This window comes from Lacticaseibacillus hulanensis, assembly GCF_004010095.1.
GTDB lineage: Bacteria > Bacillota > Bacilli > Lactobacillales > Lactobacillaceae > Lacticaseibacillus > Lacticaseibacillus hulanensis.
This window is the reverse complement of record NZ_RRYD01000004.1, coordinates 1-57,671: the sequence shown is the minus strand read 5'-3', so window position 1 is coordinate 57,671 and position 57,671 is coordinate 1. Positions and strand designations below refer to the sequence as shown.

Below are 57,671 nucleotides of genomic sequence, written 5' to 3'. Positions count from 1 at the left end.
ACTGCAACTTGTCCATGTAGTCGCGGTAGGACTTAACCGCAGTGTCGGCCGCTTCTTCAAGGCTGGCGTCAAAATCAGTGTGGCCATTACCAAGCGCTGGAATGTGGCCATCATCGTACTTGTTAATCATGGCCACGGTCCGGTTCAGCAAATTGCCGAGGTCATTGGCGAGGTCATAGTTAATCCGTTCCACGAAGTCCTCGGGGGTGAAAATCCCGTCGCGGCCAAATGGAATTGCCCGAATCATGTAATACCGCAGTGCGTCAAGGCCGTAACGGTTAATCAGCGTCTCAGGGTAAACCGCGTTACCCTTAGATTTACTCATTTTACCGTCCTTCATCAGGAGCCAGCCGTGTCCGTAAACCTTCTTCGGCAGAGGCAGACCAAGCGCCATCAGGATGATTGGCCAGTAAATGGTGTGGAACCGCACGATTTCCTTACCGACGAACTGCACGTCGGCTGGCCAGTACTTCTTGAACAGGCTCTCGTCATCGCTCGTGTAACCCAAAGCGGTGATATAGTTCAGCAGTGCATCAACCCACACGTAGACCACGTGCTTTTCGTTCCCAGGAACGGGCACACCCCAAGTGAAACTGGTCCGGCTCATTGCGAGATCTTCCAGGCCCGGCTTGATGAAGTTGTTGATCATTTCGTTCTTGCGTGATTCTGGCTGAATGAAATCTGGGTGCTCATCGTAGTACTTGAGGAGACGGTCAGCGTACTTGCTCATCTTGAAGAAGTAACTTTCTTCTTCAACCAGCTGCACTTCATGGCCAGATGGGGCCTTCCCGCCGATGACCTTACCGTCTGCATCGCGGTACACTTCGGCCAGCTGGGTTTCGGTGAAGTACTCTTCATCTTCAACAGAGTACCAGCCGGTGTACTTGCCGAGGTAAACATCGCCCTGGTCAATCAGCTTGGTCACAATCTTCTGCACGGCCTTAACGTGATCTGGGTCCGTGGTCCGGATGAACTTATCGTTGGTGATATCAAGCGTCTTCCACAGCTTCTTGATGTCCTTAACCATGCCGTCAACATATTCCTGTGGCTGCATGCCCAGCTTTTCAGCCTTTTGCTCAATCTTGAGCCCGTGTTCGTCAGTCCCGGTGAGGAAAAATACGTCGTAACCAGACTGGCGCTTGTAACGTGCAAGCACGTCGGCCACGATGGTCGTGTACGCGTTCCCGATTGTCAGTTTGCCTGATGGGTAATAGATTGGCGTGGTGATGTAATATGTTGGTTTTGCAGCCATGAATGATGCCTCCAGAATTCTAAGTCGGGGGATTATATCCCATAGATAACAACAAGTATAACACAGCAAAAGGGGCAACTGCGAAAACAAACCTCGTTTTCACAGTTGCCCCTAGAATCTATTTTAGTGCCTTTTATTCAGACCGAATTTTAACTCCGCGCTAAGCAATTTTACGCGGGTCATTTTTATTCATCACGACTGCCGCGGTGGTCGCGCATGAACAGCAGCGCACTTGCTCCGGCGACAAAGAGGACCATAGCGGCGGTAAGCGTAATCCCCTTCATCGAATCGCCGTACGCCCCAAGCACCACGTTCTGGAAGTCGTGGGCAAATGGCATCTTGCCAATCCGACTGGAAAAGGCAACCCCATGGCCGGCAAACGGTCCGGCATCAATGAGTACCTTCTTCAGCGCACTGGCTGCTTCTGCTGGCATCGCCGCAATCTTGCCCAAATGCGCGTTCAGGTACGCGTCGTAGCGGTGGTCTTGAATCAGGCCGAGGCCAACAATCCCGACCGTCGTCCCGATTTGACGGAACACGTTGATGAGGCCGGATGCCATCCCCATTTCCTGTGGCGCAACGCCTTCCATCCCGGCAGTGTTGAGTAGCGGATTCACCATCCCGTTGGTAATCCCCATCAGGATCATGGCCGGCCACATGTTGCTAAAGCTCAGGTGCAACGTCATCGCGTTCATCATGAGCAGAAAACCAATTCCGCCCAAGAACAGACTGAAGCCAATCATCTTGCGCTTACTGAAGCGCGCACCCAAAATACCGGTGACCGGGCCCAAAATCAGGGACCAAATGCTGATGGTCAATTGCCGCACACCGGTTTGCAGTGCTGAGTAACCAATGTAGTTTTGCATCAGCACCGTGAGAAAGGCGTTGAAGGAGTATACCGCCACCCCCAGCGCCAGCGCGACGATGATTGTCCCGATGAAGTGCACGCTCTTGAACATCTGCAAATCAATCATTGGGTCCTTCACGGTCCGTTCAACCACAATGAAGATAGCAAACAGTACAACTGCGGCACCCAACCAGCCCGCAACGCGCACGTCGGTCCAGGCCCAGGTCGTGTGCCCTTCCTTTTCGATCAGGCCGTAAATCAGACTGAACAAAGTCGCCGCTGACAGCAGCATTCCCGCAAAATCAATGCGGGTGTTGGCGCCGTAGCTGGGTGTTTCCTTAACAAAGATCACCGCCAGCAGCACCGTGATGATACCAACGGGAACGTTGACGTAGAAAATAGACGCCCAGCCGAATTGCCCAACAAGGTAACCACCAATCAGTGGGCCGGACGCGGTCGACATCCCGATGACGGAACCCAAGATGCCGAGGGCCACGCCGCGCTGCTTGCCGCTGAAGTTGGACGCAACAAGCGCCATGGCGAGCGAGTTCATCCCGGCGCCCCCGATGGCTTGCACTGCACGCCCAATGTTCAGGATTAGCAGATTCGGTGCCATCCCGTTAATCGCCGAGGCAACGACGAATAAGACGATGGAGGCAACGAAAATCTTTTTGCGGCCAAACATGTCCCCCATCTTGGAGACAATGAGCAGGCTCACCGCGAGCACAAGGGTGTAAATATTCAGCACCCACTGCAGGTTGGTGAACGTTTCATTAAAGTGGTCCGCCATGGTTGGCAATGCCACGTTCACAACGGTGACATCAAGTAGACCCATGAACGTCCCGAGCGACATGGCTGCCAGGGCAATCCACTTGCGGTAACTCTTTTCCATGATAATTTCTCCTATTTGCCCGCACCGCCAATCAGCGGCCGGGCGTATAAATTGCAATTAATAGATAAAGGCGGCTAAATAAATCCGGCGCCAATCACTCCGGCATCGCGGTCCAGCTATCCGTGTCCGCCTTGCCGGCCAGCGCGTCTAGCTGCGTTTGCGCCCAATCGAGCTTAGCTTGCGCGATGGCCAGCTGCAGCTGCAGCGTCCGCACCGTCCACCCGGCGTCGGGTTTACGTTCAGGCCGCCCGCCCACTTCGTGCAAATGGACGAGCACCCACTTGTACACCACGCAGTCGGCATTAACCGCCTCAATGTAGGCGTTAATGGTTTCGCGCTGAAAGCCAACGTTTTCCCGGCCGAGTGCGCGAAACTTGAACATAAATGTGGATTCGCGCTTGGCGTCCATTGCAATGGGCGTGTGCATTAACTGGTCAAAGTATTGACGGCCCGCTGGCGTGATGTGCGCGAGCTTTTGTTCCCGACCGTTAACCACAATTTGGCTTAGCTCGATGTAGCCGGCCGCTTGCAGCTTGTGGAGCAGTGGGTAAAGCACCCCATTCGAAAATTTGCGCCGCGGTTCCAGATTTCCCTCCAGAATTAAGCGCAACTTGTACCCCGTGCGATCATGCACCATCAGCGCACCAAGAATTAATAAATCGTACACGTGATTCACCCATCCCTCTGCCTAAACTGCACGTCTGCCAATGCCGACGTGTCGTAACGACATGTATCATTATACGTCGGTCCGACACATTGTCAAATGTTTTCCGCAAACTATCATGGCTTAATCACAAATGGTGAAAATTTGTTTCACAGTTTAAGCGTGAATCCCGGAGCAATCGTTATTCTCATCCCGGGCAAAGATTGAAAATCATGCGAACAAGGCGTAACTTATTTAGGTAGAAAACACTAATCAAAGCGGACATTAAAGCACGGCAAGGTGACTATTTTCAGTCATCTGCCCTGATTACCCGAGGAGAAAAGATGGACGAAGAAGAGTTACGCAAAAACCACATTCACTTGACCCCATCGGCCAAGCACCACATGACTATCCACTGGCACAATTTTGTTCAAAACGCTGACAAGCCCATCACTGAAACCAGTCTGAGCGAGCGTGCCACCTTGGTTGGGCGCGTTGGGCTCATCATGCTCAGCTGTGGCACCGGGGCGTGGCGGGTGCGCGAGGCGATGAACCAAATCGCCCGGCCCCTGAACATGACCTGCGCGGCCGACGTTGGGCTGACCACCATCGAATACTCTTGCTTCCAGCACGGCCACCACTACACCCAGACTCTGGCCCTGCCCAGCAGCGGCGTGAACACCGACAAGCTCACCGAAATCGTTCGCTTCGTCCGGAATTTTCAGGATAATTGCTTGACGATGACGCCGCACGAAATTCACAACGAGCTCGACAAAATTGAGCACAAGCCGGGCAATTACACCCCAGTGATTTCGGGGCTGGCATCCGCATTCGCGTGTGGCGCCTTCGTTTTCCTGCTCGGCGGCGGTCCCATCGAGATGATTTGCGCATTCTTCGGCGCCGGCATTGGTCAATACTCCCGCCGCATCATGGGCGCGCACCACACCACCATGATGGCCGCAACCGCCGTGAGTGTCGCCCTCTCCTGTCTGGGTTACTCACTGCTATTCCACATCATGGTCATGCTGGGCAGCGTTGCGCCGGTGCACGAGGCCGGCTACATCGGGGCAATGCTGTTCGTTATCCCCGGATTCCCGTTCATCACAAGTGGGCTGGACATCGTCAAGTCTGACATGCGATCCGGGCTCGAACGGGCAACCTTTGCCATCACAGTGATTGTGATTGCTACCTTAACTGGTTGGATTGTCGCAATGGTCGTCCATTTTTCCCCACAAGACTTCGTGCCACTAGGATTAAACCGGTGGCTCAACCTAGTATTGCGGCTCATCGCAAGTTTTGTCGGTGTGTTCGGCTTTTCGCTAATGTTCAATAGTCCATACAAAATGGCGGCAGCGGCCGGGATGGTCGGTGCCGTGGCCAACACGGTCCGCTTGGAACTAGCCGACTTCAGTACCCCAGCTGCGGCGGCAGCGTTCGTGGGCGCACTGGTTGCCGGTCTGGGCGCGTCATGGTTCAGCAAAAAGCTCGCCTTCCCGCGGATTTCGCTCACTGTTCCGAGCATCGTCATCATGGTTCCCGGTCTGTACATGTACCGCGCCGTGTTCAATCTGGGGCTCAACAACTTCAACGTTGGCGGTTCTTGGCTAATCAAAGCCGCCCTCATGGTGGTCGCACTTCCGCTCGGACTGGCAACGGCACGTATCCTGACCGATCCTGCTTGGCGGCACAACGGATAAATTCAAGACGCTTGATGAAGGTATACCAGTAGGGGGAGGCTCCGCGCTGCGGGGTTTGACCTCCGGGTCCGGGCTGGGCCTCGGGTGTGCTTCGCCGGGTCGCTGTGGCGGTCGTCTGGAGCCGGAAAAGCGCCGTCTCCAGACTAAAAATTTAGCTTTGCATCGTCGCAGCTAGTATTAGGTGTGAACGATACTTTGCATGTTGACGCCCGTTTCATCTTGTAACTCAGACCTGACAGCTCCTCACACAAATCTAAATTTTTCCCACAAGAATAGAGGCTGTGCCAACCGCAAAAACCGCGGTCGTCACAACCTCTATTCTTGTTGCCACAGCTGGGCGGCACACCCGAGACCCAGCCCGGACCCTCCGGCCAAACCCCACAACGCTCCGCTGGATAGTAGTAAATAGCTCAGTCATTTCGGGTGCTGAATAGTGGTGGACTAGCCACTCGAGGGTATTATGCTTTCTGCTCTGTAAAAGCCGCGGTAAGATTTTCTTTTAACCACTCTGTAGCGACTGGGCGGGGTCGGTGTGCGTGTAGTGCGGCTGGGATTTTCCTGTGAAAGCTATGGTGAGAGAAGACCAATGCGGTTTTTGCATTGGGCTTCTCCACACCATAGCCGGCAAAAATTAAGACCCGCCAGGAGGACAAAGCTTTCCCAGTGGATCTTAACAACACATATTAGGCTCGTAACCCCAAGAAGCAGATCCGGGGCTGAATTTTTAGGTTGAAGACCCCGCTTTTGGGGCTTCAACCGGCCGCACGGAAAATCCCAGCCGCACGGAACGCGCACCGGCCCCGCCCAGGCGCGGCCCCTATACCACTACATTATCTAGAACTTTGACTCACGCTGCCGAACAGCGATAGTCGAAATGATTAAAATAGGTCGAGTTGCTGTGGTGCTAGATTGTCGAACTCGAGATTCAGCATGTCGCGAAGCCGCAGCGCGTTGCGGGCCGCCGCATGGCCAGCGTTGTTGTTGAAGATGAATACGGTGTTGTCCGACTTACCCGCAACCGCTGCTGCCAGCTGACCAAGTTCTTCATCGCTGTAATCGTAATTGGTCCGCTGCGCCCGCTCGCCGCGCAGCCACCCCGCCTGGTTGCGGCCATGGAGCCGGACGTACAGTGTGTCGCCGGCAGTACGTACCGGCAGGAATGGCACGGAATTGGTCGGCGTTTGCGGCTCATCCACCACCATGTTTGCTAGCTCATTGTCCCTGAGCACTTCCAAGGTGCTGGCCCTCATTGCCTCTGTGAACCAGCTGGTGTGCCGAAATTCAACCGCAAGCGGCACCTCGGGCAGCCACGTGCGGATTTGCGCCAAGTAGCGGACGTTCGCTGGTGTGGCCGCAAACATTGGTGGAAACTGAAACAAAATGGTTTGCAGTTGGCCAGAAATGAGCATTGGCGTGAACGCCGAATCAAAGCGAGCAAACTCGTCAATGAGCTCAGATCGACTTGCGGGGTGGTGCCGCGTCATCGTTTGGGTCGCCTTGACGATGAACCTAAATCCCCGCGGTACCTGGCTTAGCCACCTGGTGACCGTGGTTGACAGTGGTACCCCGTACGCCGAACTATCAATTTCGACTACCGGAAAAGTCTGGGCATATTCAGCTAACCCCTCACGTTTGCTCAGTAATTCCGGATGATCGGTGAACCCGGTGAGGCCAATTGTAATCATCTACAGTTCCTCAAACTGGGTCAGTTCATCACCGGTGTAGCGCGCCACCAGGTGCAAATTGCTGCGACCAGAAAGCATCGCGGGCAGTACCGCGCGTGCGTCCGGCACTGCACCCTGATTATCCGGCGCACTCAACCAGCTCGGATCAACGGATGCAAGTAGCCCCTCCCGCGTCACCCGCGGCAGTCCCAATTCATCACCAACCTTGGCCGAATACAGGTAAATAAGCCCAACCAGTTCGCCATCAACGTACCAATCAAGCACACCCAGACTGGTGAACCGGTATTCCGGCAGCAACACGCCCGTTTCTTCGTGCGTTTCCCGAGCAGCGCACGCCAGCAGTGTTTCGCCCTTTTCCACCTTGCCGCCAATCAGATTCCACATACCGCGAAATGGGGGCTTACGGCGATTAATTGCGACCACCCCAAGTGGCGTGAGCATGCTGACCAATGTGTACTTTTTAACCATCGTTTCCTCCAAACTACTTCTTGCGCCGGGTGACGTGACGTTCAATGCGCCGGTCCGGAATCGCCCACACCGCGGTGTTAACCCCGTCGATAATGAGCACGAGCGGCGGCCAGATGAATGCACTGCCCATCGCCACGACGTTTGCGGCCAAGCTGATGAGGGTCTTGCGCAAATTCCCAGTGTACAGTTTCACCGGCTCACCCGTTTTCTTGTTGCCGTAAATCAGTGTCCAGACCAAACCCGCGTAGCCCAAATCCGCCAGCAGGTTAACGAAGCCGTAGAACATCGCTGGCACTAGTGCGGTGAGCCGCGTGCTACCGAGCCAAGCGGTGGCGAACGGGAAGAACGACAGTGTTAACAGGTACAGCATGTTTGACCACAAAACCGGCGTGTCGACGTGGTCAACCACCTGAAACAAGTGGTGGTGGTTGATCCAGTAGACTGCAAGCGTCAGGTACGAAAACAGGTAAACCGCAAACTCATGGCGCAATGCCCAAAGCGCGGCGAACGAGGTCTGCTCTGGCGTGTGGAATTCGAGCACCATCACCGTGATGATGATGGCAATGATGCCGTCAGTGAAGGCAACAAGGCGTGATTCAGACATTTTCATCCTCCAAAGTAACCGTGGTTTTGGCCCCAAAACGACCAGCAAAGCCAAAATGGTGCGTGCAAAACCACCGCTTGCACGCACCATTTTTTATTAACGCTGCGTGAATGGTAGTTCGTAGCGGTTAATCACTTCACCCAGTGGCATTTCAATCAACTTGGCAATCAGTCCGGCTTCGACCATTTCCTGGTCTTCGTGCAACATGAGCGCGACCTGCTCGTCGCTGATGCCCACAAAGGCGATGACCGCATCCGCACCGAACGCACTCTTGTATGGTGTCAGTTCAACACGATACATGTCACCAACTGGCTGGCGCAACTGGCGTTCCGAAACGACTGGTGGCACAACAACCAGCTGGCCGAAACTGGCACCTTCCAGATCGAACATCTCGTTGAAGGACGCGAACATCGCCAGAATCGTGCGGCGAATGCCCCGCGCATCGTTCAGTTCGTTCTGCAGCAGCGTGTTCAGCAGCTGCCCGGCAACAGCAAAGGCGGTTGGGTACTTGTCCTGCCAGTCCGCAATCTTCGGGTTGTCGATGCCGGCAATGATGAGCCCGTCGAGAATTGTGAGACCCTCGCGCACGAGTTCTTCCGCTTCCTTGCCGTCGTCACCAGCAGTCACATCGGCTTCCACCCCGTCGATAACTGCACTGCGCACCGCGTCGGTCAAAATCCCGTGCTTACGCTGCCAGGATGAGATGATTGCCTCGTGCACCGCTTCATCAATGCCGGCCGCGACGTCAGCAACGAACTTGCTCGTTTCATCGGCTGACAAATCCAGTTCGTTGTGGACCATTGGGAACCCGCCCATGTCCACGAACAGGTGACTCAGTTCGTGACTGAAGGTGTATTCCAGGTTGTACGCGTTGTCGATTTGAATGAACGCGTTATCGTCATCGTCGTACCCGTAGCGACCATCGCTGGGACGCAGAATTGGGTCACTGGCATCGGCAATGCCGACGCGGACCGGCTTAGGCAAGGCCTTGTTAACACTGGCCAGCACTTCCTGGATGGCTGGATTTAGTTCGTCTATCTTTAATTCACTCATAATTAGTTCTCCTCATCATATGTATGGCGCTGGCCGCCGGAAAATACCAGGACCAACGCTGAATCACTGTATATCGCGGGGCCAAATATTACTGGCGCACCGTGTAACCAATGCCGAATTCATCGAGCACATCCCCAAGTGGCCGGTCGTACAGCTTCTGGAAATATTCGGGTTTGGTCTGGTTCTTGTCTAATTGCAACACAAACGCGGCCTGATTGTCGCTCTTCCCGAGGGCCGTGTACGCCGTGGTGTGCGGCTTGTCGCTGACGTACTCGGAGTTAGACAGCAGGTACAGCTGGCTGAGGCTAAGCCGCAACTGACGCTTCGACAGTACAGGTGGCACCACGATGAAGTTCTCAAAATCAAGGTTCAGGCCCATGACGCTCATCGTTTCATTGAACTGCTTGAACATCTTGACGATGGCAACCCGGTACGTCCGTGGTTCGCTAAGGTCCGCCTCAGTCAGCACATTGTACAATTCCGTGGCAAACTTCAGCGCCATCGGGTACTTCGTGTACCAAGCGGAAATCATGTCGCTGTCGGGTCCGCCCAGCACGAGCAGCCCATCCAGCAGGTTGAAAATGCGGGTGAGGACCATCCCGTCGTCCTCTTCGCCAACTTCAACCGGAGTATCGGCTTCAATACCGGCGCGGACCGCCTTAAGCACGGTCGGCGTCAGCAAGTTTGCCTCGGCCTGCCAGCCGACGATGATGCGGTGGATTACACCAGCTTCCAGTCCGCCCGCGATGGCGCGCATCTGGTCGTTGTAATCCTTGTTCTCCGTGTGCACCGCGGTGCCGGTAGATGGGAAATTCATGAGACGAAGCAAAACGTGCCACAACTCATGGCTTACGGTGTAGTCTACGGCCAGTGGATTGGTCACCGTGATGTGGCCGTGTAACTGCTCATCAATCTGGGTGTCGCCGTCCGCGTTGCGCAATTCAGCGCTGGGTTCGCCGGTAACGGTGATGTCCATTGGTACATCGAAGCCCTCATTGACCTTGTCGAGGAGCTGCGAAACTGCGGGGTCTAATTCTGTCATGACTGCGCCTCTTTCTACTTAATACACCCATTCTAAAGGTTTGCGCCGGGAAGGAAAAGGGTACGGGACATAAATAGTGTCCATCCCTGCCAATTTTGGGACGGAATTGGGTGGCAAGACGACGTGGCTCAACTCAATTTGCACTTAGCTGCGCCAATTACGTTCATCACTGTTCGTCCTGACTTCTGGCCCATTTAACCCGCTTACGTACTTTTGCCGCCAAATTTCGGACCGATTTTGACCACTTACGCACATTTTTTGACCGCTTGTGTTAAAACTATTTTGTTTTAATTCTCAAAGTAGTCTAATAAAAGCGTAGAGAAAAACAATGTTGCCACAAAGGAGGTGCCGCCATGAAGATCCACGTTGAAATTGATGATTCGCTAACCGAGCCGGTCGTGACCATCAAGGCAGCAAGCAATGATCCGGAGCTCGGCCGGATTCAGCAGCTGCTGACGGCACCGGCGAACCAAACATTGGCGTGCTACCAAGACGCCACCGAGCACTTCATCCGTCTGGGCGACATCTTGTTCATCGAAACTGACGGCCGCAACCTACAGGTACACACCGCCGATAACATTTACACCAATAAGCACTCGCTGCACGAGCTGCTCGGAGTCCTGCCGGGATTCTTCCTCCAAATCGCCAAATCCACGGTGGTCAACCTAAACCAGGTCGCCGCCGTCAATCACTCAATCGCGAATTGCTCGATTGGGTTCCACAATTCATACAAACAAGTTTACGCATCCAGGCGCTACTACAAGCTGCTCCTCGAACGGTTAAACGAAATGAGGTCATTGTCATGAGCAAAAAAAATCTAAAAAACATCTTCTGGGGCGTCTTCTTCCTCGCCTGTGCCGGATTAATGTTCGCCAGCGCTACCGGCAATCTGGTCGGAGTCGGCTTTTGGTCCTGGGTCTTCACGATTTGCTTTACCGCCTCAACCATCAGCAGTCTTGCCAGTATCGACGTCACCGGAACGGTCTTCTCGCTCGCCTTTCTGGTCATCATCTGGCGCAGTATGCTGGGCATCGATACCGTCTCGACCTGGACTATTTTGGCTGTGGCGCTGCTGGCTGACATTGGGCTATCAATGCTGCTAAAGCCGGTGTTAAAACGATTCAAGAAGAAAAACCACGCCACCATCATTATCAACAACAAGGTCATCAAGGTTGGCGGTAACAAAAGCCGCGACCACTCTGCCAGCAAGGCTACGATTAATACGGACGCGGATGTGACCGTCGACGTCAAAATGGGCAGTGCCACTCGTTACGTCCAATCATCTAACTTTCAGCACGCGGACATCAACGTCAACATTGGCGACGCGAAAATTTACTTCGATCAAGCCCAGATAGTCGGCGACACCGCCGTCATCGAGTTGAACGGCAGTATTGGCGAGGTCGACCTCTACTTTCCCAGAACGTGGCAGGTGGAAAACCAGCTCAATAATTTCATCAGCGACATGAATGTCCACGGGCAGGCGGCAACGGACGGGCCAACCGTGGTGCTGACCGGCACGTTCAAGGTCGGCGACGTCAACATCTACTACATCTAAATTAAATCACCCACAGTCTCGTTTCACCCAATTAAATCAGTCCGGACGCAACTCACCGTCCAGAAACCCGCACATTGCGCGGGTCAGGTTAATTATGCGCAAAATCTCCCCCCAAATGCTTCGAATCCTCATCATCAAATTCGCCGGCACGTTCGGCAGCGCCATGTTGTCCTTCGCCATCGGTCTTTACATCCTGCGCCGCACCGGCTCCGCCCTCAGCATGGGGGTCAGCCTGATCACCGGGCCCCTCGCAACGGTGCTGCTGACACCGCTGGTCGGTTACATCGTGGACACCATGAAGCACAAACGCATCATGGTGCTGGCTCAGATAGCCACCAGCATTACCCTAGTTGCCTTCGCCCTCATCTTTCGCGTCTGGCCGCAGCATTACTACATTGAACTGGTCGGCCTCATCGTGGTGCTCCAAATCACCGATGATTTCCTAAGCACCACCTTAACTGCCAGCCTCGTCCAACTCTTCACCGGCGATGAACTGCAGCAGGTCAACTCGCTTAACCAGTCGGTCAGTTCCCTGTCCAGTTTCCTTGCCCCAATCATCGGCGCCTTGGTTTACACGCTCGTGAACATCGACACGTTCGCCTACGTGGAAGTCGCCTTTGAATTAATCGCGCTGGTCGCAATTATCGGTCTGAAATTCCTGTTTGTGGCACCAGTTGAAGAAACAACCGCAAAACAGCCAACGATTATCAGCAACTTCCGCGAGGGCCTGGTCTATCTGCGGCACCAGCCACTGCTGATTCTGCTCATGGGCTCCAGCTCGTTCATCAACTTCCTGTTCGCCGCGCTGAACGTTGGTCTGCCGTTCATACTGGTCCACACGCTCAAGTTATCGAACACCCAGTACGGCATGACCGATTCCAGTTTTGCCATCGGGATGTTCATCGGCGGCATTGTTCTCAGCCAGATGCACCTGAAACGCCATCCCGTCACGATTTCCTACCTCAACCTAATGCTTATGGCCGTGGCCATCATCGGCTTTGGTCTGCCCACAATCACCGGGTGGAATAACGTGGTGAACACCGCGTACTTCATCGTCTTAAATATCCTGATGGGCACGCTCATCGTGTTCGTCAACACGCCAATGAATGTCTTCCAGCAGCACATCATTCCCCAGCAAATCCAGGGCCGCGTATTTTCCATTGATATGACCATCAGCACCGTATTGGCCCCACTTGGCACCCTAGTCTTCGGTGTCTGGTTCGACCACATGGCATCCATGCCCATCTTCGCTTTGTGCGGCGTCCTTCTTATCGGCATCACCGCTGGCATCCTGCTGTACATTAATCGCGCCGGTTTGCTCACGACACCCGAAAACAGCGTCGATAATTAACGCCCTGATTCAAAAACACCATCCTCATTTTTGAGGATGGTGTTTTTGTGTGTTGGGGTTTTGGGTATATGCCTAGGTTCCACTAGCCACAGCCAGTGAACTAACGCGGGGTATCTCAGGTGTACGGACCGGCACGCCTAAGACAACTTAAGCTTAACAAGCCGGCCAATTGGCAACAACAAATCGGTCAATTTTCGCCGGTTTTAACCAAAGTCATTTTAAAATCCGCAGTTAAAAGTCAGCTTTTTTGGCCAATTTACCGGGCGCCGCGCGTTGTATAATGGAACTAGAAAGGATGTGCTTTGTATGCAGATTTCAGTACCAATCACTTCTGCCAACCTCTTACCGGATAAATACGGCAAATATGCGGACGAAAGCGATATGCTTGAGGGCCAGCCGGTGCGCAGTTTCCCCGTGACCATCACGGGGGCACCCGCTGACACCAAGACCTTCGCGCTCAGTTTGACCGATGACGACGCAATTCCAGTCGCCGGCTTCACGTGGATTCACTGGAGTGCCGCAAACATTCCTGTCAGCATGAGTGCATTGCCAGAAGACGCTAGCCGCCTGCTCGCGGATCAGTTCGTCCAAGGCCGCAACTCTAACGCGTCGCACTTTATCGGCAGCACTAACCCCAAAATTTATGCACGTTACACGGGGCCAACCCCACCAGATCAAACCCACGTATACACGCTGACAGTCTACGCACTCGATGCGTCGCTAGAACTTGAAGACGGCTTCTGGCTGAATGAGCTCAAACACGCCATGAAGGGCCACGTGCTGGCAACAAGCACCCTTGAATTGCCAAGCCGCGCTTAAAACTATTTGGGGATTCATTCAACCTGTGCCCCTACTACCATAAAATATTTCCGAGCGGTCGCTATTGGGCCGCTCTTTTGCTGCCGGCAATTCCGCCACGAACATTACCACTCACGAACCATTTGACCGCGATTAACTAACGGCGTTTTGGCCGGCCGAACAGGGTTGCGAGCAGACCTTTTCGTTGCCGTTCAGGGCGGGCGGATTCCGGAACGGCATCATCGTCAATTGGCTGCCGGCCAGGAACCACAGCCTGATGTGTGGTAGACCGCACCCCGTCAGCTGGCTGGTCTCCTTGGTTAGCTGGTGCAACAGCGTTATCCTTAGCCGCCTGCTTCGGTGCTGGTTCGGGAGTGGGGCCGATTGGTGCGTGTGGCCGTGAAATTGACCGTAAAAGCGGCGACGCCCCGCCGTGAAGGACATTAAGCATGTCACTTGGCGGCGCCACCACGTGATCTTGCGGGGCAATCAGGCCACCAAAGCCATTGGCACGCAAGGTCTCGTAGTTATCCAGTGCCCACTGTGGGGTCGGCGGGTTGGTGTTAAAAAGGTAGTAGTTTTCACGTTTGCGGCCAATGATGAAGTGAAAAACGTGCTCATCACTGGCCTCGTCCGCACCAAATTCAGCGATGTCCGCGTGGTCCAGCACGCGCAAGGGGGTATCGTCGCGGTTAATCTGCTGCAGGTAGACCTTGGCAGCGGTGAAAATAATGAGGTAGTGGCGTTCAAAGTCCGCCAACTGCCAATCAACGGATGCTGTCGGATTGTTGTTGCCAAACGACAGGGACAACGCCACGAAGTTCGGGGCGCGCAGGTTAGCGATGGTGTAGTTATTCCCGGCGTCAGGTACAGCTTGGGCCACGAAGTCCCGCACCGCCACGGGGTCCTGAATATTAATATCGGTCATGTGCACATTCCTCCAGCAAACGTTTTATTCAGTGCGATTATAGCACGCAGTAACTGCCAGTCACTTGGACTTTCGCCCGATTTTGGTTAACCACATCCCCAGAAAAATTGAGGGCATGCGTATGTCATGATTGGCCGCCAGTTGCCGATTGCATTTTGTCCCCCAAAACCAACAGCTCCCCGCTGCGTTTTCCGTAATGCTAGGATTTTGGTAAAGTCTGCCCGCACGCCGCCCCTTTTGGCAGGCGGTCGGTTAAACTGGGGGCAAACGCACTAGGAGGAATGGGTTATGCTGAACCGAAAACATCATCGCAGTACTTTGGTTAGTTGGGGCTTACTTGCCGCGGGGATTATCTGCCTACTCATCAAGGCACTCGCACCGGTAACAATTGGCGCGGACGGCATGCTGCACGAACCGTTTTACCTGCTGATTTTGGGTTACGTGTTAGTGCTCGCCGCACTGGTGACCTACCTTGGTGGCGTGTTCTGGCGGCGCATGCGCCGATAAACGATCCACTAGGTGGTGCAGCGCTCCAGGCAAATTCGCGCCACCGGGTTAATCCAAGTGCCACAATAATCGCATAGTTGCTGAATGTAAGGTGGCCCGTTTGTGGCCGCCTTTTTTGTTGCCGCTGAATTCGCTGCGGCCAGGTGCAAGTGCTGAAGCGTTGCGTAACCGAACCGCGCCCTGTTCGCGTCGAGCTAGACGCTGCGGGAACAGACAAGCAGATTACGCCGTTGCTCAACGGAAATCTCGTCTTTTCGCCAATTTGCGACAGGACATATATTTAAATATGCGCAGAATCGCGCCAAAACCCAGGCCCAGCCTGATGTTCAGCGATTTTCCTGCGCATATTTTCAAATATGTCCTGTCTCAAATCCGCAGTAACGCCACTTTTTCGTTGAGCAACGGCCAAAATCAAAAGTGCAACGCCGAAAAGACTTTTCACGCGCAAAAAAATCCCCAAGCCAGTAAACGGTTTGGGGAGTAACAATCAATTAGTGTGCAACCTTACTTGCGCAGCGTGTACGTGCGAATGTTGCGACCCGCGTCATCGTAGCCATTCACCTCAACGGCGTGCACGGGTAACTTGAACAGGGCGGCGTTCGGGTGAACCGCGGAAACAATCCGCAGTTCCGATCCCGGAATCCGCTTGTCGGCGTTAAGCTTCACGGAGCGCATGTTGACGTGCAACCCGAGCTCACGCGTTAAGCTGTGTTCCCCGACGAACTCATCCATGATGGCCGTGTACTGCTCAATACGTTCGCGGCCGCCGTTGCGCAGTTCGAATGGCCCGGTGGCAACGTCGAAGTCAAACTCGGTGCCGCCGTTTTCCGCCAGGGTCGTCAGTTCTTCGCGCAGCGCCTGGAGCGAACTGGCAAGTAGCTTGTCGTGCCATTCCTGGTCGCGGTGGCAAATGCACATCTCAAGGCCCGTCGCCAACCGGTTTGCCCCCGGCCAGATGTGCGACGTTGTGTTGAGCACCAAAATCCGCTCGTAGTTCACAATCCCGCGTGAATTCTTCGTCAGCAGGCCGTTGATTGAAGCCTCATTGATGCGCCAATTGTCATCCTGCTTGTCAGCCAATGGTTCATACCAACTATTAAGACGCTTGCTGTAAGAATAAACCCCTAGTGGGCCCGGTTTCATCGTCAGTAACACGAGCAGCTTGCCCTTAGCTGCTGCGTTAACCGGCGGACAGTACACCCGTAGCCAGGTACGGTGCTTGCGTGCGTCGTTACTCAAATAATAGTTGGCAGAAGCCTGCACGTCATCCCAGTATAATTCTGGCGCAGTTTGGTCTTCCGGACTCATTAATGCCCCGCGGTAGAGTTTGAAACTTTCAGTTAGTTCCTCCATCGGTCGTCATTCCCCTCTAAATTTTGGCCGAGTGTGCTTAGACACAAAAATCGGCCGGTGTGCAGAATTAAATCTCTACATAGCGCAATATGAGTGTTGCATTTATGCAAAATGCTTTTTACTACAACGATTGCGTTTGACCGGCCGATCACTTTTAAAAAAAACGAACTATAGTTTATATTTAGTATGCTGTTTGTTGGGCCCAAATGTCAATAGTGTTACAAACAAAAAAGCGTAAAACCGCCAAATAAAACAGCGAATTTACGCTTGAACGAATATTTAAGCTCTCAGCCGCGTTCCGGCCGTAGCTCTGACCAGTCCCGCGGGCCCGTTTTACAAGTGCAGCAACTCTGCTGGCGCCATCTGTGACATCTGCTTGTGCCCGTCATTTGTAATTAACACGTCGTCTTCAATCCGCACGCCACCGATTCCGGGCAGGTAGATGCCAGGTTCGTCGGTGAGCACGTTGCCCGCCAAAATTGGTGTGTCCATGTACGGTCCCCAGGCACCGGGGCCCTCGTGAATGTCGCGGCCAATCCCGTGGCCGGCACCGTGACCGAAGTACTCCTTGTACCCGGCCGCATCGATTGCACGGTGGGCGGTCTCCTGCATGGTTCGACCGAGCGTGCCTGGGTTCATCACCGCGGCCATTTCCCGGTTAGCCTGAAAGACGTAACGGTACACTTCATCCATTTTCGGGTTCGGCGTGCCGATTGCAAACGTGCGGGTCAAATCGGACATGTAACCCTTGTAGAGTGCACCCCAGTCGAGCGTCACCACGTCGCCATCTTCAATCACCTTATCGTCCGCAAATCCGTGGGGCAATGCGGACCGGTAACCGGACGCCACGATGGTCTCAAAGGACACGGCCGTGGCCCCCAGACCGCGCATGAAGAAATCAAGGTCGGTGGCAACCTGCCGCTCCGTCATCCCGGGCTTAATGGTTGCCAGCACGTGCTCGTAACCGGCCTGCGCAATATCAACGGCCTTTTGAATCAGCTCAATTTCATCCGGCGACTTGATTTCGCGAATCTTCTCCACCAGGTGCCAGGTGGGGATGAGTTCTGCCTTGGTGTTCTTGGACAGCGCGTCGTAGTTCTCGTACGTCATGTAGGCCGACTCTAAGCCGACCCGCTTGGCACCGAACTGATCGACCAAACCGCCCATGAACGGCACCAGCCCCTTGGCGTGCAGCTGGACCTCGGCCTCCTTGACTTCGGCCTTAGCCACCTCCGCAAACCGGGAATCGGTGACCAGAACTGCCTCGTTTTGCGTAACGACGAGGCCACTTTCATCCCCGGAAAAATCACTCACATACGACACGTTCACCGGGTCGGTGAGAATCAGTGCATCAATGTTGCTGGCGGCCATTGCCGCGCGTACCTCAGTAAATTTTGCCATTTTTTCCTCCGCTTCTGACCGCCGTGCTGCCGGTCAAAATAATCTATGTACCTGAATCGGTGCTCTAGGCGCAATGCACGCCTGAACGATTCCATTATAAGGTTTTCACGGCCAAAATGTCGGGTTAAATGCCACTTGCTCCTGCCCGTGTGCACACGGTCGCAGGCAAAAAGGCCCGAGAAGGCTGGCAGCGATTACCGCCGCGTCAGCCTTCTCGGGCCTAACTATTGTCTGGATTAAGTTCACTGTTAGTTAAAGAACGATTCGACCCAGTTAATCAGGCCGCGGAAGAAGTTTGCAATCGCGTCCCCAATTTTCTGCAGGAAGTTGCGCCCTTGCTCTGAGTTCAGGCCCGACTTAATCTTGCTGAAGAGCCCCTTCGCGGAGTCCTGAATTGAGCTAGCAAGTTTTGTCGCCTGCTGCTTAAAATCGGCATTCTTGAGGGCACCGGAATCCTGGATTTTCACGAGCAGGTTAATAATCTGGGTGCGCTGATTGTTGTTGATGATGGTGCCCAGATTGTTGTTCTTCAGCTGCGAATCAACGATATTGCCAATCTGGTTTTGCGATAAGGCCTGTTTCCCGTCATTGGACTGGCTGGCCATGTCCTTCTTCATCCCCGCAACCGCGTTGTTCAGCTGCTTGTCGGTATAGCCATCCTTGCCCTTGTTGGCCTGGGTGATACCGGACAGGGTGTTCACTTCGGTCTGTGCGGCGGAAATCTGGGACGAATCCAGTTTTTCACCGTTGGCCGCAAACGCCGCATAAACGCCGGCGAGTGCGCCGGAACCGTCGATTTTAACCGCGGACGTGATGAAAATGTTCGCGTTCGCCACCCCGGCCGTCACCGCCGCGTTGCGGTACTGATCTTCGGTGATGGTCGTGATGTTGTTGACGCCGTTGTAGTTCAGGATTTGGACGTTGATGCCGCCGTTATCGGTTTTCTGCACCATCGCTGAGCTCCACACACCACTACTTGCGGTAAAATGGCTACCGCTTGGGTTGAGGTACTGCACCAGCGTTGCACCGGTGACCGTCATCGTCTTGTAGTTGCCGCCGTTCAAGCTGTCCGTCAGCGTGTTGATTGTGCCCTGCTTCTGCTCGCTGGTCAGGGAGGTCCCGAGCGTGACTACCGGCTCGCTCCACGCCCCAGTGCTGTAAGAAGTCGCATCCGCACTCGAGGAGCTGTCAGAACCAGTGTCCGCCGACACGGTGTGCAACCCGAATGCCGTGGCGGCCAAAATAGTAGTTAAAATTGCCGTGATTATTTTTTTCATCGTCGTTAATGAACCAAAAATCGGTTCGTTCCTTTCTGGACGCAGATAGCGCCTGTTTCTAACCCCGATTCTAGCAAAAATCGCCCCGCGTTACTGCTGCGGGGCGAAATTTTATCAATTCTGCAATTAATGGACGCCGATTTGCTGCCTAGAGTCTGTTGCTACTCTGGCCAGCAAACTGAACCTTGTTGAAGTCAACATCCGTGAGCCACCCGTGCTCTTCAGTTTACTTGCGCATGTAGTTGTACGTCTCGATGGGAAACAGCAACAGCGTTGTTTCAATAATCTGGGCAAACTGGTACCGGGTTTCCGGTGAGGGATTAACCACCACGTCTTTGAGCGCTGCGAGCGCGCGGAGATTATACTGGACCGTTGGGTTTTCCGTTAACATCGAGGCGAGCGTCTGGGCATCGGCTAGCATTTCGTCGACAATGTCGTATTTCTTCTCAATCAGGGCCTGTTCCCCCGTGGAGCAAACCATCGTCAGCAGGCAATCTTTCTGCTTGGGCTGAACCTGATCGGCATTGGCCATGGTGAAATCAAACTGGGTCCGCACCCACTTGACCGAGGTGCGACTCGGGACCAAGTACAGGATTTTCTCAATGATTGTTTCTTCAATCTGGGTCATTTCCGTGATGCGTTTGAAATACTTGTTCATGGCCTGAATTGCTGGTCGCCGGAACTGTTTTGCGCCCGTTTCCTTGACCCATAGTAATTCAGACATGGCCGTAATCACCATGTCCAAGAATGGGTTGGCGAAATCTTTTTCCTTCAGGCTCTCGTAGTATTTGAGCACCCGCTGCGCCGCTTCCGGTTCCCAGTCGGACGCCTCAACCTTGGGCCACTCGTTGTACAGGCTGAGGCCAATCATCCCCCGGTAACCAAAATCATCGAAGGTCACCCCGAGGGCTTGAATGATTTCGTCGAGCCGGCTGCTGGTCAAATCGATTTTGCCAGACTCCATGCGCGACAGCGACGAGCGGGAAACTTTGCCGGCCAAATCATCAAGGTGCAGGCCGCGCACGTACCGCACCTGCTTCAAGAACGGACCAATGGCTTTAGTTTCTGTCATAAAATCGCCCCGTCCTTTCGCTGCATAATCATTTCATCAAGGTCCCGCAGATGGTTCGCGGTGTGCTCAAGGGCCAATACATCCAATACGGCAAACAATTCTGCCATTTGTGCTTCTGCGAGTGCCTCGCCCTGGACGCGTTTGCTCTCAATCTGCAAGAACTGTGGCATCAGCGCATCTGCCCCCCACAGTGTGACGGTGCGCATCTTTTGCAGCTGCGCCAATGGTTCATCGATCAGGATGACCTGATTGCGCACGAGCAGGTTAAGCAACACTTGGCAAATCACAGTATTCCGGAACTCGGCGTAGTGCGTACCTGCAGCTGCCTCATCTTGCAGCATGTGTGCAAAACACTGCAGGATGATGTCCGTATCAAGGTGCGGTATCGCAAGAATGAACAACCCGTAATCGTACTGCAGCCATTGCTTATTCGTCAGCAACAGTTCTTCAATCTCGCCCTGGACCTGCTTGTCCAGCTTGAGGTTGTGCTGCTGCTTAAAGGACTGGAGCACAATGTCGAACACCTTGGTGTTTATCTGGTACAGTTTACCCTCAACATTGTGGCTGCGCTCATATTGATCAACCACTTCCGCAACCCGTTTTGCATCCAGTGTGGCCCGCTCATTGAACAAGGTTTCCAGCGCCGTGATGAACGGTGACTGGAATTGCTTAAAGTGCGCACGCAAATCCACCATACTGAGTCCCATCTTTTCCATGACCCGGTATAGCCGCTCATTGCTGAGGCTGTTATCACCCTTTTCAAAGCGCCACAAAGTTGACCGGTACCCCGCAGATACCGCATCCGGACTTATGTGACGTTCCTTGCGCACTTTGTGAAAGTATGCACCCAATTGCTTGTCATCATTAGCACTCATATTTTTCCCCTCAGATATATTATTCCAGTTAGTGCATACCTTTTCAATAAAAGTGAAATTGTTTTTGCATGTATGTAAGCGTTACTTAATATGGATTCAGCGCAGATAAAATAATTTATAGGCCCAAAAGTAGCATTTATGCAACTATCTCCTCAGTTATGCGGCCCTGAAAAAAATCAACGTGTGGCCGCCGCCTTTTACTCACACCAAACAAGTAGCTCGAACATGAAATTGTAATAGTATTCAGAGCGTTTTAAGCGCATAGTCAAAAACTACTAAGCTCCGCAAAAAATCCAACAAGCCCATCACTGTAACCTGATTCTTTTATCATAATAATCGAAGGTAGCTTCCGTAAAATAAAAAATACCCCTGTGTCACTTTGCGGGTAAACCGTGAATTGACGTAGGGATATTATCATTGTCAGCAGCTACCCACTTGTACCAAAAAGCACAAGCAACCTGCCACACTATTTTTCCGGTGCCACTTCCGTAACGCCGCCGATTACCTTCTGGACTCCCTGCAGGTGTTCGTACAGGGCACCCTCGCGCAAACCGTTCTGGGAGAAAATTAGCCGGTCTGAATCTAGGTACCGCATCATCGTGACCACGGGAATTAACCCGCCGACGATGATGTCCGCACGCTCCTTGGACAGCCCCGGAATGGCCTTGCGCTGCTCCAAGTTCGCGTCGAGGATCTCGTTGAATATTTTGTTCATCTCCGGTGTGTACATCCGGAAACCGTGAACGGCCTCGAAGTCGCGGAATTTTTCCTTGCGCCGCTCAATCTTGGCCAGCGTACGGTTGGAGCCGCCCAGCGCGATGAGGGGCAGGTTCTGGGCCTTGCGCAACCACCAGATACCGTTGAAGGTCCGATTCACCGCCGCCATCAGGTTGAATAATTCGCTGGCGGTGATTGGGTCGTGGTGCAGGTAACGCTCCGTCAGGTTCACCGAACCAAAGGGAATGCTGATGAGGTTTTGCATCTTGCGGTTCTGCACGAGGATTAGCTCCGTGGACGCACCACCAGTGTCCATAATCAGCGCGTTTTGCACGGGCAGCGTGTTGATTACACCCATGTAGTCGAGTTCTGCTTCCTTCGTGCCCGGAATCACCTGCAGCTCAATGCCAACTTCTTCCCGCACACGCTTCAGAAAAATCTTCTGGTTGCGCGCCTGCCGGGTTGCGGCAGTGGCGTACGCCGCCACGGTCACATCCTCGAATTCAGTCAGCGCCTCCTTGAATTTTTTTAGCGCCGCAATCGTCCGGTCAATTGCGTCTTCCTTCAAGATGCGCTCATCGCCCATGCCTTCAGAGAGCCGGACCATTTCCTTCATCTTCAGAATTGGCGTTGGTTCGCCCTCTTCAATCCGCCACGCCGACATGCGCGCAGAGTTACTGCCTAGATCAAACACCGCAAAGTGACTCATATCATACCTCCAGGGACCCGGGGCTAAATAATCAGCCCAACACGACTGACCCCCGAATAAATTTTCCGATTACACTCGACGACTTTAATGGTCGCCATTCATGAAACAATTCATTGTCATTATGAACCGTAAAAATAAGGAGCGCAAAGAAATCGGTCTGGCGACTTCCTGCACTCCTTGTTGTTAATCTTCTTCAGGTGCACGCAGAGGCACGAAATGCCGTGGACCCCCTGGTGTTTTTTGCACATCTTCGGTTTCTGGACCGAGCAACTCAGCGGACATCGCCGCCGCGTTCGCCACGAAGTATTCCTGCACGTTAAATGGCGTGCGGCCACGCCGGTCGATTCGTTCCCAGGTCGCGTCTGGCTGCAGGACCCGCGTCTTGGCGTTGTCTTCCCACATCAGGTCAAAGATATTGTTGACCTGTGCCCGGATGTTGTCCTGCAGAATTGGGAACAGAATTTCCACCCGCCGCGACAGGTTACGGGTCATTAGGTCCGCAGACGACAGGTACGTCTGTTTTTCCCCGTCAGCGTAGAACGCGTAAATCCGTGAGTGTTCAAGGTAGCGGCCAACAATTGAGTGCACCTCGATGTTCTCGGAAATGTGCGGCAGGCCCACTTTGAGGTCGCAAATCCCGCGAATCAGTAAGTGCACGTGGACGCCGGCAGCACCAGCTGCGTAGAGCTTGCGAATCATGTGCGGGTCGGACAACGAGTTCATCTTCATGTGAATCTCGGCTTTACGCCCCGCCTTGGCCGCCTTAATTTCGTCGTCAATTCGTTCGGACAAGAAGTCGCGAATCCCATCGGGCGAAATCACCAGCTTGTGGAAATATGGTGGCTCCGAGAAGCCGGAGAGCATGTTGAAAATGTTGCTGGCGTCGGCCCCGATTTCGGGGTTGCAGGTGAAGAGACCCATATCGGTGTATATCCGCGCGGTGACGTCGTTGTAGTTCCCGGTAGCCATGTGCATGTACCGGCGCAAGCCATCTTCTTCGCGCCGAACAACGAGAGCCAGTTTGCAGTGCGTCTTCAGGCCAACCAGTCCGTAGATTACGTGACAGCCAGCGCGTTCCAGTTCCTTAGCCCAGTGCACGTTGTTTTCTTCATCGAACCGTGCCTTGAGCTCGACCAGCACGGTGACCTGCTTGCCGTTGTCGGCCGCCTGCTTCAGGTACTTGATGATTGGCGACTTGCTGGAAACACGGTACAGCGTCATCTTCACGGCGAGCACCTTTGGATCAACCGCCGCCTGGTGAATGAACTCAACCACCGGCGTGAAGCTGTCGTATGGGTGGTGCAAAAAGACGTCCCCGTTGCGAATCGTCCGGAAAATGGACTGGTCGCTGAAGATCGGCGCCAGGTACGGCACTGCCGGTGGGAACACCGCGTCCGGCCGTGGCCCCACGTTTTTGACGAGCGAGTTCAAGAATTGCAGGTCAATTGGCCCGTTGATGGCGTACACGTCACGGGCGTCGATGGCCATCTGCTTGACCAGATACCGCTCCATGGACTTGCTCATGTCGCCCTCAATCTCGAGGCGCATGACGCGCCCACGTTCACGCTTTTTGAGCTGCTGCTGAATTTCCTTCATCAGGTCAGAAGCGTCTTCTTCATCGACATCAAGACCCATGTCGCGTGTGACCCGGAACATGGCGGATTCACGAATCTTGGAGCCGACGAACAGTTCGAAAGCATACTGGCGCACGACGTCTTCAAGCAGGACGAAATCATCGCCACTGCCCGGCAGCCGAATCACCCGCGGCATCGAATCCGGAATCTGAACGGTCGCAAAGTTGCGTTTGTCGTCCTTATCACTTGGCCGTTCAAGCCGCAGCGCGAGGTTCATGGTGTGGTCGGCGATGAACGGGAACGGCCGGCTAACGTCAACGGCAAGTGGCGTCAGAATGGGGTAGAGCTCCTGGTGAAAATAATCATCAACGAAGTCCAGCTGCTCCCCCTTAAGTTCACGCGGCTGGTGCACGTTGATGCCAATTTTGGCCAGCGCCGGCAGCAGCGACCGCGATAGCGTGCTGTACTGCTTGTCCACCATCTTGTGCACATCCTTGCTGACGGCATCAAGCTGCTGTGTTGCCGTCATCCCGGCGGCGTCGGGTTTATCGTAGCCAACTGACACCATTTTCCGCAGCGATGCCACCCGCACGTTGAAAAACTCGTCCAGGTTGCTCTGACTGATGGCGAGAAACGACACCCGCTCCAGCAGGGGGTTCGCCTTGTCGCGGGCCTCATCGAGCACCCGGTCGTTGAACGCAATCCAGCTAAGTTCACGGTTCGTATAGAATTTGTGGTCGGCAAATGCACTCTTAGTCATACTGACGACTCCTCCATTTCAAACGTATTGGCATCCCAAAGACGGCTTCAAAGAAATGACCCTTTTGCGCGAGTGTCCACTTTTCGAGCTCCAAGTTTTCCCGGCTGCTGGCCGTGATGGTCACGCGGCCATTCTTGGTCGACACACTAATCAAATCAATTTTTTGTTTACGACTCGTATCCAGTGAATCCGCCACTCGCAGCAGGGCCGACAATTTCGCGACAACCAGTCGCTCGGCCCCGGAAAAAGTCTTGAGCGCGGACATATCTAGCTGCGGCGTGGCACTGGTGTGATAACGTGCAATCGTCGCCACAATCTCCTGTTCGCGTTCGCTCAGCCCCATGATATCGGAACTGCGGATGATGTAATCCGAGCTCTCGGCGTGATCGTGGGTGTCAATGTAGCTGCCAATATCCGTAATCAGCGCCGCGGTCTCAAGCAGGAGCCGCTCACGTTTACCTAACCCATGTAGCTTGCGGAGCCGGTCAAACAGCTGCAGCGCAAACTTCACGGTGGTGTCGCGGTGCAGCTGGTCCACGTGGTACCAATTGGACAGCGTGAGCGCGCTGGCGCGAATGGACTCGGTTGGGTCAAAGCGAACGGCCCGCGAATCGGCGTTCACCGCCGCGTTCACCTCCAGCCCGTCAATTAGACGCAGGTCGCTGCGCCAAATCGCGTTGGCATCAAGCCGCTGAACTAGCTGGTGCACAAGTAAAATCGTCGGCAAAACCTGACTCACCTGGGCTCCCGCAATGTCGTAGGTGCTGGCGATGTACTGATCACTTGCCCGCGTCAATTCGTGGTAGAGCTTGCGGAAGTGGTGACGCTCAATCCGACCATCATCGTTTTTGGGCCACATGTTGCCGAGCAGGCGCATACCACTACCGGTCAGAATCATGTTTTGGTAGTCGTGCTTTTGCGGCAGCAGGCGCATGAAGTCAAGCAGCCGGCTGTCAATATAATCGCGCAGGACTTCCACGTAATTAGGCTCGCTGCGCTGAACGTCCTTCATCACCTCGAACACCCGCAGCGGCCCGAGGTTCAGGTTGCGGGCAAAGCTGAACGTGCCGTTACTAAAGGCAATGAGTTCAACGGTCCCGCCACCAATATCAACCAGCACGGTCCCATCCTGAATCATCTGGTCGAAGTGGGGAAAATGTTGACGAACGGCACTGGTTCGGTGGTACGCCTCTTCCGGAATCGCCAGTCGGTGCACCCACATTCCCGTCCGGTTAAACAGCTGATCGCGCACGAATTCGGCGTTATCACCCTCGAAGAACGACTGCCCGGCGTAAACTTCGTACTCCGTCACACCGTAGTCCGCAAACAATTGGCGCACGGCAAGCAGCGCGGTCTGCAGTGCGGCCGTGGTCGCGGGCGACAAAACGTGGCCACTAAAAATTTCTTCCCCAACGGGCACGGGGTACGTCCCCCGCTCAATCGTGGTTAAATTATTCAAATTAGTAATGGAAAAAGTAACCCCTTGACTGGCAATCACCACAAGTCCGTGTTCCATGGCTCCTCCTGGGCTATTGCTGGCGCCGCTTGCGTTCAGGCGGCTCTGGCTAATAGTTAACGACGGCGAGGCAAGTAAACATTCCACGCGAAATGTTCCTCGTTGCCAGGCCCGAAACAGTACTGATAAAACGTTAAAACATCTACCTTCATCTTACCACGCACTCATCCCCATGAAATCCAATATTTACGCTGTCCGGCAGCGTGAGTCGTTTTGGTAGTATGAGTTACTAGTGGTATAGGGGCCGCGACTGGGCGGGGCCGGTGCGCGTTCCGTGCGGCTGGGATTTTCCGTGCGGCCGGTTGAAGCCCCAAAATCGGGGTCTTCAACCTAAAAATTCAGCCTCGCATCTGCTTCTTTGGGTTACGTGACTAATACGTGTTGTTAAGATTCGCTGGGAAATCTTGTTCTCCTGGCGGGTCTTAATTTTTGCCGGCTATGGTGTGGAGAAGCCCGGTGCAAAAACCGCACCGGTCTTCTCTCACCATAGCTTTCACAGGAAAATCCCAGCCGCACTACACGCACACCGTCCCCGCCCAGTCGCTACATCGTGGTTAATAGAAAGTCTTACCGAGGCTTTTGATATATCACCCCTAATTCTTACATTCTCGAGCACCTAGCTCACGTTGTTCGTTTCCCGGAAATGACAGACTGCTGACTACTTATCTAGCGGAGCGTTGTGGGGTTTGGCCGGAGGGTCCGGGCTGGGTCTCGGGTGTGCCGCCCAGCTGTGGCAACAGTAAAACCTGGGATGACTGGCGGGTTTTGCCAGGCATCTCAGGTTTTACTGAGGGAAAAATTTAGATTTGCGTGAGGAGCATGGGGAATTTGGGTACGAGTTAGAACATGCGATTACATGCTGAGCATCGTACGAATTAGGTCTCGGCGCGACGATGCAAAGCTAAATTTTTAGTCTGGAGACGGCGCTTTTCCGGCTCCAGACGACCGCCACAGCGACCACGGCGAAGCACACCAGAGGCCCAGCCCGGACCCGGAGGCCAAACCCCGCAACGCGGAGCCCCCCACTGGTCTACCTCAGCAACCAAGCTGACGCTGCCGGACAGCGTGAGTGATCGTAGTCTGAACTCTACTTCACCGTAATGTCGCCGTCATCTGTATCCACGCTGACCGTGAACTCGGGCGTTGTGCCCTTTTGCCCGCGACGACGGTGCTTGCCGTGCTTGGTGAATTCGACCGCGGCTTCATCTTGGCGGATGTCACCGTCGCCAGTATGCAGGTCGAAATTGTAATCAGTAGTCCGTGGCAGGCTGATTTTCACGTCACCCTCACCACTAGTAACGTCGATATCGCCAGTAACGACCGCAAAGCTGGCGCGCACATCCCCATCGTCAGTGTGCAACTCGGCATTGCCGCGCAGGTCGTCGGCAATAATGTTGCCGTCATTGGACTTAACGGAAATCTGGTCAGCAACCAGTTCCTGAACGTGCACGTCACCATCGTCAGTGGAAATTTGCAGATTCTCGCCGCGAACCGCGTTCACCTTTGCATTCCCGTCACGCGTAACCAGCTGCACGTTGCCGCGAACGTTCAGTTTGCTTGCCTCAATGTCGCCGTCGTCGGAGCGTGCCGCAAGTGTGTCGATGGCGGATTTGCCAATCAGTAAATTACCATCGTGACTCGCCAGCAGCACCTCGCCCAACTGACTGCTCTGAAGCGACAGGTCCCCATCATCGGTCGTAACGGCCAATTGATCCAGTGCGAGGTAGTTCAAATCCACATTTCCATCGTGCACCGAGATGTTCATCCCGGCCAGATTCCGCAGGTTGAGCGCCCGCACCACACCGTCGCTGTTCTTCACGAGTAGTTTGCCCTTGAAATCACTTGGAATGCCGACAACAATGCGACTCCAGAAACCAATCTTGATGCCACCGATGTTCATCTGGAGTGCAACGTGGGGCCGAAAGCCGTGGACGACGTGGATGATGCCGCCATCACTCGTAATCTTCCCGGCGTATTCCGGCTTGAAATTCTTGAAGTATTCGCGCACCTGCAGCTGGCTGCCGTCGATTGGTACCAGCTGAATGTCATCGTGCGTGTAATCAACCTGGATTTCGCTGATGCCCGGCATTTCGTGCGTGAGAAAATTGTCTGCCTGCTTCTTTTGCGTCAGCTCGCCGCTGCCGCCATGCGCAACCAAATCCCCGTCCTGCGCCGCACTGTCTCCTTCAGTCACGTCCATCTGGGTAGTACTGCTTCCCGTAGCCGTGCTTGCGTCCGCTTGAAAAACGCTGTGGTTATCACTGCGTTCAGATGCGTCCTTAGCCTGGCCGGAGTCCGCTTCTTTGGTCGCCATCACCGGCGCTGCAGCCGTTACCCCGGTCGCATCATTAGCACCATCTTCATCCAATAGCTCATTAATCAGCTCAGCGATGTCGCCGAACTCCGCAATTGCCTCATCGACGGCGGCATCTGCCGTTGCCCCGGCAGCAATCTTGTCAATCGCCGCGGCGACCAGATTGCTGGTGACCTCGGCGCGCAGCTCGGTTAACGCTGATTCTTGTGGGTGCGCCGTGAATAGCGGGTCCAACCGTGTTCCGATTTTTTGTTCAAGTTCTTTAGTTGTTGCCATTAATCAACGCCTCCAAAGTTGTCTTGGCGAGCTTCCACGTTGCTCGTTCCTGTATTAATTGCTGCTGACCAGCGTCCGTGATTTGATAATATTTGCGCCGGCCACCCTGGCTTTCATCGCCCCAAAACCCGGTGATGCTGCCCGCTTTTTCTAACCGCTTGAACACGGTGTAAAGCGTCGCCTCATTGATGACGTACGCGCCACCACTGAGTGCGTTGATGTCCTTTGTGACCTGATAGCCATAGCTGGCGCCCTGACTGAGTACGTTCAAGACGATGGCGCTGAGATACCCCCGCACCATATCCTTCGTCAATTCCGGTTCCACTGCGACACGACCCTTCTTCTGTTTGTATGCCACTATATTAGCACAATTACTTTTTTGAAAATAGTACTTGGCTAAAATTGTTCATTGCAAATGATGCCACTCCGGTGATGCTGTTTGTTGCCGGGGCAAATGCCACCCTACCGCGGCAGCATCCCTGCCCACCAAAAAAGGCAGCGGGGCACGCTGCCTTAAATGCAATAGATTAGTGGTGCTCCGCCTTCATTGCCTGGCGCTTTGGTGAGGTCCAGGTCCCGGACCCGAAGCCCATGATGGTCTTGCAGGCGGGGATAAAGGTGGTTGCAATGGTGATGGGATTGACCATCCAGAAAAACAGCATGTAGAGCGGCGCGAACAGTAGGTACTTCAGCTTCGCGCCGCGGTGATCGAGAATCAGCGCGGCGAGCAATTGCAGCGTGCCGGCAAACATCTCGAACGTCACGAAAATCAGCGACATCATGATGCCATGGTAAATCCGTTCCCAGTTACCACTGGCGATAAACCAAATCATTGAGGACACAAACAGCACGGTCGAGATGATGAAGAAGAAGGACCAAATAATCGACAACGTGGAGTCCACGAACATCGACATCTGGTAGCGGTGCTTGATTGGGTGCAGGAAGAACTTTTTGAAGTTGGTGAGCCACACCTCAGTCCCGCCCTGGGCCCAACGTTTGCGTTGCTTGTACAAATCGCCCAGGGTTTCCGGCACGTTCATGTGGAAGATGATGTTCGGCGCAAAGCGCGGCACCGCGCCAATCATCTGGTGGTCCCAAGCGATACTGATGTCCTCAGTCGCCCGGTTCTGCCGGAAGCCACCGACGTCAATCAAAAACGACTTGCGGTACATCGTGTTCGCGCCACTGTACGCGTACATCGAGTCGTTGACGGCGGCCTGACTACGCTTGATGACACCGACGATGCTGGAAAACTCAACGGTTTGGGACTTACCCAGTAGTTTGGTCCGGTTCTGCACGTCCATGTTGGCCGTCACGGCACTCGTATTCATGTCGCGGTCGTGGATGAAATAATTCATGTACTTCATGATGGCGTCGGGCTCAGGAATTGTGTCCGCATCATTACTGAGAATGTACTCCCCGCGGGCGAAGTACATCCCAATGTTAAACGCGTGCGCCTTGCCCTTGTTCTTAAGGATTTCCACGGTTCGTAGCCGTGGATATTTCTCCTGCAGCTGCGCCACAATTTTGCCGGTGTCGTCGGTCGAGCCGTCATTCATCACGAGAACCTCGTAGTTATCGTAGTTGAGCTCGTCAAACAGATAGGTGATGGTCGATTCAATCATGACCTCCTCGTTGTGCGCCGGAATCATGATGGTGACCAGTGGCTGCTTACTTGGCGGCAACTGCTGCCAGTTATCATCCTCGCGCGTGTTGCGCAGCCAGCGATAACTCAGCGCCCCGAAGAACCACAGAAACGCGCCGGCGACGGGGTACAGGCAGAGCACCAGCAACATGATGGCAACCGTCGTTTGTAGCGGTGAACCGTAAAATATTTGGTTAATCATGGTGCTGCCCCCCCTTCACTCCTGGTTGATGTCATTCTCGCCGAACAGCTTGTGAATCGCGTCGGTGTCCAGGTTCTGCTCCGACTGCACCTGGTACGTCCGCACGTGGTGCCGGAACTCGTCATCGCCGAACCGTTTTTCCATAAACGCTTCGAGTTCGGCCGCCCGCTTTTGTTGGTCAATCGGGTTGAACGTCGGCCACTGCTCCACCAGCCGGTCACGCTTACGATTTTGAATGATCGACATCGAGACGGAGAAAATCATTGCGCACACGGCCATGAACAGGATGACCACGAGCAGGAACTTAATCTCGATGATGCCCTCGGTGTACGTCCACAGCGGCTTGAACACACCAAACTGCACGCCCATGAAGCTGCGCACCGTGATGTAAACGGGCACGAGAACGCACACCCAGCCGCATAGCGCCACGAGCGTCTGCCAAATTTTGAGTAGCCAGTGACCCTTGGCAAAATAATCATCCGTGTAGAGCTGCTGGTGGGCGGTGGGCTTGCCGGGGGTCACTTCAGCATCCCCGTTATGCTCGAGATTAGCTTTGGGCTCCGCAACCGCCGGCTGGTCGACGTTTTCTGGGTGGCCAAACAGGTAGCCCTGCCGCAGATCAATGTCCAATTGTTTGGCCAGTGCCGCATCCTGCTCGTTTTCGATCCCCAGGAGTACCAGCTCGATGTGGCGTTCAAGGGCAAACTCGCGCCAAAACTGCAGGTTGAGGTCCAGCCACTTACCGTCGAGCTTGCGGAAACTGCGCATCTGACACTTAAGCACGTCCACCACAGGCAACATCCACTGAATGCTGCTGAGGGCGGAGTTATCCGCGCCTACGTTGTCGACGGCAAAGTGCATCCCGTAAGTCCGCGCCTGCCGGATGTGCCGCAAGAACGTCGGCCGCTGCCAGTAGCGCCGGTCACTGTCCACGGTCAGCTCCACCGTCAGGAGCAGCGGCGTGATGCGGGAAATTGCCCAGCGCACAAAGTAATCGAATTCCGGGCTGATAATCTGCTCATACTCAAGGTTGATGGACAGCCGCAGCGCCGAATCACCTGTGGGCAATGAGTCAAAAGTTTCCGTGAGCAGGCCCACCACCCGCTGCAAAGGCAGGGTCGCAAGGTGGTGGGGCAACACCCACTTGCCTTCCGCGTTCTTTTCCCGCAGCAAACATTCGTAGCCGGTGGTCTGCCCATTTTCGTCGACCTGCCGCTGAATGAAGTAACGCAGCTCCGCCTGGGTCTTCGCTAGGTAATTTTTGGTCCGAATGCGTGAGTGATAATAATAAACCACAATGGTTATCGCAAACACCGCGAGTAATACCAGTGCCGCTATGAATAACCGTCTCGTCAATAGAATCAGCATGTAATCCCCCTGACAGCAAACCTAACCGTCGCTATTTTCCCCAATAGTTAATCGTTAACTTAAAACGTGTCATGCGCGGCGTTCTTGGCGCGCCGCCACCCACTGGTCCCAAATAATGAAGACCGCAGCAATCGCGAGGACCCACCGCAGCGCCGCGCTACTGAACAGCTGCTGCACAAGCGGTTTGCGCACAACCTGCACATTCACGGTGCCCAATCCCCGGGCCGGCACCGTGTAGTGCGAACGTTCACCGCTTGCCAGCTTATAGCCGACTGGCGCCACGACCCGCACCACAGAACCGGTGCGGGCCTTGAAATACTGCTGTCCAACTTGGGTGTGCCCGTCGCGGTAAGACAGCATGACCCCCTGCTGCGCCGGCCGCACCCAAATGGTGACGTCCTGCACCCGCGCGCTCGTGAATCGGTACGTATCCGGATTGCTGGCTTCGGTGGCGTACCCGCGGACGGCGGCGTGACTGATATCAAAGGCGTGCCCCGCCTGGCCGCTGATGCGCTCGGTGCCCACGACCCGACCAGTTTTGCGGACAGTGTAACGCAGCGTCGCCATGTGCATTGCGGCTTGTGGCCGGACGAAAATGGTGACCGTCTGGCGCTTCGCTGCCGTAAACCGGTAACGCTGCGGGTTGCCGGGCAGTGTGGAGTAGCCAGAAACGGACGCGTGACTGATGTCAAAGGTGGTGCCCACGTTGCCGCTGATGGGTTCAGTACCTACCTGCCGGCCACTTGGATCAACGTACTGCAAGTATGCCGTGCGCATAGCGGTCGCGGCGTGCACCGCGTGTCCCTGCAACTGGCCAGTAACTGCGGCGTAGAGGTGGTTCAACGCCTGGTAGGTGCGCCAGGTGATGCCGCGTTTGTTGATGGGGACGCGCACCGGCCTGATGGAGTTGTCGATGCTGACGGTCTTAACCCCGTAATATTTAGCCATCCACACGTTGAACCACTGTTTCTGCGGATCACCATTTGCAACGTACGTTTGCGTTAGATATACGTTGTGGTTGTTGACCGCTGGTGGCATCCCCGGCACCGAAACATTCATGATGCCGCGTGCTGCATCCCGCCGCGCAATCGTGTCACCCGTGAGCCAATAACGGTAAGACGCGTAATTGGACCGCACCGCCGCGTCGTAGCTGGGAATGGTCATAAAACCGATGCCAAGCGCGGCGAGGAACGGCAACAACCGCGCCAGCCAGGACCCCGCCCGCAGCTCAGCGTGGTCGGCGAGTAAACAGAGCAGCCCGAGGATGAAGTAAATGTTGGGGCCAAAGAAATTCCGGCTGACAATTTCCGGTGAGACCACGAGGGCGACGATGCCGAGCATGCCGCCGACCGTACACAAAATCCCAGTGAGGTAGGTGCGTTGCATGTGCCAGCTAAACACGTGGCCATTGCGGTGGTGCTGGATAAACAGGTACACCGCGAGTAGCCAGAACACCAACAAGATGGTGCCCGAATACTTCCCGGCCTGCCGCACAATTTCACCCACGGCAAACTGATTATCCCCGCGTTTAGCAATTTGGTTCATCCCGGACCGCACGAGGATCAAAAAGCCCTCCACGCCAGCAAGCCCGCCGGCCCACTTCCAGGCAAGCTGACCATCATGCCAATCAAACAGAGTGAAGGCAAACGCCACAAACAACGTTACCGGCGCCACGTTCTCGTTGGTTGCCCCGGTCAGAAAACCGAGCACAATCATGCCTGCAAACATGAGACGCGGATGCCGCGCATGGTAGTTAAACCGGTACGGCAGCAGGAACGTCAGATAAATCAGCACCATCCAGAGGTAGTTAAAGCCGCCGGACAGCCACAGGATTGAGCTCCCGTAATCCGGCAAGAACAGCCACATCAGCGCGTAGGTGAGCGCGAGGTAACCCACGCGCAGGCGCCGCAAGTGGCCAAACACGTGCAGGTCAATTAACAGCCCAACCAACACAAATACGACTGAGTTGGCCACGTTGAACACCGCTTTCGGCAGCTGCATGAAAATCTGCACGCCGATGTGCGCAACGAAGCGCCCGTTATTGATGCGGGTGTGGTTCTGAATTGACTGCACCAAGTCCAGCAGGTTGTTGATGTTCCGCACGTGCTTAGCGGACATCTCTCCTTGGAAAAAGAAGTGATACAGGTAATCGTCCGCGGCGTAACCCGTCAAATCGTTCAGTTGTTTGAATAATATGTACACGAAGAAAATAATAACGACAAATCCGCAAATTTTCAGAGTGCTAAATGTTCTTTTATGCACTGGCCACTCACCAATCCCCTAATCCTACTGTAATTTTATCACTAGTTTAGAGCTATACAAAAAACGCCGCGGCGATACCCTTGGGCATCGCCACGACGTTGTTAACGTACACCAGCCTACGTTGCAGGCACGGCAACAATTAAATAAATAACCATTACGCAAAAACGCAACAGATTATTCTAGATTTGTTCTTACAAATTTTTGGTCCATACCTCAAACGTGTGCGTCAGTGCGAGATCAACGTTGACCACCGTGTGCGCGCTGATTTGGTCGAACTGCGGCCAAGGCAGTGCGGGCATCCTGGTGTCGCCGCTGAACGCACCGGCAATCCGCGTCACGTAAAGCGTATCCACCACGTCAGCAAACAGGCGAAAAATCTCCGCACCACCGATAATCATCAGGTCCTGGTCCGGGCGCTCCTCGGCAAACGCCAGCACACCAGCTTTATCGTGCAACACCGTCACGTGGTCGCCGGCGGTAAAGTCATCTTGCCGCGTGAGCACCACGTTGGTGCGTCGGGGAAGCGGCCGACTACCCATGCCGGTGAAGGTCTTGCGCCCCATGACCACAATTTGGCCAAGGGTCTGTTGCTTGAAATACTGCAGGTCATCGGGCAGCCGCCAGGGCAAGGTGCCGTTATTGCCGATAATCCCGTTCACGTCTTGCGCCCAAATATAGGCAATCATGTGTTTCCTCCACAAATGTTTGTCCACAGCAGTTGGCATCGACACCGGAGTAATCAGACGGCAACTGGCGCCTTAATTGCCGGTTCGCTCGTGTAATCAATCAGCTTGATGTCCTTCATCTCAAAGTCCATTAGGTCGTGCTTGTCGGGATTGAGCCACAATTTTGGTGCCGCGTGCGGGGTGCGCCCGAGCTGCTCTTTGACCTGCTCCAGGTGGTTGCTGTAGATGTGCGCATCCCCCAGCGTGTGGATGAATTCGCCCACCTGCAACCCCGTGACCTGCGCCACCATCGACAGCAACAGTGCGTAGCTGGCAATGTTGAACGGTACGCCGAGGAATACATCCCCCGACCGCTGGTACAGTTGTAGCGACAGTTTGCCGTCGTTCACGTAGAACTGGAACATCGTGTGGCACGGCGGCAAGGCCATGGTTGGCACGTCCTCGGGATTCCACGCAGAGACAATCAGCCGGCGTGAGTTCGGATTACGTTTGATTTCTTCAATGACATTACCCAGCTGGTCAATCGTGCTACCGTTACTTGTCCGCCAAGCGCGCCACTGACTGCCGTAAACCAGCCCGAGGTCGCCGTACTTGGCCGCAAAGTCATCGTCGTTTAGGATGCGGTCGTCAAAAATGGCCTTCTGCTCCTGGTAATCCTTGGCGAACTGCTGATCCACCAGGCTGCGGCGTCCGAAGTCGGTCATGTCGGGGCCGGTGTACTCACTTGATTCAATCCACTTTTTAAACGCCCACTCGTCCCAAATGTGGTTCTTGTGCTGGAGCAAGAACCGGATGTTGGTGTCACCGCGCAAGAACCACAGCAGTTCACTCTTGATGAGCCCGAACGGTACCTTCTTGGTCGTCAAAATGGGGAAACCTTCGCTCAGGTCAAAGCGCATTTGGTAACCAAAGATACTGTACGTGCCGGTGCCGGTGCGGTCACCCTTGTAGTGGCCAGTGTCCAAAATGGTGCGGGCTAAATCCAAGTATGATTGTTCGAGCATGATTACCTCCGAGTGTATATTGTGGTGGCTTTTAGGATAAAGTACTACCAACAGTATATCAGGACCCGCCGCCAGCGTCTGTTACGCATTAATTACTCTGTCAATTCGGCGGTGGCAAAATTCGCGATTAGCCGCCGCGTGCCCAAACAAAAAACGGCCGGTCAAAATTTGCCGCACCGTCTTTTACCAGATTAACGCAAATGCCAAAACCTATCGCGCAAAATTGCGCACCGCCGCAATGAGCCACTGACCGGCGCCGACGCCCGCCAGCTTGTCGTAATAGTCGGTAAACCTGCTGTCGGCGGCGTACATGTCCGCAAGCCCGCGGTGCATGGCCGCCGTGTAGTGGGGCCACATGATGGTCAGCCACTCCCGGTGCAACGCATACACTTCCTGGCCTGCCGCACTGGCTGGATCCGCTTCGTTCGAAAGGGCCGCGCGCAACGCCGCAGCTAGCTGCCCTTCGACCTCCTGGCTCCGTGCAAACGTGGCTGCATCCAGATTGGCAAAGTGCGTGTCGCCCTCCTGTTTTGCGACCGCACCCCACCTAGCCGCAACCTCTTCTCCGTACTGCTCGTCATTCTTGCGCAGGGCGTCCTGTTTGAACGCCGCAAATTTTTCCGTATCCGTCATTGTCTGCTCCTCCTGATTGGCAATCGTGCTGTCCACCTGGGCGATGAGCACCGTCAGTTCTGCCTGCCGCCGTTGCAGCGCGCACCGCTGCTCGCGCAGGGCGGCCACCCGCGCCGGTGCATCCTGCCGCAGCAAATCCGCCACAGCCGTGAGCGTGAACCCCGCGGCCGTGTAAAACCGAATTAGTTGCAACGTATCCGCGTCGCCGCTGGTAAACTCGCGGTAGCCGTTCGCCGCCACGTGGGGGTGCAACAGTCCGCGCTCGTGGTAGTAGCGCAGCGTCCGCTCACTCACACCGGTTAGTGCGGCAAATTCGCTAATGCTGTAATGCATGGTCATCACCTCGTTAATTAGGATAAGGGCTGACGTAACGTCAGGGTCAAGCACAAAAAACAGGAACTACGCGAGTTCCTGCTTCTTCATTATTTCGGCTCATCCGCCGCCCCGGCGCGCGCCAATTCTTGTTGTTGCTCCTTGGCCTTCAGTTTCTTCATCGTGTGGAAGTATGACGTAATCAGCACCGCCACGGACCCAATCCAGGCCAAGGGGTTGGCCATGGAGGCACCGGTAAAGCCAAGCAGTGGCACGAGGCCAATCCCGGCAATCACACGCATAATCAGCTCGAACAAACCGGCGAGCATTGGCACGCCCGTTTGGCCAAGGCCCTGGAGCGTGTACCGGGTCGTAAACAAAATGGCCAGGAACCAGTACATGCTCGAGTTAAAGTGGAAGTAAGTCTGGGCCATGCTGATAACGTGCGTTTGATCAGAAGCAACAAACAGACCGATCAGTTGTTTACTGAAGAGAATAATCAGCGCACCCAGCACCGCGGAAATCCCGCAGTTCAGCGCCATGGTCTGGTGCACCCCTTGGCGAATCCGCGCGTACTCCCGCGCCCCCAGGTTCTGAGCGACGTACGTGGCCATGGTCACCCCAAAGCTGGCGGCGGGCATGGTCGCCAGCTGGTCAATCCGCCCCGCCGCGGTGTACGCCGCAACGGCATCGGTGCCCAGCGTGTTGAGCATGACCTGCAGGATAACTGCCCCGATGGCAATGATGGACATCTGAAAGCCCATGGGCAAACTAATGCCCAGCTGCTTTTTGATTTCGGCCCAATCGAAGGTCATGTCCTGTTTGCGCAGGTGCAGGTACGGAATCCGCTTGCCGATGTACCACACACAGCAAAGCGACGAGAACACCTGCGCCGTGACCGTTGCCCACCCGGCACCGGCCACGCCCATCTTAAACACGAGAATAAACAGAAAATCGAGCGCAATATTGACGATGCAGGCAATAATCAAAAAAATCAGCGGCGTCCGCGAGTCACCCAGTGCACGAATTTGGTTACTGAGCATGTTAAACGCCATGGACGCGCCGAACCCAAGGAAGATTACGCGCACGAAGGAGGCGGAATCCGCAATGATGTTGCTCGGCGTCTGCATCACCTGCAACAGGGGCATGGTGAGCCCGGCAGTCAGCGCGGTGATGACCACGGTAACAAAAATGGCAATCCAGATGCTGGCGACAAAACTACGCCGCACCCCCGCTTCATCACGCGCACCAAACGCCTGGGCCGTTGGAATTGCGAGCCCGGAACTGGCCCCCTGCGCAAACCCAATGACCAAAAACGTTAAACTCCCGGTGGCCCCAACCGCCGCGAGCGCGTTGAGGCCAATAAACCGCCCCACGAATAGTGCATCCATGAAACTGTACAGCTGCTGGAACATGTTACCAATGAGCAGCGGTACCGTGAACCAGATTACCAATTTCATGGGACTTCCCGACGTTAATGATTTCATTTTGCTAACCCCCATCCTGCACCGAATCGTTATGTATTTAATACCCTCATGCCACTTTAGTCGAAAACATTCGTTAGGACAACATACATCTCGTTATTTTCGTCCGTAAATTTTCCCAAAATTAAGGCGCACCCTTCCCGGCCGCACCAATAAATGCGTTAAGATGAAAGTATAAATCCAAAGTCCAGGAGGCTTTCTATGCCGCAAGTTACGAGTCGGCGCAATGCACGCCGCAAAAGTGCCACTAGTTCCAGTTATGGGTATTCCAAAAAACGCCCGCAGTACCGGGTGCAGCGCTGGTTTGCCACCTTCTTCCTCGTCCTGGTTGCCACAATGGGAATTGGGATTTTCGGGGCTAAGCAAACCATCCTGAGTTCTGACTTCACAACCAAGACGTTAACCTCTGGCGATAATCTAAACAGCATCACCACGCAGGTACAAAAAAACGTCGGCGGGAGCCTCACGAACATCCCCGGTGCGACCACGCTTGTGTCCCGCGCAATCAGCACGGCCACCGCTAAATCGGTCGTGACCACCGCCGTTGCCGACGTCTACACCAACACAACCAACCAGATTGACTTTACGGCCATGGACAACGCGGTCAAGGACGCGTTTAGCACCGGCACCAGCGGTCTGAGCGCCACCCTCGCAGCAACCCTTGCCACCTCCGTCCTCGACACGTTGCACAGCTACTTCAACAACCAGCTCGCGACGCGCACGACCGCGGCCCGCACCTACTACCAGGACGCAAGCAGTGCCGTGAAGTCGCTGACCATCCCGCTAGTAGTCATCGGTGCGCTGTGTGCAATCTGGCTCTTAATTGTCGCCGGGTTCGCGCGGTTCCTGCACAACCTCGGGTGGGCCAGCATGTTCGCCGGCCTGCTGGGGCTCGGCGTGCTGCAGCTCGGCCAAAACCTGCCGATGGTTACCAGCCAGATTGATAAGTTCGGCGACTTCCAGCTGGTGGCTGCCGACTATCTCGCCCAAGTGGTTAACCACATGAGCGGCTACTACATCATCGCCGCAGTGGCGGGCCTCGTCGTCCTCGTCATCACCATCCCCTTTATCCGGGCAAAACGGTAACAATATTTGCACTAAAAAACGAGCCGGGCAATCCGACTCGTTTTTGTTTGCCTGAATCATCGCGGTCAGCCTCAAGCCGCTGCCCCGATTGTATCTATTGGTGTAGCAACAATACCGGCCGATCATTTAACGGCTGTAATTCCCGGTGGTTATCTTCCGGAAAACGCGCCTGGTAGCTGGCCAATTGTTCCACGCTAATGGTTTGCGGCCGCGCGGAGACGTACCACGCGACCCCCTCAATTACCGGTGGCGTGGTCAGCGAACCCAGGTAGTGGTACCAGTCCGCGCCATTTGGAATTAAGCCGTTCAGCGCGATGGGCGTATCGATTGGCTCTTCCGGCATCACCAAGATGGCACCCAGCACCGGGCTAGGCGCACCGATAATCAGCGGCACCGCCACGACGACAACCTGCCCATCACTGAAATGATGCACAAAATGAGCTTCCATCACGCCGCGTTTGCCGTTAGTTGCGTGTTCGCCGCCGCAGTGAAAATGCAGATGGTCAAAGCTGGCGGTGCGTCCGCCGATTTCGGTCAACCCACCACCCGTTACCTGCAAGTTATACCTCGTCGCCCGGGCGGCCGTTCCGCGCAGCGCCGGGTGCAACCCCGTCCACCGCTCCGGCTGCGCATTTGCCATCTCTAGATCAACCGGCGACTGCGCCTGCCCCACCACCTGGGGCCAGTCATTTTGGTGTGCATAATCGAACTCCATCGCGTCCACCTCCACTAATTTTCACCTACATCATATACCCAATGGAGCCTTTTTCACCAGACGAAAAAGCGGCCTGCGCGAATGCACTCCACTCATGCGCGCTGACCGCTTGTTCTATTTAATGGCAGTAAACTGGCTCCTAATCGCGCCGTGAAGCGTTGGCGACAGGGAGTTCATGTAACTGAGCACCGCCGCCGCGCTACTACCCGTGTACGGCGTTGGTTGATAATTATTGTAGCTCTCCGTCGCCGAGATGCGGGTCGGAATGGCGCGGAATGAAACAGCGCTAACCTTGCTCCCGGAAACGGTCACGTTCGCCTGGAGAATGAAGGAGCGCATGTCACTTGGGTGGCTATTTCCGCCGAAGCAGAAATTGCTCATGGAGTAAGCAATCAGCTTGCCCTTGTATTTTTCCATGGATTCAATGACGTGTGGGTGCGAGCCAATCACCATGTCCGCGCCGGCATCAATTGCCGTGTGCGCCAGCGTTGTCTGGGTGGCGTTCGGGTACGGGCTGCGTTCAATGCCCCAGTGGAAATACGGAATCACAATTTGGCACCCCTTCTTGCGGAGGTTCTTGATGTCCGTTTTGATTTTGTGCTGGTCACTGCTGGTGGCGGTCCAGCCCTGGTAGCCCAGAATGCCAACCAACACACCCTTAATCTTGGTCACGTACTGGTAACCCTCGCCGGTGTAGCCGACACCCGCGGCCTTGAGCGTGGCAATCGTGTCGGAAAAGCCCTGCTGCCCGTAGTCGTAAATGTGGTTATTGGCGACGGTCACGGCCTCGATGCTGGAACCGGTCAGCACCTTCACGAGTCCGGGATTACCCTTGAAGTGGAAAACGGTGCCCGTGCCCTTGAACTTCTGGGTACTCGAATTCGTCAAGGTTGTTTCCAAGTTGGCCACGGTCAAATCATCACTGCGAAAGTAGCTGGCAACGTTCTGGAAAAAGTAACTCGGGTCATTGCCGTGTTGTGCCCAAACCGTTGGCAGTGAGGTTGACGCGTTGAACTTCGGATCCGTCCCCAGGGTGTTGTCGCCCATAAAGGTCAGCTTGAGCGTTGCGTGCGTCTTGGGTTCGTCCTGCACGGCACTGCTGGCGGACTTACTGCTACTTCGTGTCACCTTACTGCTGGACTTTACCACCTTACTGCTCTTTTGGCTGCTACTTGAACTGCTCTTATCGCTCTTGCTAACGGAGCAGCCAGCCAGCAGAACCAACATTAATCCAGCAACAATCACGTTACGCCCTTTACTTACAATCATCGCCCTTACCCCGCTCTTCATAGATATCACCTGTGATTTTACTACACTAGCGCCTCCATGAAACCGGATTCAATGCTTTGTTGTGTCAATGAAACATTTCCGTTAAGTGGTAACCGGAGTTTGACCGCGCCAAGCCCTGCACCCGCACATTGCTGAATCGCATCGCATTAAAAAAGGAGCCTGCTCCAATTGAGCAAACTCCTAAGAAAAACTTGTTGGCGGAATGATCTCGACCATTAACGAGTCAACCAGCAATCCGTCGCCGCTGGTTAGACGCTGGCGCCACCGCCACCGGAGGAACCACCGCCGAAGCCGCCGCCCCCACCGAAGCCGGAACCGCCGCCGAAACCACCACCAAAGCCGCCGCCAAAGTGGTCATCGTCATCGTCGTGGAAGCCGCCACCGTAGTACCGGCCGCCGCCAGAGTTCAGGAGGCTACCAAGAATGAACCACAGCCAGCCGTTGCCGCCACCACCGTGACCGCCGCGTCCACCGCCGCTAAAGACGCCGAGGATGACAAGCACCACGATGAGCACAATCACAACTTTCATGATTCGCCCAATTAGGCTACTGCCACCATTGCTAGATTGGCTCCGGCCGCGGTACTCGTTGTACTTGGCATTGGAAATGGTGTTGCTGTCGGCCTTGAACTTGTAGTGTTTGTCCACCATCGTGGTGACCGAGTTAAAGACGTTGCGCAAGCCGGCGTTAACCTTTGCGTCGTCACTACTCTTGAGGTCACTCAGGTTATCTTGCAGAATCCGGCCGGATATCGCGTCGGTCATGTAGCTTTCGGCGCCATAACCAACCTCAATCCGCACATTGTTGTTACCATCATTGCGGGCAAAGAGAATCAAAATCCCGTTTTCCTTGCCCTTTTGCCCGATGCCCCACTTGCTGAACAAATCTGGGGCGTAGGAATCGATGTCGTCCCCGCCAGTTGACTTAATGGCCGCGAGCACCACCTGGGGCTTTTGCTTAGTTGACTGATAATACTGGTTCTTATCCTCAACTAGCTGCCGCGTGGTGTCGTCCAGCAGGTTGATGGCGTCATAGTAATCGGTGTCCGGCCGTGCTGGCAAAGATGCCGCCTGAACGGTCGCCGGCGCAAACCCGATAATTAGGAGGAACGCCGCAATAACTGCGAGTCCAAAAGCATGCAGTTTGCGCATGCGCTCACCTACTTCCCGTCGTCGGTGTCAAGATCCACGGTTGGGGCCTTGCTTGCATTGGCATCAGCCTTGAAGTAGTCCTTCTGCCCCATGCCCATCGCGTTGGCAAAAATGTTCTTCGGGAACGATACGACGTCCTTGTTGTAATCCTCAACCGCCTCGTTGTACCGTTTACGTTCAACTGAAATGCGGTTTTCGGACCCTTCCAGCTGCGTCATTAACGTCTGCACCTGCTGGTTACTCTTGAGGTCTGGGTAATCTTCGCGGATAACGTTAATCAACGTGCCAACACTGGAGTCCAGTTTGGCGTTAGCGTTAGCCTTGGCCTTGGTTGAATCAGCATTACCGTACGCCTTGCGCGCATCAGCAACAGCCGTGAAGACTTTTTGTTCCTGCTTCATGCTGCCCTTAACCGCATTAACCAGGTTAGGGATGAGGTCATACCGCCGCTGCATCACGTTTTCGACCTGGCTCCACTTCGCCTCAACGGTCTGATTTTCCTTTGCCAGTGAGTTGTACGTGCCAATCCCGGTGGCGCCGACAATAATCACGACAACTGCGGCAATAATCACCCCGATGAAGGTAGAATTATTTTTCTTCATAATAGTCTCTCCTTGACGCGAGTTACGCGCTAGTTTCTATATCCTAATTGTACCGTGCTCAGCGCAAAAAAACTCGGTCCGAAGTCTCATCTTAAGGCCGGTAACTAATTCCGGGGCAAAAAAACACCGCCAGCACCAAATATTGACGGTGACGACGGTATTTACCCGGGCTAACTCTTGTATTTATCCCCGCAGCACCTTATCGATGGCGGCTAAGTCTGCGTCCGTGAAGTCGAGCTTACTCAAGGCGTTCACGTTGTCCTCCAGCTGACTAACACGACTAACCCCGACGATGACGCTCGCGACCGGCTTTTGCCGCAGATCCCATGCTAGCGACATATCTGCAAGTGACTGACCGCGGCCTTCAGCAATTGCGTTCAGGGCCTTAATCTTGTCCAGCTTGGCCTCAACCTGATCGACTGACAGGTGACTCGAATCACTCCGCTTAGCCCGTGAGTCTTCAGGAATGCCATTCAGGTACCGACCGGTGAGTAGTCCCTGCGCCAGCGGACTGAAGACGACCGCGCCCTGGCCTTCCTCTTCCAGTGTCTTAAACAGTCCACTTTCTTCAGGTGTGCGGTCAAACATGTTGTACCGGTTTTGGCTGACCACGTATGGCGTCTTCAAGTCCTTGAAGATGGCGGTGATGGCGTGCGTTTGGGCCGGTGAGTAATTCGAAATGCCAACGTACAGGGCCTTACCCTGGTGCACCAGTTGGTCGAGAGCAAGTGCGGTCTCCTCAACCGGCGTTTCTGGGTCTGGCCGGTGTGTGTAGAAGATGTCGAAGTACTCAAGTCCGGTGCGTTTGAGACTCTGGTTGGCACTAGCGATGATGCTCTTGCGTGAGCCCCAGTCACCGTACGGTCCGGGCCACATCGTGTAGCCAGCCTTCGAGGTGAGAATCAATTCGTCGCGGTACGGTTTGAAGTCAGCCTTGAAGATGGTGCCAAAATTGCTCTCGGCAGACCCGGCACTGGGGCCGTAGTTATTGGCCATGTCAAAACAGGTAATGCCTAAGTCAAACGCGCGCCGCAGTATCGCCCGCTGGTTGGCGAGCCGATCAACGTCACCAAAGTTGTGCCACAATCCCAGTGACAACGCGGACAATTTTAATCCGCTCTTCCCCACACGCCGGTACTGCATCGTATCGTACCGCGTTTCTGCTGCATCATAAGTCATAAGCATCCTCCTAGATAAATACGTTTTGTGGACCTACGTAACTACCGGCAATACTAACGTGCATGGCAATTCGTGTCAACGCTTCCAAAAAGGCTGGGACAACAAAAAAGCCAAGACAATTACGTCTTGACCCTCCTGTAATCCATACTGCTTGTCTTATTGACCTGTGCAGTGATTATTCACTTATTGCCAAATCTTTACATCACGGAATCCGTCAGCGTCCACGTCAGGTTTGCGGAGTAGCTCCCCTCGACGTTACCAGAAGGAATGTCGAGACTAACGTTGTCAGAGCCAAAGTTGGCATCAAACGCACCAACACCGGTCCCCTTGTCCGCGTTCAGCAGTGTCTGTGCATCAGCACCGGAAGCCACGGTGACGCTTTGTGCGACAGGCGCAACACTCACGTTGCTTGCAACTTGTGGCTTAACGTTAGCGCCGGTGAACTTGATTTGTGCACCGTGCAGATTAACGTTCTTACTGCTGTCAGTAAATTCGCCGGCCTGCACATCAACTGCCCACCCGGTCGCAAAACCAGGATTATCAACTGACAATGGTGCATCGATGCTTTTTGCCTGAACATTCTTTGCACTAGTCGAAACTTCTGTGGAGCCGAAGTCGATGTTTGGCATCGAAATGATGGCGATTTTGCTGTCCGCGGGCATCGTGAGCGTAACGCTCGCTTGTGTCGTGGTGTCGGCCTGCGTCTCCTGCACGTTACTCCCCGTAACTGCAGCGACGACAGCACCAGCTGCGATTACAAAGAATCCCAGTAAAGATTTGTTGATCATATGCGTTTCCCCCGAACCGTCTATGATAATAAGCGATATTCAATTTCCTAAACTATTCCCCAATTAACTGTTTTCTTTATAACATAAAAAATAGACACAATCCACCTAGCAAAAGCCAAATAGAACGTGTCTAGACATCAAGTCTTGTTATTTAATTTTAAAATGTAACCACTCTTTTGAGCGTTACACAACAATCTATCGTTTTTATCATACGGACGATTAAGTTCTTGATTACGTTTTGATTACATAACCAATTTAATAGCTAAAACCGGTTCGGGGGAAAGGATTTTAGTTATTAAAGTAAAGAAACCCGTACGCATCGCGGAGTTCGCATGCGCACGGGTCGTCTCATAATGCCGTTAACGGACTAACATATGAGTGAGCAATGTTTAACTTAATTTACGTAACCTATCGTACTCCAAGAATTATGGATGTGCAATGGGTTTTACAAATAAATTGATAATTTTTTCTTACCGCGCAACCAGCAAGCAATAATGCACCACTGTTACTTAGCCTGGCCCTGCTCGTCATCATCCTTCCGCCGCTTCAGAAGCAGAATGATAATCAGAATCAGGATCAGGAAAATCAGAATGGCCAGCGCAATCAGGATGTAGAGCAGCCAGTTGATTTGCGGCTTCTTCTGATCAACAGCGGTCTTGTTCAGGTTATCAGCCAACGCCGCGGAAATCACAAAGCTCTTGGCAAAATGCCAGTGGTACTTCGCGTTTTCCGCCCACGCGTCAACGACCACGCGGTAATTACCTGGCTTGAGCGGATATTCATTGGCGTTAATTGGGTAGGCAAAAACCGAGTTTGGCGCCATCATCATGTCCGACTTGTCATTCTTGACGAACACGCTTGAGCTACCATCCTTGTAAACCTTTGCCCGCACGCGGACGTCCCGCATGATGGTTGGCTTGGTGTTCTCAAGATAGGTGGAAATGTAATTACGGTTGTTGATCTGCGTCGCGCCAACCTTGTTCAACGTCATGTCAGGTTTCACGCCGCTAACGTCTTTGTCTTCGCGCAGCTGCAGGCCCAGAACGTAGGCAAACTTGTTCTTCAGGGTCAGGCCCTTGCTGCTTGTATTGCCGCTTGTTGTATCGAGCTCCGCCACGCGAATCCCGCCGAGCAATACGCCGCTGAAGCGCTGCATCGGCACGGTTAGCTTGAGTGAAACGGTCCGGGCGCTTTTGGCGGGCACGGTAACCTTGCTCGTCTTGGGCATCATCGCTTCAATGTCCAGGGCTAAGGACTTGGGCCGCTTTTTACCGTGCTTGTTGTAATCAACAATCCCGTTCGTGTTGGTTTCGGAGCGGTTCGTTGATACGCGGTACTTGTGCGCCCTAGTGTCACTATTGGTAATCACCACGCTCAGGTTCTGACTGCTACCGGGCTTCACGAGCAAATCAAAGTAGGACGCGCTGGTATTCAGCTGGTTCTCCGGCAGATTGGCGGAAATGCTGTAGTGCAGCGTCTCCGCATTCGCCTTGTGTCCGGGAATAAAAAGTAATGCGGCAACAAGTGCGAGCATCGATGTAACTAGTTTCTTCATTAACGGTTCCCCCGAAATTTTATCAATCATTACGTGGACATCAGCGCGGCGGTAAAGCACCTAGCACTAAGCCTAGTCGTTAGGCACATATCTCACTGAATTAGCGGCCGCTTCACGCTCTTTGCCAATAAAAAAGGGCGCCGGCCCGCGCATCTGAAGTCGAGTCCAGAATTGCTGACAGCTTACGCCCCCATGCGCTTATTCTACTTTAGTTTACCAGTGGACTTTGAGTATGCCAACTGAATTGAAGAGTTACTGTGCTGCATCTTCAGGAGTAACTTCGAGAGCACTCGTAGGATCTGCAGTAAGTGTCCAGGTCAAGTTAGCCTTGTAGTTACCCGCAGCGTTACCAGCAGGAACCGTAATTGTCGCTGAGGTAGTTTCTTTAGTCGTCCCAATGCCTTGGAATGCACTGCCTGCCTTGCTTGCAACCAATACATCATTTGCTGCACCCTGACCATCTCCGGCTAAGGTGAACGACTTTGCTACTGGCAACAGCGAATCTTCTGTAGTCGTCGTGTTGGTAACACCTGTAGAAGTAATGTCCAAGGTAGCACCAGTGAGCGTCGCATCATTTGCTACTTCATTGCCATCCTCAACGGTGTAGCCAGTGAAAGCACCCATCTTGACACCAACAGCCCAAGTTGCAGCGATTCCAGGATTTTCAACAGTTACAGCGGTTTTAGCGGCAACCGTCTTAGTAGTATCACCACTAGCTTTAAGTGCCAATGAACCAAATTTGTAAGTTGGCGCAGACTTCAAAATAATGCCATACGTATGATTTGAGTTCTTACCTGCAGTCAACGTTACTTTAGCAGTCGTGTCCTGCTTCGTTGCTGCAGAAACCCTGCTGCCCCCCCACAACGTTCAAAGCCAACGCTGCAGCAGCAGCGGTAACAATCATCATAATGGTCTTCTTCATCAGAAGTTCCTCCTCGAATAAATAGCACATCTTACCTGGCTCAAGTGAACCAATTCCCCAAAAGTATAAAAAAGCCCCGTCAACACTGCAGGCAAAATGCCCCAGTGGACGGGTCGTCCTCATCACCGTTTTAGTAGACGGCTTGTTGATGAGGTGAGCAAATAAATTCAATTTTAGATTGCGGATAGACTCCCCGCAACAAGATTAATATACAGCACGAACGAAATGTTTGCAATTAATTTTCGAATATTTTGTATAAAATAATTAATTGATTTGTTTACTCAACAACTTCCGCTAATATCAGTCACGTTATCGACAAAATGGCCACAGAACCGCGCAGAAGCGGTCAAAATCGTCCTTACGCGTAACTAGGCCCTAAATAAAAGATAGTAGCATAAGTTATTAGTTAATCACGTGCGAATAAAAATCCGATACCCATCACCCCAAGTTATACCTATTTAAAAGAAATTAGAATTATCTGCATATATTCCCCGCAAAATATCCAACGAAAAAACTAGTTACACTATAAGGTAATTACCTGATAAATATTTTTGCTTGTGTCCACCCACACATGCTGTGCATTCGAGTTAATTCCCGGCAAAAAAAGCTCACATCTAGGAGCACTAATGCAGCCTCAATGTGAGCCATCAACATTCAATTAATTTTGGTTACTGCCGGACACCAAGGTGATTGGTCGTTGTCTTCGCCCATCAGCTACCCGGACTATATTCTACCAGCCCTGCGCGGTCATCGCGTCGGCAACCTTCACGAACCCAGCAATGTTGGATCCTGCCAGGTAGTCACCGGCAACCCCATACTCCTTGGCAGCTGCCACACTGTTGGCAAACAGGTTCTCCATGATTTCCTTCAGCTGGCCATCAACGGTGTCAAAGCTGTCGGCCATGCGCCGGGAATCCTGACCCATTTCAAGTGCGGAGACGGCAACCCCACCGGCATTAGCGGCCTTCGCTGGCCCGTAGAGGATTCCATTCGCCTTGTAGCTGGCAATGGCTTCGGGGTTGCTTGGCATGTTCGCCCCTTCTGCAATCGCAAAGACGCCGGCAGCCTTGAACTTAGCGGCCTGGTCGCCATTGATTTCATTTTGGGTGGCACACGGAAGCGCGATGTCGTATTTCAGATCCGCGTCCCACACGGAGCCCTCGTGGTACTGTGCACTTGGCACTGCCTTGGCGTATTCGGTCAGGCGGGCGCGGCGAACTTCCTTGACGTCCTTCAAAACGGCAACGTCAATCCCGTTTTCATCATAAACATAACCGTTGGAGTCGGACACGGTGAGCACCTTCGCCCCCATCTGTTCAGCCTTTTCGGTGGCGTAAATTGCCACGTTCCCGGCACCGGAAATCACGATGCGCTTACCGGTAATGTCCTTGTCGTTTTCCTTAAGCATTGCCTGGGTGTAGTAAAGCAGGCCGTAACCGGTCGCTTCCGTGCGGGCAAGGGAACCACCAAAGCTGAGGCCCTTACCGGTTAAAATGCCGCGTTCGGCGCCGCGCAGCCGCTTGTACATTCCGTACAGGTAGCCGATTTCGCGGCCCCCAACCCCGATGTCACCGGCAGGCACGTCAATGTCGAGACCGATGTGGCGCTGCAGCTCAATCATGAAGCTTTGGCAAAAGCGCATGATTTCGGCATCACTTTTACCCTTAGACGTGAAGTCGGAACCACCCTTGCCCCCACCGATTGGCAGACCGGTCAGACTGTTCTTAAAGATCTGTTCAAAACCAAGGAACTTGATGATGGACAGGTTAACGGATGGGTGGAAACGCAAGCCACCCTTGTACGGGCCAATGGCGGAGTTGAACTGAACCCGGAATCCGCGGTTGATGCGCAGGTTACCCTCGTCATCCTGCCAAGGCACCTGGAACGAAATAGCCCGTTCTGGTTCGGTCAGCCGGCCCAAAACGTTCGCCTTAATGTATTCGGGGTGCTTCTCGAATACGGGCGTAATTGTGCCGAGGAAGTTGCTGACAGCTTCCTGAAATTCTGGCTGGTTAGGATCACGCTTAGCAAGATCCGCGGCGACTTGTGCAATGTAATCAGTAGCTTGAGTCATCTTTTCACTCCTTAACTTCGGGGGTGGTCTCGCCTCTGCGCGTCCAATCCCCAATCAACAGTTTTCATTTCAACCTCTTGATTTTACCACGAAAGTTAACAAATTATGTGTAAACTATGAACAATGTCATCATAATGTTGTCAAAAGAACGTGTAAAAGCCGAACGGTACAATTTCTGCTAATATATGCGAGTTCCATCTTATTGGCTAATTATTTCACTAAACTGCGGCGGCTCATTCTGGATGGTTAATTGCCGCGCAGTACCGTGTGTTTTGCCGCAACATGTCCAGCAATCATTCACTAAAGTAAAAAATGCCCCGCGACACGTAATGCAGCAATCAACACGAGTACATGCCAGCTAGGACCACCGCAACGTAACTTTATTAGTAATATTCCGGTCCAAATGAGCAACAGACTACCGATTTAAAAAAAGCGCCCAACAACCGTTCATCGGTTGCGAGGCGCCTTTAACTTAGCGGATGGCTTTCAGTGCATCATCAATCTGGCCGAGAACAATATCTACGTTCTTCGGGTCTTCCAGATCGTATTTCTGCAAGTCGATTTTCATCTTGGGACTAACATCGTATTCATCAAACCACTTCTTGTACGCGGACCACATCTTGTAGTAGTAAGATTCCAGTTCTGGATTGTCGTCGAATTGCTCGTAATCGCGACCGCGCTTCTTAATCCGGTACAGAATCGTGTCGAAATCAGTTTCGGCGTAGACAAGCAGATCTGGTGCCTTCTTTGGCATTTCGTCAAGCTCACCCATCATCTTGTCGAGCAGTTCAAGGTAAACGCCAAGTTCGGTGTCTGAAATGTTACCCTCGGCGTTGTTTTCCTTCGTGAACAAGGCATCTTCGTAGATGGACCGGTCAAGGACGTTGTTGTCATTGGACAGCGCCTTTTTAATCATGGCAAAGCGCCGGTTCAAAAAGTAGATTTGGAGCAAGAAGCCGTAGTTTTTCGGGTCCTTGTAGTACAGTGGCAATACCGGATTATCTCCGACTGGTTCAAAAAATGCTTCCGTCCCGAAATGGTCGGAAATTTTGGCGGTTAGGGTCGTCTTCCCGACACCAATCATCCCTGCTGTAATAATCACCATGATGGCCCCTCTTTACATTATATTTCCGTACGCGTTATCTAAAAACGCACCTCAAGTATCCTAACATAAAAGGCACTACTCGGGGGAGAAAATCCGGGCTGATTTTACCGCCCACAGTGTGTATTGACACCACCGCTTGCGTGCAGTTATGCGGGTGCGTGCGTTTTCGCTTCCTGATTATTAAATTTAGATTGCACCGCCCCGTTTGTCATAGGCGTTAAACCGGTAAGCATTTCTTGTTATAGGCAGTGCCTTTAACCAACTACCCTAAAACCCACTAAGCCAAACCGTTGACCAGGCGCGGCTTTACGCCTAAACTATTGTCAACAAGTTAAGCGCAAAGCCAAGATGAGTAAGTTCACGCCCAGTCATAGAGAGCGGCAGAAGCTGGAAAGCCGCACTGGAACGAACCGAAGATGGTCTTGGATGAAGCCGGGTTAGTGAGCACTGCAAGCTAACTCTGGGTGCCGCCCATTATCGCGGCCGGGTTTGATTCACGTAACACTCATCAAACTCACGAAGGAGCAAGTTGTAAGGCTTGCTTGAATCATGGTGGCACCCCGGCAAATCGTCGTCCATGGCGCGCAGTATCTCGCTGCGTGCCGTGGACTTTTTATTTTGCGCACAACGACAGACATCTTTTCTATATAAAGGAGAACAACATATGACAACCACAATCGTAGGCTACCCCCGCATCGGGGAAAAACGGGAATTGAAATTCGCAACGCAGAAGTACTTCAAGAAGGCAATTAGCGCCGATGAGTTGCAGGCCAAGGGCAAGGAACTACGGGCAAAGCACTGGGCAACCATCAAGAACGCCGGAATCGACGAAATTCCAAGCAACGACTTTTCCTTCTTCGACCAGACCCTTGACGCGGCTACACTGCTGAACATCGTGCCCAAGCGCTACAAGGACCTCGGCCTGTCCCCACTTGACGAATACTTCGCACTCGCACGTGGCTACCAGGGCCCAGCCGGTGACGTCAAGGCACTGGCCATGAAGAAATGGTTCAACACCAACTACCACTACCTCGTGCCCGAATTCGACAAGGACACCGACATTAAGCTCGTTGGCGCCAAGATTTTCGACCAGTTCGTTGAAGCACAGAGCGAAGGCATCACCACACGCCCTGTAATCGTTGGCCCGTACACACTGCTGCGTCTCGGCCGCTTCCTGGACGGCAGACAGCCTGCTGAATTCACGGCAGCATTGATCACGGCGTACACCGAAATCGCACAGCGCCTGAGTGAGCTGGGCGCAAAATGGCTCCAAATTGACGAACCAGCACTCGTGTACGACCAGTCCGCCTCCGAGCTCGGCCTGTTCACCGAACTCTACGCCGGCATTCTCGCCGGTAAGGGCGACCTCAAGATTCTCGTCCAAACCTACTTTGGTGACGTGCGCGACTCACTTGAGACCCTCGTTGGCCTCAATTTCGACGGCATTGGTCTTGATTTCGTTGAAGGCCGCACCAACTTGGAAGTGCTGGATCAGGTGAAGTTTCCCGCCGACAAGACGCTCTTTGCCGGCGTCATCAACGGGAAGAACATCTGGAAGGCCCACTACGCCAAGGTGCTGTCCACGCTCACCGGCATCAAGAAGCACACGGACGCCCCAATCGTTCTCAGCACCTCCTGCTCCCTGCAGCACGTGCCATACACCCTGCGCAACGAAACCAAGCTAGCCGCTGACGAGAAGCAGTACCTCGCATTTGCTGAAGAAAAATTGACCGAACTGCACGAGCTGGATCAGATTGACAAGACTGACTTGAACAACCCGCTCTACACCGAAAACGTTGCCCTCTTCAGCAAGCCACGCTACGAAGAAGACAAGGCGCTAAACGCCAAGATTGCCGCCTTGAAGCCGGAAGACTACACGCGCCTGCCAGAACGCAAGGAACGCCTGCGCATCCAGGCCGAGAAGTTCAACCTGCCAATTCTGCCAACGACCACGATTGGGAGTTTCCCCCAGTCCCCCGCCGTCCGCAAAAACCGCAGTCAGCTGCGCAAGGGTGAAATCACCAAGGAGCAGTACGACGCATTCAACGAGGCCGAGACCCGTCGCTGGATCAAGTTCCAGGAAGAAATCGGCCTGGACGTGCTCGTTCACGGTGAATTCGAACGTAACGACATGGTTGAATACTTCGGTGAACACCTGAATGGATTCCGCTTCACCCAGAACGCCTGGGTGCAGTCGTACGGTACGCGCGCGGTTAAGCCCCCAATCATCTGGGGCGATGTTTCCCGCCGCGAACCAATCACCGTGGCCGCTTCCGTGTACGCACAGAGTCAGACGGACCACATCATGAAGGGCATGCTCACCGGCCCCGTAACCATCCTCAACTGGTCCTTCCCCCGTGAGGATATTTCCCGCGAGCTGTCGACCAAGCAAATTGCCCTGGCGTTGCAGGATGAAGTGCTCGACCTTGAAAAGCACGGCATCAAGATCATCCAGATTGACGAAGCCGCACTGCGTGAAAAGCTGCCACTGCGCAAGTCCGACTGGTTCAGCAAGTACCTAGACTGGGCCGTCCCTGCCTTCCGCCTCGTTGCAAGCAAGGTTCAGCCGGAAACCCAGATTCACACCCACATGTGCTACTCCGAATTCGGGGACATCATCAAGGCCATCGACGACCTAGATGCCGACGTGATTAGTTTTGAAGCCAGTCGCGGCGAGCTCACCTTACTGGACGACCTGCAGGCGAGCCACTTCGAGACCCACGTTGGCCCCGGTGTTTATGACATCCACTCACCACGTGTGCCATCAATTGACGAGATCAAGGACGTCATCCACAAGATTTTGGCCAAAGTGCCCGCAGATCACGTTTGGGTTAACCCAGATTGCGGCCTGAAGACCCGTGAGGAACCCGAAACGAAGGCCAGCTTGATTAACCTCACGGAAGCCACCCGGCAGGTACGCCAGGAGCTTGCCGATGAAAACTAGTGAACTGTTCAAACGCGACCGGCCGGTATTTTCCTTTGAGGTGTTTCCGCCTCGAAATTTTAACCGTCCCAACGCCGAGCAGCGCGTCTGTGCCACGATGGACGTGCTGCAGGAAGTAAATCCCGACTTTGTGTCCGTCACCTACCGCGGGTCTGGCCCCGATGCACCCAAGGCGACAATTGGGATTGCCAAAATTATTCGTGAACGTTACCAGACTGAATCTGTCGTGCACCTGCCAGCCGCCCGGTTGACCAGGGCCGACGTCGACAATTTCCTGGCCATGGCCGAAGATGCCGGCATTCAGAACATCCTTGCCCTGCGCGGTGACATTCCCGAGGGCGGTCGCGTCAGTGATGACTTCCACTACGCCAGCGACTTGGTGCGCTACATCAAGAGCAAGGGCGACTTCAACGTTTCGGGGGCCTGCTACCCAGAAGGCCATCCCGAATCACCAGATGCCCTGAGCGATATCCAGTCGCTGAAGATCAAGGTTGACGCCGGGACCAGCGAGCTCATCAGCCAGCTGTTCTTCGACAATGAGGCGTTCTTCCGGTTCCAAGACCGCTGCAAGTTCGCAGGTATCAACGTGCCCATCGAGGCCGGCATCATGCCCATCATGACCGCAGCCCAGGCCAAGCGGATGCAGGAGATGGCTAGGGTGAACCTGCCCGCCAAGCTGCAGGGCGTTTTGCACCGCTTCGCCGACAAGCCGGATGCGCTTCGTGACGCCGGCATCGCGTACGCGGTCGACCAAATCGTCGACCTGCTCGCACACGGCGTTGATGGCATTCACCTGTACACAATGGACAACCCCGAGGTCGCGGCACGCATCATCGAAGCAACCCGCAACATCATTCGGGCATAGTAAAAGGACCACGCCAATGAAAATTTGACGTGGTCCTTTTTTGCGATCAAACGCTAAACTACCCAAACGCGGGCAGCAACATTACTTAGCGGGAGTCAGCTTCCGCAATCCGGGCAGGCTGAGCATCGTAATCAGCGAAATAATGTACAGCGCTGACAGGAAACCCATCGTGACCATGAGGGAGTAGTGGTCCATCAGTACGCCAATGACAACGGAGGAAAAGCCGCCGATTGCCCGTCCGACGTTCATGATAACGTTGTTGGCCGTGGACCGGATGCGTGCCGGGTAGAGCTGGCTGATGACGGCCCCGTACCCGCCGAACATCCCGTTGGAGCAAAAGCCGACGACCGCCCCAATCACGACCAGAACAACGCTCGAGCGAGCCATAGTAATGGCAAAGACGATGAGCGCACTGGCGGTTAAGAAAAGACCAAAGGCAACGCGTGGACCCAAGTGGTCGAGAATGTTACCAAAGACCGCCATGCCCAGGCACATGCCGCAGATGGTCGCGACCATCCAGAGCGCGGAACCGGAAACGGACAGGCCCTGCTGTTTTTGCACGATGACGGGCAACCAGTTCATGAGGCCAAAGTACCCGGCGATTTGGACAATCGTCATCACCATAAGCCCCAGTGTCTGGGTCGCAAGGTGCGGCGTCTTAAACAATTCGCTAAACGCAACCCGCTCGTGCTTTGCCTTTGCTTCCTTCTTGGCCGCAAGAAACGCATCTGATTCGTGCAGGTGCTCACGAACAAAGAAGGTCAAAACAACCGGCAGCACACCCATTAAAAACAGTGCATGCCAGCCCCACAGCGGCAGAATGAACGATGCCGCCAGTGCCGCGATAATCGCCCCAATCTGCCCACCAATGGCTGCCACAGACGTCATGCGGCCAATGCGGTCGTGGTTGAACGACTCAGCAATCAGCGCAATTCCGACGCCGTATTCACCACCGGCACCAATCCCGGCGAGAAACCGCAGTACGTAAATCATCCACATGTTGTTGGCAAAGGCCATGAGCGCCGTTGCCACCGCAAAGATCAGAATGGTGTGGGAGAACGTCTTGACCCGGCCGATTTTGTCCCCTAGAAGACCAAAAAGCGCGCCACCAACCAACATGCCGACATTGGTAATTGAGCCAATCAAGCCCGCCGCCCCACTGGAAATGTGGAGTTCGGCAATGATTGGCGTCAACGCGAACGAAAGGAACATGATATCCATGTTCTCAAGCGAAAATCCCGATGCCGTCGATGCCATCACGAGTTTTTGCTCGTGTGACAGTTGGTTAGTAGTGCGCACTGCTGTTTTTTGCATATTCAATTAACCTCCAAAAAGAACGCTCTCTGTCGTTCCTTATTTTGTCGAAAAGTGGCACATTGCGCTGCGGCCACTTCGTACATTGGTGAATAGTATGTCACCAAGTCTGCCTGTTTGCAAGTAATTTTACAGGTTTAGTTCGTAAGCCAGACGCGCCCGATCTTCTCCGTGCGTGATGTAAATTGTCCCGCGCAATTTGAACCCCGCCGCCGTGGCCACCCGCTGCATCGCTTGGTTAAGGCGGTGGGTGTCCAGCCGCAGATTATTAATGTTGTGTGTCCGTGCGTAGTCAACAATTTGCTTCATGAAAACATGCCCGAGGTGCTGACCGGCAAAATCTGTACTGATGGCAATCCGATGAATCGTCGCGTATGGTGCATCCGGTCTGGCCCAGCTTCCACCTTCAACGGTCGCATAAGTTGGTTCGGCGGCGGTAATCAAGCTAACCGTCCCCGCCACTTTACCATCCACCGTGAGCAAGTGAACCACACCAGCGGCAATGTCACTACCAATCGTGTTAGCATTCGGGTACCCGTCCTGCCACTGCGGACTACCCGCAGCCCGCAGTTGTGCCTTTGCCCCGTTGATGATGGTCATAATGGCCGCCAAGTCATTAATATTTGCCTGCTGTAATGTAATTTCTGCCATGGTGCACCTCACTAATCGATTTTCTGAAAGTGGTTCTATTGTACAGCAATTTTCGCTACCATTGAATAATAATTCACACTTTTCTGCGGTAAATTGTTAAATATGCGTGTTTTGGTTGTCCACAGACATGGTGTTTAAGTTTTCTGCACGTGCAATTTTTATCGATTATTCTGGGGATAACTAGCGCAAATCACGCAGACATCCACATTATTTTGAATACGAACATACGTTGTCCACAACCACTTGTGGATTATGGTGATAACTCCCACTATCGCTGTCCGGCAGCGTGAGTCCTTGGTGTAGGTATACCAGTGGGGGCTCCGCGTTGTGGGGTTTGGCCTCCGGGTCCGGGCTGGGCTTCGGGTGTGCTTCGCCGTGGCCGCTGTGGCGGTCGTCTGGAGTCGGAAAAGCACCGTCTCCAGACTAAAAATTCAGCTTTGCATCGTCGCAGTTAACGTCTAACGGTTACGGAACATTGCAATTAAGTTTTGCTTTCTTCTCGTAATCCACATCCAGTAAGCTCCTCACACAAATCTAAATTTTTCCCACAAGAATAGAGGCTGTGCCAACCGCAAAAACCGCGGTCGTCACTGCACTAGGCCCTGTCAAGTTGACAGATGAAATAATATAAAGTTTTGTCTATTTCTAAATGGCTTCACTCCAGTATT

Annotated in this window: 47 protein-coding genes and 1 pseudogene (1 of these 48 running past the window's edge); 9 read left to right on the top strand and 39 right to left on the bottom strand. The window is 53.9% G+C overall.

The genetic code is table 11. The features are described from left to right. The 3 genes from metG to EKN00_RS01810 all read right to left on the bottom strand — a co-directional run. Positions 1-1,252, bottom strand: the 5' portion of a protein-coding gene (metG, locus tag EKN00_RS01820; RefSeq protein ID WP_127848436.1) for a methionine--tRNA ligase. 779 nt of this gene lie to the left of the window's left edge; the window shows 1,252 of its 2,031 coding nt (coding positions 1-1,252); the start codon lies at positions 1,250-1,252; its stop codon lies off the left edge, out of view. 185 nt (positions 1,253-1,437) lie between these two features. Then, positions 1,438-2,991, bottom strand: a complete 1,554-nt coding sequence (locus tag EKN00_RS01815) for an MFS transporter (protein WP_127848435.1) — start codon at positions 2,989-2,991, stop codon at positions 1,438-1,440. A gap of 94 nt (positions 2,992-3,085) precedes the next feature. Beyond that, positions 3,086-3,658: a PadR family transcriptional regulator gene (locus tag EKN00_RS01810; RefSeq protein WP_127848434.1), complete on the bottom strand. Its 573-nt coding sequence runs from the start codon at positions 3,656-3,658 to the stop codon at positions 3,086-3,088. A 320-nt stretch (positions 3,659-3,978) separates the two neighbouring features. Between EKN00_RS01810 and EKN00_RS01805 the strand changes: the two genes are divergently transcribed. Further along, a complete protein-coding gene (locus tag EKN00_RS01805) occupies positions 3,979-5,331 on the top strand; it encodes a threonine/serine exporter family protein (protein ID WP_127848433.1) in 1,353 nt (450 codons plus the stop codon). A gap of 878 nt (positions 5,332-6,209) precedes the next feature. On the opposite strand, the gene EKN00_RS01800 is transcribed toward EKN00_RS01805, so the two are convergent. From EKN00_RS01800 to EKN00_RS01780, 5 genes are all read right to left on the bottom strand, one after another. Beyond that, positions 6,210-7,016 carry a DUF72 domain-containing protein gene (locus EKN00_RS01800; protein ID WP_127848432.1) on the bottom strand — a complete coding sequence of 269 codons (807 nt, stop codon included), beginning with the start codon at positions 7,014-7,016 and terminating at the stop codon, positions 6,210-6,212. Next, positions 7,017-7,484: an NUDIX domain-containing protein gene (locus EKN00_RS01795; RefSeq protein WP_127848431.1), complete on the bottom strand. Its 468-nt coding sequence runs from the start codon at positions 7,482-7,484 to the stop codon at positions 7,017-7,019. A 13-nt stretch (positions 7,485-7,497) separates the two neighbouring features. Next, complete coding sequence (locus tag EKN00_RS01790) at positions 7,498-8,088, bottom strand: TMEM175 family protein (RefSeq protein WP_164847990.1); 591 nt, start codon at positions 8,086-8,088, stop codon at positions 7,498-7,500. 96 nt (positions 8,089-8,184) lie between these two features. Further along, entirely contained in the window at positions 8,185-9,141 is a 957-nt protein-coding gene (locus EKN00_RS01785; RefSeq protein WP_127848429.1) for a hypothetical protein, read from the bottom strand. Between the two features lie 88 nt (positions 9,142-9,229). Next, on the bottom strand, positions 9,230-10,183 hold the full coding sequence (locus EKN00_RS01780; RefSeq protein ID WP_127848428.1) for a hypothetical protein: 954 nt from the start codon (positions 10,181-10,183) through the stop codon (positions 9,230-9,232). A gap of 353 nt (positions 10,184-10,536) precedes the next feature. Here EKN00_RS01780 and EKN00_RS01775 point away from each other — a divergent pair, with 353 nt between their 5' ends. The 4 genes from EKN00_RS01775 (at position 10,537) to EKN00_RS01760 (ending at position 13,908) form a co-directional block, all read left to right on the top strand. Beyond that, positions 10,537-10,989, top strand: coding sequence for a LytTR family DNA-binding domain-containing protein (locus EKN00_RS01775; protein ID WP_127848427.1), 453 nt, complete (start codon positions 10,537-10,539; stop codon positions 10,987-10,989). After that, positions 10,986-11,738, top strand: coding sequence for a LiaF domain-containing protein (locus EKN00_RS01770; RefSeq protein ID WP_127848426.1), 753 nt, complete (start codon positions 10,986-10,988; stop codon positions 11,736-11,738). Before EKN00_RS01775 ends, EKN00_RS01770 begins: the two co-directional genes overlap by 4 nt. Before the next feature lie 94 nt (positions 11,739-11,832). Further along, positions 11,833-13,089 (top strand): MFS transporter, encoded by a 1,257-nt coding sequence (locus tag EKN00_RS01765; protein ID WP_127848425.1) that lies wholly within the window; start codon positions 11,833-11,835, stop codon positions 13,087-13,089. A 306-nt stretch (positions 13,090-13,395) separates the two neighbouring features. Further along, positions 13,396-13,908 (top strand): YbhB/YbcL family Raf kinase inhibitor-like protein, encoded by a 513-nt coding sequence (locus EKN00_RS01760; protein ID WP_127848424.1) that lies wholly within the window; start codon positions 13,396-13,398, stop codon positions 13,906-13,908. 136 nt (positions 13,909-14,044) lie between these two features. Here the strand turns inward: EKN00_RS01760 and EKN00_RS01755 are convergent, their stop codons facing one another. Further along, on the bottom strand, positions 14,045-14,815 hold the full coding sequence (locus EKN00_RS01755; RefSeq protein WP_127848423.1) for a hypothetical protein: 771 nt from the start codon (positions 14,813-14,815) through the stop codon (positions 14,045-14,047). A 288-nt stretch (positions 14,816-15,103) separates the two neighbouring features. On the opposite strand from EKN00_RS01755, the gene EKN00_RS01750 reads away from it, so the two are divergent. After that, entirely contained in the window at positions 15,104-15,322 is a 219-nt protein-coding gene (locus EKN00_RS01750) for a DUF3955 domain-containing protein (protein WP_127848422.1), read from the top strand. A 504-nt stretch (positions 15,323-15,826) separates the two neighbouring features. Here the strand turns inward: EKN00_RS01750 and EKN00_RS01745 are convergent. From EKN00_RS01745 to EKN00_RS01660, 18 genes and pseudogenes are all read right to left on the bottom strand, one after another. Then, a complete protein-coding gene (locus EKN00_RS01745; RefSeq protein WP_127848421.1) occupies positions 15,827-16,675 on the bottom strand; it encodes a hypothetical protein in 849 nt (282 codons plus the stop codon). 333 nt (positions 16,676-17,008) lie between these two features. Then, positions 17,009-18,076, bottom strand: coding sequence for a M24 family metallopeptidase (locus tag EKN00_RS01740; RefSeq protein WP_127848420.1), 1,068 nt, complete (start codon positions 18,074-18,076; stop codon positions 17,009-17,011). 248 nt (positions 18,077-18,324) lie between these two features. After that, positions 18,325-19,353, bottom strand: a complete 1,029-nt coding sequence (locus tag EKN00_RS01735) for a DUF1002 domain-containing protein (RefSeq protein WP_127848419.1) — start codon at positions 19,351-19,353, stop codon at positions 18,325-18,327. Between the two features lie 226 nt (positions 19,354-19,579). After that, complete coding sequence (locus EKN00_RS01730; protein ID WP_127848418.1) at positions 19,580-20,425, bottom strand: helix-turn-helix domain-containing protein; 846 nt, start codon at positions 20,423-20,425, stop codon at positions 19,580-19,582. Then, positions 20,422-21,300, bottom strand: a complete 879-nt coding sequence (locus tag EKN00_RS01725) for a helix-turn-helix transcriptional regulator (protein ID WP_127848417.1) — start codon at positions 21,298-21,300, stop codon at positions 20,422-20,424. The genes EKN00_RS01730 and EKN00_RS01725 overlap by 4 nt, the downstream gene beginning before the upstream one ends. A 466-nt stretch (positions 21,301-21,766) precedes the next feature. After that, complete coding sequence (gene ppx, locus EKN00_RS01720) at positions 21,767-22,726, bottom strand: exopolyphosphatase (protein WP_127848416.1); 960 nt, start codon at positions 22,724-22,726, stop codon at positions 21,767-21,769. 183 nt (positions 22,727-22,909) lie between these two features. Next, entirely contained in the window at positions 22,910-25,060 is a 2,151-nt protein-coding gene (locus tag EKN00_RS01715) for an RNA degradosome polyphosphate kinase (protein WP_127848415.1), read from the bottom strand. After that, positions 25,053-26,576, bottom strand: a complete 1,524-nt coding sequence (locus EKN00_RS01710) for a Ppx/GppA phosphatase family protein (RefSeq protein ID WP_127848414.1) — start codon at positions 26,574-26,576, stop codon at positions 25,053-25,055. Before EKN00_RS01710 ends, EKN00_RS01715 begins: the two co-directional genes overlap by 8 nt. Positions 26,577-27,663: 1,087 nt before the next feature. Further along, a complete protein-coding gene (locus EKN00_RS01705; RefSeq protein ID WP_127848413.1) occupies positions 27,664-29,166 on the bottom strand; it encodes a DUF4097 family beta strand repeat-containing protein in 1,503 nt (500 codons plus the stop codon). Further along, positions 29,153-29,467 (bottom strand): PadR family transcriptional regulator, encoded by a 315-nt coding sequence (locus EKN00_RS01700; RefSeq protein WP_127848481.1) that lies wholly within the window; start codon positions 29,465-29,467, stop codon positions 29,153-29,155. The genes EKN00_RS01705 and EKN00_RS01700 overlap by 14 nt, the downstream gene beginning before the upstream one ends. A 226-nt stretch (positions 29,468-29,693) precedes the next feature. Next, positions 29,694-31,013, bottom strand: a complete 1,320-nt coding sequence (locus EKN00_RS01695) for a glycosyltransferase family 2 protein (protein ID WP_127848412.1) — start codon at positions 31,011-31,013, stop codon at positions 29,694-29,696. A gap of 15 nt (positions 31,014-31,028) precedes the next feature. Next, entirely contained in the window at positions 31,029-31,535 is a 507-nt protein-coding gene (locus EKN00_RS01690; RefSeq protein ID WP_127848480.1) for a hypothetical protein, read from the bottom strand. 78 nt (positions 31,536-31,613) lie between these two features. Continuing rightward, positions 31,614-32,381: pseudogene (locus tag EKN00_RS01685) on the bottom strand (EAL domain-containing protein); the annotation flags it as partial. 69 nt (positions 32,382-32,450) lie between these two features. Further along, complete coding sequence (locus EKN00_RS01680) at positions 32,451-34,643, bottom strand: DUF3329 domain-containing protein (RefSeq protein ID WP_127848411.1); 2,193 nt, start codon at positions 34,641-34,643, stop codon at positions 32,451-32,453. A 191-nt stretch (positions 34,644-34,834) separates the two neighbouring features. Beyond that, entirely contained in the window at positions 34,835-35,329 is a 495-nt protein-coding gene (locus EKN00_RS01675) for a dihydrofolate reductase (RefSeq protein ID WP_127848410.1), read from the bottom strand. Positions 35,330-35,382: 53 nt separating this feature from the next. Then, on the bottom strand, positions 35,383-36,333 hold the full coding sequence (locus tag EKN00_RS01670; protein ID WP_127848409.1) for a thymidylate synthase: 951 nt from the start codon (positions 36,331-36,333) through the stop codon (positions 35,383-35,385). Between the two features lie 210 nt (positions 36,334-36,543). Then, positions 36,544-37,299 carry a MerR family transcriptional regulator gene (locus EKN00_RS01665; protein WP_164847989.1) on the bottom strand — a complete coding sequence of 252 codons (756 nt, stop codon included), beginning with the start codon at positions 37,297-37,299 and terminating at the stop codon, positions 36,544-36,546. A gap of 89 nt (positions 37,300-37,388) precedes the next feature. Continuing rightward, on the bottom strand, positions 37,389-38,765 hold the full coding sequence (locus EKN00_RS01660; protein WP_127848407.1) for an MATE family efflux transporter: 1,377 nt from the start codon (positions 38,763-38,765) through the stop codon (positions 37,389-37,391). A gap of 198 nt (positions 38,766-38,963) precedes the next feature. Between EKN00_RS01660 and EKN00_RS01655 the strand changes: the two genes are divergently transcribed. Next, positions 38,964-39,848, top strand: a complete 885-nt coding sequence (locus tag EKN00_RS01655; RefSeq protein ID WP_127848406.1) for a hypothetical protein — start codon at positions 38,964-38,966, stop codon at positions 39,846-39,848. Positions 39,849-39,942: 94 nt separating this feature from the next. Here the strand turns inward: EKN00_RS01655 and EKN00_RS01650 are convergent, their stop codons facing one another. The 10 genes from EKN00_RS01650 to EKN00_RS01605 form a co-directional block, all read right to left on the bottom strand. Beyond that, a complete protein-coding gene (locus EKN00_RS01650) occupies positions 39,943-40,563 on the bottom strand; it encodes a carbonic anhydrase family protein (RefSeq protein ID WP_127848405.1) in 621 nt (206 codons plus the stop codon). 114 nt (positions 40,564-40,677) lie between these two features. Further along, positions 40,678-41,832: a CapA family protein gene (locus tag EKN00_RS01645; RefSeq protein ID WP_127848404.1), complete on the bottom strand. Its 1,155-nt coding sequence runs from the start codon at positions 41,830-41,832 to the stop codon at positions 40,678-40,680. A gap of 269 nt (positions 41,833-42,101) precedes the next feature. Beyond that, positions 42,102-43,004, bottom strand: coding sequence for a TPM domain-containing protein (locus EKN00_RS01640; protein WP_127848403.1), 903 nt, complete (start codon positions 43,002-43,004; stop codon positions 42,102-42,104). Between the two features lie 8 nt (positions 43,005-43,012). Continuing rightward, positions 43,013-43,606 carry a LemA family protein gene (locus EKN00_RS01635; protein WP_127848402.1) on the bottom strand — a complete coding sequence of 198 codons (594 nt, stop codon included), beginning with the start codon at positions 43,604-43,606 and terminating at the stop codon, positions 43,013-43,015. A 183-nt stretch (positions 43,607-43,789) separates the two neighbouring features. After that, positions 43,790-44,785 (bottom strand): aldo/keto reductase, encoded by a 996-nt coding sequence (locus EKN00_RS01630; protein WP_127848401.1) that lies wholly within the window; start codon positions 44,783-44,785, stop codon positions 43,790-43,792. Between the two features lie 197 nt (positions 44,786-44,982). Beyond that, entirely contained in the window at positions 44,983-45,573 is a 591-nt protein-coding gene (locus EKN00_RS01625; protein WP_127848400.1) for a WxL domain-containing protein, read from the bottom strand. Between the two features lie 505 nt (positions 45,574-46,078). Continuing rightward, complete coding sequence (locus tag EKN00_RS01620; RefSeq protein WP_164847988.1) at positions 46,079-47,128, bottom strand: WxLIP family cell surface protein; 1,050 nt, start codon at positions 47,126-47,128, stop codon at positions 46,079-46,081. A gap of 252 nt (positions 47,129-47,380) precedes the next feature. Further along, the gene (locus EKN00_RS01615; protein ID WP_338323180.1) at positions 47,381-47,890 is read right to left on the bottom strand and encodes a WxL domain-containing protein; all 510 of its coding nucleotides are present in this window, start codon (positions 47,888-47,890) and stop codon (positions 47,381-47,383) included. Between the two features lie 890 nt (positions 47,891-48,780). Beyond that, on the bottom strand, positions 48,781-50,124 hold the full coding sequence (gene gdhA / locus EKN00_RS01610; protein ID WP_127848397.1) for an NADP-specific glutamate dehydrogenase: 1,344 nt from the start codon (positions 50,122-50,124) through the stop codon (positions 48,781-48,783). Positions 50,125-50,596: 472 nt separating this feature from the next. Further along, positions 50,597-51,229: a deoxynucleoside kinase gene (locus tag EKN00_RS01605; RefSeq protein ID WP_127848396.1), complete on the bottom strand. Its 633-nt coding sequence runs from the start codon at positions 51,227-51,229 to the stop codon at positions 50,597-50,599. 664 nt (positions 51,230-51,893) lie between these two features. Here EKN00_RS01605 and metE point away from each other — a divergent pair. Both metE and metF read left to right on the top strand, forming a co-directional pair. Beyond that, positions 51,894-54,173, top strand: coding sequence for a 5-methyltetrahydropteroyltriglutamate--homocysteine S-methyltransferase (gene metE / locus EKN00_RS01600; protein ID WP_127848395.1), 2,280 nt, complete (start codon positions 51,894-51,896; stop codon positions 54,171-54,173). After that, complete coding sequence (gene metF / locus EKN00_RS01595) at positions 54,163-55,038, top strand: methylenetetrahydrofolate reductase [NAD(P)H] (protein WP_127848394.1); 876 nt, start codon at positions 54,163-54,165, stop codon at positions 55,036-55,038. Before metE ends, metF begins: the two co-directional genes overlap by 11 nt. 81 nt (positions 55,039-55,119) lie before the next feature. On the opposite strand, the gene EKN00_RS01590 is transcribed toward metF, so the two are convergent. Next, positions 55,120-56,352 (bottom strand): MFS transporter, encoded by a 1,233-nt coding sequence (locus tag EKN00_RS01590; RefSeq protein ID WP_127848393.1) that lies wholly within the window; start codon positions 56,350-56,352, stop codon positions 55,120-55,122. Positions 56,353-56,481: 129 nt separating this feature from the next. Next, positions 56,482-57,003 (bottom strand): GNAT family N-acetyltransferase, encoded by a 522-nt coding sequence (locus EKN00_RS01585; RefSeq protein WP_127848392.1) that lies wholly within the window; start codon positions 57,001-57,003, stop codon positions 56,482-56,484. Positions 57,004-57,671 lie beyond the last annotated feature (668 nt).

Coding starts and splice junctions, on each gene's coding strand:
- EKN00_RS01815 (WP_127848435.1), bottom strand. CDS start 2,991: ATGGAAAAGAGTTACCGCAAGTGGATTGCCCTGGCAGCCATGTCGCTC.
- EKN00_RS01750 (WP_127848422.1), top strand. CDS start 15,104: ATGCTGAACCGAAAACATCATCGCAGTACTTTGGTTAGTTGGGGCTTA.
- EKN00_RS01760 (WP_127848424.1), top strand. CDS start 13,396: ATGCAGATTTCAGTACCAATCACTTCTGCCAACCTCTTACCGGATAAA.
- EKN00_RS01770 (WP_127848426.1), top strand. CDS start 10,986: ATGAGCAAAAAAAATCTAAAAAACATCTTCTGGGGCGTCTTCTTCCTC.
- EKN00_RS01650 (WP_127848405.1), bottom strand. CDS start 40,563: ATGGAGTTCGATTATGCACACCAAAATGACTGGCCCCAGGTGGTGGGG.
- EKN00_RS01800 (WP_127848432.1), bottom strand. CDS start 7,016: ATGATTACAATTGGCCTCACCGGGTTCACCGATCATCCGGAATTACTG.
- EKN00_RS01780 (WP_127848428.1), bottom strand. CDS start 10,183: ATGACAGAATTAGACCCCGCAGTTTCGCAGCTCCTCGACAAGGTCAAT.
- EKN00_RS01670 (WP_127848409.1), bottom strand. CDS start 36,333: ATGCTCGAACAATCATACTTGGATTTAGCCCGCACCATTTTGGACACT.
- EKN00_RS01590 (WP_127848393.1), bottom strand. CDS start 56,352: ATGCAAAAAACAGCAGTGCGCACTACTAACCAACTGTCACACGAGCAA.
- EKN00_RS01630 (WP_127848401.1), bottom strand. CDS start 44,785: ATGACTTATGATGCAGCAGAAACGCGGTACGATACGATGCAGTACCGG.
- EKN00_RS01635 (WP_127848402.1), bottom strand. CDS start 43,606: ATGAAGAAAAATAATTCTACCTTCATCGGGGTGATTATTGCCGCAGTT.
- EKN00_RS01775 (WP_127848427.1), top strand. CDS start 10,537: ATGAAGATCCACGTTGAAATTGATGATTCGCTAACCGAGCCGGTCGTG.
- EKN00_RS01710 (WP_127848414.1), bottom strand. CDS start 26,576: ATGGAACACGGACTTGTGGTGATTGCCAGTCAAGGGGTTACTTTTTCC.
- EKN00_RS01755 (WP_127848423.1), bottom strand. CDS start 14,815: ATGACCGATATTAATATTCAGGACCCCGTGGCGGTGCGGGACTTCGTG.
- EKN00_RS01665 (WP_164847989.1), bottom strand. CDS start 37,299: ATGCATTACAGCATTAGCGAATTTGCCGCACTAACCGGTGTGAGTGAG.
- EKN00_RS01605 (WP_127848396.1), bottom strand. CDS start 51,229: ATGGTGATTATTACAGCAGGGATGATTGGTGTCGGGAAGACGACCCTA.
- EKN00_RS01805 (WP_127848433.1), top strand. CDS start 3,979: ATGGACGAAGAAGAGTTACGCAAAAACCACATTCACTTGACCCCATCG.
- gdhA (WP_127848397.1), bottom strand. CDS start 50,124: ATGACTCAAGCTACTGATTACATTGCACAAGTCGCCGCGGATCTTGCT.
- EKN00_RS01725 (WP_127848417.1), bottom strand. CDS start 21,300: ATGAGTGCTAATGATGACAAGCAATTGGGTGCATACTTTCACAAAGTG.
- EKN00_RS01730 (WP_127848418.1), bottom strand. CDS start 20,425: ATGACAGAAACTAAAGCCATTGGTCCGTTCTTGAAGCAGGTGCGGTAC.
- EKN00_RS01745 (WP_127848421.1), bottom strand. CDS start 16,675: ATGGAGGAACTAACTGAAAGTTTCAAACTCTACCGCGGGGCATTAATG.
- EKN00_RS01695 (WP_127848412.1), bottom strand. CDS start 31,013: ATGATTAACCAAATATTTTACGGTTCACCGCTACAAACGACGGTTGCC.
- EKN00_RS01625 (WP_127848400.1), bottom strand. CDS start 45,573: ATGATCAACAAATCTTTACTGGGATTCTTTGTAATCGCAGCTGGTGCT.
- EKN00_RS01700 (WP_127848481.1), bottom strand. CDS start 29,467: ATGGTGCGGGGGTATCTCAGCGCCATCGTCTTGAACGTACTCAGTCAG.
- EKN00_RS01705 (WP_127848413.1), bottom strand. CDS start 29,166: ATGGCAACAACTAAAGAACTTGAACAAAAAATCGGAACACGGTTGGAC.
- EKN00_RS01785 (WP_127848429.1), bottom strand. CDS start 9,141: ATGAGTGAATTAAAGATAGACGAACTAAATCCAGCCATCCAGGAAGTG.
- EKN00_RS01645 (WP_127848404.1), bottom strand. CDS start 41,832: ATGATTGTAAGTAAAGGGCGTAACGTGATTGTTGCTGGATTAATGTTG.
- EKN00_RS01795 (WP_127848431.1), bottom strand. CDS start 7,484: ATGGTTAAAAAGTACACATTGGTCAGCATGCTCACGCCACTTGGGGTG.
- EKN00_RS01715 (WP_127848415.1), bottom strand. CDS start 25,060: ATGACTAAGAGTGCATTTGCCGACCACAAATTCTATACGAACCGTGAA.
- EKN00_RS01735 (WP_127848419.1), bottom strand. CDS start 19,353: ATGAAAAAAATAATCACGGCAATTTTAACTACTATTTTGGCCGCCACG.
- EKN00_RS01655 (WP_127848406.1), top strand. CDS start 38,964: ATGCCGCAAGTTACGAGTCGGCGCAATGCACGCCGCAAAAGTGCCACT.
- ppx (WP_127848416.1), bottom strand. CDS start 22,726: ATGAGTCACTTTGCGGTGTTTGATCTAGGCAGTAACTCTGCGCGCATG.
- EKN00_RS01620 (WP_164847988.1), bottom strand. CDS start 47,128: ATGAAGAAACTAGTTACATCGATGCTCGCACTTGTTGCCGCATTACTT.
- EKN00_RS01675 (WP_127848410.1), bottom strand. CDS start 35,329: ATGATTGCCTATATTTGGGCGCAAGACGTGAACGGGATTATCGGCAAT.
- EKN00_RS01640 (WP_127848403.1), bottom strand. CDS start 43,004: ATGCGCAAACTGCATGCTTTTGGACTCGCAGTTATTGCGGCGTTCCTC.
- EKN00_RS01660 (WP_127848407.1), bottom strand. CDS start 38,765: ATGAAATCATTAACGTCGGGAAGTCCCATGAAATTGGTAATCTGGTTC.
- EKN00_RS01790 (WP_164847990.1), bottom strand. CDS start 8,088: ATGTCTGAATCACGCCTTGTTGCCTTCACTGACGGCATCATTGCCATC.
- EKN00_RS01740 (WP_127848420.1), bottom strand. CDS start 18,076: ATGGCAAAATTTACTGAGGTACGCGCGGCAATGGCCGCCAGCAACATT.
- EKN00_RS01585 (WP_127848392.1), bottom strand. CDS start 57,003: ATGGCAGAAATTACATTACAGCAGGCAAATATTAATGACTTGGCGGCC.
- EKN00_RS01765 (WP_127848425.1), top strand. CDS start 11,833: ATGCGCAAAATCTCCCCCCAAATGCTTCGAATCCTCATCATCAAATTC.
- metF (WP_127848394.1), top strand. CDS start 54,163: ATGAAAACTAGTGAACTGTTCAAACGCGACCGGCCGGTATTTTCCTTT.
- metE (WP_127848395.1), top strand. CDS start 51,894: ATGACAACCACAATCGTAGGCTACCCCCGCATCGGGGAAAAACGGGAA.